This window comes from Streptomyces sp. NPDC007907 (assembly GCF_042959365.1).
In the GTDB taxonomy this organism is placed as follows: Bacteria; Actinomycetota; Actinomycetes; order Streptomycetales; family Streptomycetaceae; genus Streptomyces; species Streptomyces indiaensis.
On record NZ_JBIBKR010000005.1, the window covers coordinates 453,266 to 509,236 of the forward strand.

Sequence of the window (55,971 nt, forward strand, 5' to 3'; positions counted from 1 at the left end):
CTCCTCCAGGGGCCGGGCCCGCAGGGACGTCGCACTGATCGCGGCACGCTTGGCCAGCAGGGCGCCGATGTTCAGCTCGCCCTTGACGCCGCCCTGCATGCCGATGATCGCGAGCCGCCCGTTGACGGCGAGGGCCTTGACGTTGCGCTCCAGGTACTTGGCGCCCATGTTGTCGAGGATCACGTCCGCACCGGCGCCGTCCGTCGCCTTCCCGACCTCCTCGACGAAGTCCTGCTCGCGGTAGTTGACCAGGATGTCGGCGCCCAGCTCGGCGCACCGCTCCAGCTTCTCCTTCGTCCCGGCCGTCACGGCCACCCGCGCGCCCACGGCCTTGGCCAGCTGGATCGCCATCGTGCCGATGCCGCTGGAACCGCCGTGCACCAGGAGCGTCTCGCCGGGCCGCAGGTGGGCGATCATGAAGACGTTCGACCAGACCGTGCAGGCCACCTCGGGCAGTGCCGCCGCCTGCGTCAGACCGACGCCCTCGGGCACGGGCAGCAGCTGCCCGGCCGGGACGGCAACCTTCTCGGCGTAACCGCCGCCGGACAGCAGCGCGCACACCTCGTCGCCGACCTTCCAGCCGGAGACGCCGGTGCCGATCGCGGCGATCCGGCCGGAGCACTCCAGGCCGGGGTACGGGGACGCGCCGGGCGGCGGTTCGTAGAAGCCCTGGCGCTGGAGGATGTCGGCCCGGTTGACCGCACCGGCCGCCACCTCGACCAGGACCTCGCCCTCACCGGGCACGGGGTCGGGGACCTCGTCCCACACCAGCGCCTCGGGCCCACCAGGTTCGGGAATCGTGATCGCATGCATGCAAGGGACCGTACCCGCCGGCCCCCGGACCGAGTCCGCTCCGTCCCGAGGTCCTCCCCGCCTACGCCGTTCGACCCGTCCCGCGAAACCCCGTGTCCGTCACCGATGAGTTTGCGCGACGGTGAAGGTCTCCCCACGCGTAGCCCCAGCACGCGGAAGGACCCGAAGCATGAGCACGCAGTTGTCCGGCCTGGCGATCGAGACCGCGGGCCTGGTGAAAACGTTCGGCGAGACGAGGGCCGTCGACGGAGTGGACCTGTCCGTGCCCGCGGGCACGGTCTACGGCGTCCTCGGCCCGAACGGCGCCGGCAAGACCACCACCGTGAAGATGCTCGCCACACTCCTGCGGCCGGACGGCGGCGAGGCGCACGTCTTCGGCCACGACATCGTCCGCGAGGCGGACGAGGTGCGCGGCCGGGTGAGCCTCACCGGCCAGTACGCATCGGTGGACGAGGACCTCACCGGCACCGAGAACCTGGTCCTGCTGGGCCGGCTGCTCGGCCACCACAAGAAGGCCGCCCGGGAGCGCGCCGCCCAGCTCCTGGAGGCCTTCGGGCTCACGGACGCGGCCGCGAAGCAGGTCAAGCACTATTCGGGCGGCATGCGGCGCCGCATCGACATCGCCGCGTCCATCCTCAACACCCCCGACCTGCTGTTCCTCGACGAGCCGACGACCGGCCTGGACCCGCGCAGCCGCAACCAGGTCTGGGAGATCGTGCGGGCCGTCGTCGCCCAGGGCACCACCGTGCTGCTGACCACGCAGTACCTGGACGAGGCCGACCAGCTGGCGTCCCGGATCGCCGTCATCGACCGGGGCAAGGTGATCGCCGAGGGCACCAAGGGCGAGCTGAAGTCGTCCGTCGGCGCCGGGTCCGTCCACCTGCGGCTGCGCGATGCCGACCAGCGCGATCTCGCGGCCGGCCTGCTGCGCCGCGCCCTCGACGCGCAGGTGCAGCCGGAGCCCGACCCGGTGGCCCTCACCGCCCGCCTCGGCACGGCGGCGAGTGACGACTCCGCGGCCGAGCAGGCCGCCCGCGCGCTGAACGCGCTGGCCCGGGCCGGCATCACCGTCGACAACTTCTCTCTGGGCCAGCCCAGCCTGGACGAGGTGTTCCTCGCCCTCACCGGGCACGACACGCACGACTCCGCGGGCTCCGCCGACTCCGCCGACCGCTCCGACGACCCGAAGGACGAGGTGGCGGCATGAGCACCGCGACGACGACCGAGAGCAAGGATCTCGCCCCGGTCAGCGCGGAGTCCCTCGCCGCGCTGCTCGTCTCCAGGGAGCGGCCGCCGCGGCCCAGCGCGTGGTCGGCGTCGATGACCTTCGGCTGGCGCGCGATCCTCAAGATCAAGCACGTGCCGGAGCAGCTCTTCGACGTCACGGCGTTCCCGATCATGATGGTGCTGATGTACACGTACCTGTTCGGCGGGGCGCTGGCCGGCTCGCCGAAGGAGTACATCCAGTTCCTGCTGCCGGGCATCCTCGTGATGTCGGTCGTGATGATCACGATGTACACGGGTGTCTCCGTGAACACCGACATCGAGAAGGGCGTCTTCGACCGGTTCCGCAGCCTGCCGATCTGGCGGCCGTCGACGATGGTCGGTTATCTGCTCGGTGACGCCCTGCGGTACACGATCGCCTCGGTCGTGATGCTCACCGTCGGCATCATCCTCGGCTACCGGCCGGACGGCGGGGCCGCCGGTGTGCTCGCCGGGATCGCCCTGCTGGTGGCCTTCTCGTTCGCCTTCTCGTGGATCTGGACGATGTTCGGGCTGATGCTGCGCACCGAGAAGTCCGTGATGGGCGTGAGCATGATGGTGATCTTCCCGCTCACGTTCCTGTCCAACGTGTTCGTCGATCCGAAGACGATGCCGGGCTGGCTGCAGGCGTTCGTGAACAACAGCCCCATCACCCATCTGGCGTCGGCGGTGCGCGGCCTGATGGGCGGCGACTGGCCGGCTGACGAGGTCGCCTGGTCGCTGGGCTGGGCGGCCCTGTTCGTGCTGGTCTTCGGGCCGGTCACGATGCGGCTGTACAACCGGAAGTAGCCCTCGGGACCCGGGCTTTCGACCGGCCGTCACGCATGGTGCGGGTCGGCCGGCCGCTTCGCGCGTCAGTTGTTGCGGGGCAGCGGAGGCATGGGGCGGATGTCCGGTGCGACCTGGGTGGCCGGGGTCTTCCGCACGATCGTGATGAGGCGGTCGGTCAACTCCAGCGTCCCGATGGCGGGATCGTCGTAGCCGAGCACCCGGTGACCGCGTATGACGCTCACGACCAGGTCGGCGACCTCCCGCGGCGTCTTGCCCACCTCGGCCTTGACGACCGGCCGTTCGACGATGTCGAGGCCGCTGCCCTGCTGGATGAGGTCCTCCATGACCATGCCGGCGGAGGGGCTGAGCACGGACAGACCGAGCAGCCGGCCGGCGGCGCTGGCGCTGGTGACGACCGCGTCCGCGCCGGACTGCTTGAGAAGCGGCGCGTTCTCCTCCTCCCGCACGGTGGCCACGATCTTCGCCCCGCGGTTGAGCTGGCGAGCCGTCAGCGCGACCAGGACCGCCGTGTCGTCGCGCTGGGTCGCGATGATGATCTGACGCGCCTTGTGCACCTCGGCCTGCTTCAGCACCTCGCTGCGGGTCGCGTCCCCGACGATGCCCGCGTAGCCCTCGGCGGTCGCGGCGTCGATCACCTTGGAACTGGGGTCGACCACGACGACCTGTTCCTTCTTCAGGCCCGTCGCGCAGACGGTCCGGATCGCCGATCTGCCCTTCGTGCCAAAGCCGATGACGACGGTGTGATCGCGCAAAGTGGACCTCCAGCGGGTCAGCCGCCACTCCTCCCGGGTGCGTTCGGTGAGGGCTTCGAGGGTGGTGCCGACCAGGATGATCAGGAACAGCACGCGCAGCGGCGTGATGACGAGGATGTTGGTGAGCCGGGCGCTTTCGCTCGCCGGGGTGATGTCACCGTAGCCGGTGGTGGAGAGGGTGACGGTCGCGTAGTAGAACGCGTCGAGGAGGCTGATGCCGCCGCCCGCGTTGTCGTTGTAACCGTCCCGGTCGGCGTAGACGATCAACGCGGTCAGCACGAGGACGAACAGCGCCATGGAGAGCCGCTTGGCGACCTGGCGGATCGGGTGCTCGACCACTTTTCTCGGAAGTCTCACCCGATAGGTCACCAGATGCTCGTCGCCCTGGCGGGCGATCGCATCCTGGCCCGGAAGTTTCACGTGAAACACACCCCGATTCCTCCGGACGCCCAGGGCAGGTCGAGCAGTTCCGCCTCCTGTCCCGGACGTGCACCGCCCGGCGGGACCACGGCCAGCGCGTCGGCGGCCGCGATGCCGCGCAGCATGGCGGGGCCGTTGTAGTGCAGCGGCACGGCCTCGTCGCCGCGCAGGACCACGGGGACGAGCCGGGTGTCGTGCGGGTGCCCGTGCACGCCGTCCCGGAGCGGCATCGTGTACGGCTCCGGAGCCGGGCGGGCCGCGAGGATCCGCAGCAACGGCTCGGCGAGCGTCAGCAGCCCGGAGACGGCGGCGAGCGGGTTGCCCGGCAGGCCGACGAGGTGCTGGGTCGGCGTGGTGCGGGCCAGCAGCATCGGGTGGCCCGGGCGCACCTTGACGCCGTCCACGAGGAGTTCGGCGCCGATCCGGCGCAACGTGGGGTGCACGTGGTCGACGGGGCCCGCGGCGGTGCCGCCGGTGGTGAGGAGGACGTCGGCGTCGGAGGCGGTGACGGCCTCGTACAGCGCGTCGGCGTCGTCGCGGATGCGCCGGACGGCGATGACCTCGGCGCCGAGCGCCCGCAGCCAGGGCGGCAGCATGGGGCCGAGCGCGTCCCGGATCAGGCCGTCGTGCGGCAGACCCTGCGTGAGCAACTCGTCACCGAGGACCAGGACTTCGGCGCGGGCCCGGGGGACCGCGGTGACGGTGTCGTATCCGGCCGCCGCCGCGAGCCCGAGGACGGCCGGGGTGACGAGGGTGCCGACAGCGAGCAGCTGGTCGCCTGCACGGCATTCCTGGCCACGCGGGCGGATGTCCTGGCCGGGGACGACGTCTCTGGTCGCGTAGAGGCGGCCCTTGTCGTCGGTACGGCCGTGCTCGCTGCGCAGGACCGCGGTGGTGTCCGGCGGGATGCGGGCGCCGGTGGCGATCCGGACGGCCTCGCCGTCGGTCAGGGACCCGGGCGCGGCGTGCCCGGCCAGGACCCCCTCGTCCCGTACGCGCCAGGGGGCGGGGCCGCAGACCGCCCAGCCGTCCATCGCGGAGGTGTCGAAGGACGGGAGGTCGGTGAGGGCGTCGAGCGGGGCGGCGAGGGTCAGGCCGAGGGCGGTGTCCAGGGGCGCGGAGACGGGGGCGCGGCGGGCGGTCCGGGCGGCGTCGCGGCCGGCGCGTTCGGCGAGGGCCCGGGCCTCGGGCCACGGGGTGGCGCGGTGGTGGCCCCCGGGCCGGGCCGCGGTGTCCGGCTGGGAGGCGGTGCGGGCGCTGCCCTTCTCGCCCCGGGCCGCGGGGCCGGGCTGGTGGTCGCCGTTGCTGTTCCTCACGAGGGCGAGCACCTCCTCGACGTCGAGGTCCTCGGCGTTCTCTCCGGCACGGGCGCCGTGCGGGGTCATCCGGCGTCCGGCCGGGTGTCGGGCGTAGCGTCGGGGGCCACATCGCCCTGCGGGGGCCGCGAGCCGTCCCTGGCCGTATCGCTCTGGGGCTGCTGCGTGCCGTCCGTGGCCGTATCGCCCTGGGGCTGCTGCGCGCCGTCGGCGGAGGGGCCGGCCTCGGACGTGCTCTCCCGCGCCCAGCGCGTGGCGAGCGCCGCGGCCTTGCGGGCGGCCTCGGCGACCGCCTCGGGGCCACCGCCGGCCTGCGCGGCCGCGTAGCCGACGAGGAAGGTGGTCAGCGGCGCCGCGGGCCGGGCCACACCGTGGGCGGCGTCGCGGGCGAGGTCGAGCAGGCCGCGGGTGTCGACGTCGAGGTCGATCCCCAGTTCGTCCTTGACGGCGGAAATCCATTCATCCAACACGTGCCCATGCTCCCTGATACGTGCCCTGGCGGTGGCGATGTCGTCCCAGGTGTCGCAATCGAAGGACGCGACCGGGTCGGAGATGCGGGTGAGGTTCAGCTCGGCGGTCAGACGCCGCAGGGGGAAGCCGGTGAGAGTGCCGTGCCGGCCGGTGAGGAGCGCGAGTTCCGCACGCAGCCGCGGCGCCCGGTAGGCGGCCACGAGGGGCTGGTCCCGGCCGCCGGGGTCGGTCAGCAGCACCCCGTCGGAGCCGCTCGTCCGCAGCGCGCTCAGCAGGCGGTCCACGGTCGGCTCTCGGAGGAAGGGCAGGTCGGCGGAGAGCACCACGACGTGCTCGGCCGTGGTGTGGCGCAGCCCGGCGTCGAGGGCGGCGAGCGGTCCGCCGCCGGGCGGGTCCTCGCGGGCCCAGGTCACGGGCCGTGCGGTCGGCCGGGGCGCGGCGACGACGACGGTGGTGCGGGCGTTGGCGCAGGCCGCGAGCACCCGGTCGAGCAGGGGCCGCCCGCCCACCCGCACGCCGGGTTTGTCCGTGCCGCCCAGGCGCCGGGCGGCACCGCCGGCGAGCACGACGGCGTCATACCGGACGGGGCCGGGCCCATGCGCGGGGCCGGTGGCGGCGCCGGGTTCACCGGGGGGCTGGTAGGCGGTCACCCCCCGAGTATGCGTGCCCCCGCGATCACACGGAACGCGGGGGAAGCGACGCGATCACGAACACCGGCTCGGACGAGGAACAGGAATCACAGCGTCCGCAGCAGCACCGCCGGCTGTTCGACGCAGTCCGCGACGTACCGCAGGAAGCCGCCGGCCACGCCCCCGTCGCACACCCGGTGGTCGAAGGTGAGCGAGAGCTGGACGACCTGCCGCACCGCCAGCTCGCCCTCGTGCACCCATGGCTTGGGGACGATGCGGCCGACGCCGAGCATGGCGGCTTCGGGGTGGTTGATGATCGGCGTGGAGCCGTCGACGCCGAAGACGCCGTAGTTGTTCAGCGTGAAGGTCCCGCCGGTGAGTTCGCCCGGTGTCAGCGTCCCCGTGCGGCCCGCCTCGGTCAGCCGGGCGAACTCGGCGGTCAGCGACTCGGCGTCCCGCGCGTGCGCGTCCCGCACGACCGGCACGACGAGGCCCCGGTCGGTCTGCGCCGCGAACCCCAGGTGCACGTGGTCGAACTGCACGATCTCCCTGGCCTGCGCGTCGACCGTGGAGTTGAGCTCGGGGAAGCGGGCGAGGGCCGCGGTGCAGATCCGGGCGAGCAGGGCCAGGAGCGAGATCTTCGGTCCGCCGACCGCGTTCATGGCGGCGCGCGCCCGCATGAGCTCCGTGGCGTCCGCATCGACCCAGCAGGTGGCGTCCGGGATCTCCCGGCGACTGCGCGCCAGCTTGTCGGCGACGGCGCCGCGGATGCCCTTGAGCGGCGTGCGCGTCTCGCCGGTGAGCGGGGCGCGGGTCTCGCCGGGGACCGCCGCGGAGGGGCGGGAGGCGAGGGCCGGGCTCGGGGTGTGCCGCACCTCGTGCGGGTGCGGCGCGGCCGGCGATCCCGCCGGAGCGCCCTGGGTGTCCTGGCGGCCCGCGGCGCGCAACGCGTACTCCACGTCCGCCCGCAGGATCAGCCCGTCGGGACCGGACCCGGTCAGCTCCCGCAGGTCCAGGCCGTTCTGCCGCGCCAGCCGGCGCACCAGGGGCGAGATCACGGGGACGGGGCCGTCTGCCGAGCCGGAACCGTTGGCCTGGCCGTTGACGGTCGCCACGGGGGCGCCGATCCCCGCCTGTGCCTGCGCCCGCGCCGGGGAAACCGGTCCCGGGGCCGCGGCGGCGTCCGCCCGGCCCGTCGGCGACCCGGCGCGGTCGGCCCCTCCGGCTGTCGCGGACGCGCCGGACAGCGGCCGGTCCTGCCGGACCCGGCGGCGCCGCGCGGGCGCCTCGGAGGTGCCGTAGCCGACGAGGACGTTGCCCGACCCCCCGGAGCCGGTGTCCTCGGCGCCGGAGGCGGGCCGCTCCCCCACGGCCACCGTGATCAGCGGCGCCCCGACGGGCAGCTCCGTGCCCTCCTCGCCGAACCGGGCCGTGACCACACCGCCGTAGGGGCAGGGCACCTCGACCATGGCCTTGGCCGTCTCGACCTCGACGACCGGCTGGTCGATGGCGACCACGTCGCCGACCTCGACCAGCCAGCGCACGATCTCCGCCTCGGTCAGTCCCTCACCGAGGTCGGGCAGCTTGAACTCCAGCACCTGTGCCATCAGCTCTCGGCCTCCCACTGCAGACGCCCCACGGCGTCCAGGATCCGGTCCACACCGGGCAGGTGGTGGCGCTCCAGCATCGGCGGCGGGTACGGGACGTCGAACCCGGCCACGCGCAGCACCGGCGCCTCCAGATGGTGGAAGCAGCGCTCCGTGACCCGCGCCGCGATCTCCCCGCCCGGGCCGCCGAAGGAACCCGACTCGTGGACGACGACCGCGCGGCCCGTGCGTCGCACCGAGGCGCTCACCGTCTCGTCGTCGAACGGCACCAGGGAGCGCAGGTCGACGACTTCGAGGTCCCAGCCCTCGGCCCGGGCCGCCTCGGCCGCCTCCATGCAGACGGGTACGGACGGCCCGTACGTGATGAGCGTGGCGCTGCGGCCGGGGCGGCGCACCACCGCGCGGCCGATCGGCTCGACGGGCGCCGGCTCCTCGGGGTTCCAGGAGTCCTTCGACCAGTACAGCCGCTTGGGCTCCAGGAAGACGACCGGGTCGTCGGAGGCGATGGACGCGCGCAGCAGCCCGTAGGCGTCGGCGACGGTCGCGGGCGTGACGACATGGAGCCCCGGAGTCGCCATGTAGTACGCCTCGGAGGAGTCGCTGTGGTGCTCGACGCCACCGATGCCGCCGCCGTAGGGGACGCGGATGGTGATCGGCAGGGGCATCCTGCCGCGGGTGCGGTTGCGCATGCGGGCCACGTGCGAGATGAGCTGCTCGAACGCCGGGTAGGCGAACGCGTCGAACTGCATCTCCACGACCGGCCGGAGCCCGTACATGGCCATGCCGACCGCGGTGCCGAGGATGCCGGCCTCGGCGAGCGGGGTGTCCGTGCAGCGGTCCTCGCCGAACTCCTTGGCGAGACCGTCGGTGACGCGGAAGACGCCGCCGAGGGTGCCGACGTCCTCGCCCATGACGTGCACGGCGGGGTCCGCGGCCATGGCGTCGCGCAGCGCGCGTGTGAGGGCCTGCGCCATGGTGGCCGGCTTGACGGCGACGGTGGTCATCGGTGCGTGCCCCCCTCGGACTCGGCCTCGGCCTCCAGCTCGGCCCGCAGCTGGTCCCGCTGTTCCCGCAGCTGGGGCGTGGGCTCGGCGTAGACGTGATCGAACAGGTCCATCGGGTCGAGGACCGCGTCCTGGTTCATCTGCTCGCGCAGGGCCGCGGCCATGGTCTCGGCGTCCTGCCGGGCCGCCTCGATGCCGGCCTCGTCGAGCAGGCCGCGGCCGGTCAGCTCGCGCTCCAGCAGCCGGATCGGGTCGTGCTCGCGCCAGGTCTCGACCTCGGCGTCGCCGCGGTAGCGGGTCGCGTCGTCGGCGTTGGTGTGGGCGTCGACGCGGTAGGTGATCGCCTCGACGAGGGTGGGGCCGCCGCCCGCGCGGGCGTGGCGTACGGCGTCGGAGAGCACCTCGTGCACGGCCGCGGCGTCGTTGCCGTCGACCAGGCGGCCGGGCATGCCGTAGCCGACCGCCTTGTGGGCCAGCGACGGGGCCGCGGTCTGCTTGGCGAGCGGGACGGAGATCGCGAAGCCGTTGTTCTGCACGAGGAAGACGACCGGGGCCTGCCAGACGGCGGCGAAGTTCAGCGCCTCGTGGAAGTCGCCCTCGCTGGTGCCGCCGTCACCGACCATGGCCAGCGCGACCACGTCGTCGCCCTTGAGGCGGGCGGCGTGCGCGAGGCCCACGGCGTGCGGCAGCTGGGTGGCCAGCGGGGTGCACAGGGGGGCGACCCGGTGCTCGTGCGGGTCGTAGCCGGTGTGCCAGTCGCCGCGCAGCAGGGTGAGCGCCTCGACGGGGTCCACGCCCCGGGCCACCACGGCGAGGGTGTCGCGGTAGCTCGGGAAGAGCCAGTCGCGCTCCTGAAGGACCATGGCGGCGGCGACCTCGCACGCCTCCTGGCCGGTGGTGGAGGGGTAGACCGCGAGACGGCCCTGCTTGGTGAGGGCGGTGGCCTGAGCGTTGTAGCGGCGGCCCTTCACCAGCTGCGCGTAAAGCGCCCTCAGCAGCTCCGGGTCGGCCTTCGCGGCCGCCTCGGTGCCGAGGACGCGGTACGGCTCGGCGTCGGGCAGCAACGGCGCGGGATCCGTCCGGGGCTGCCAGGCGGGCGGCGGGGTCGGCTTGTACGCGCCCCGCTGCTCCATGACCGTCATGACGGCACCTCCTCGTGGGAGTGGCTCGAAGAGGCGCGTCGGCTGTGACTCGCCTCACCTACCGATTGTTCGGTCGACGGCACAATTTGGCTATGGGTGGCCCCAGGCTGTGGACAAACGGTTCTCCACAGCCTGAGATGGACGCAGTACGTCCATGGTAGGGAGGTCGGCGCAGGTGGCATCTGAACAAATGGCCGAAGGCCAGGACGACAGCGGCGTGCTGCCGCCGCCACGGCCCCTGGACGCCATAGATCAGGACATCCTGCGCATGCTGCAGGCCGACGGCCGTGCGTCGATACGGTCGGTCGCCGAGCGGGTCCACGTCTCCCGGGCAAACGCCTACGCCCGCATCAACCGGCTCGTCGAGGACGGTGTCATCCGGGGCTTCGGCGCCCGGGTCGATCACCAGCGGGCGGGTCAGGGCACGTCCGCCTACATCACGCTGAAGATCGTCCAGAACTCCTGGCGCACGGTCCGCGAGGAGCTCAGACAGCTGCCCGGCGCCTCCCACATCGCCCTGGTGGGCGGCGACTTCGACGTGCTGCTGCTGGTCCACGTCTCCGACAACCGGTCCCTGCGCGAGCTGGTCCTGACCCGGCTCCAGGCGATCCCCCAGGTGCTCAGCACCCGCACCCTACTGGTGTTCGAGGAGGAGGACCTGGAACCGCAGGGCTGACGGCCCCCTGCGTCCAGCCGGCCTTGCGCAGGCCCCCCGAAGCCCGGATTCACCGGCCTTGCGCAGGCCTCCCGGAGCCCAGATTCACCGGCCTTGCGCAGACCCCCGAAGCCCAGGCATTCACTCGGCCTTACGCAGACCCCCGAAGCCCAGGCATTCACTCGGCCTTACGCAGACCCCCTAAGCCCAGGCATTCACTCGGCCTTGCGCAGGCCCCCGAAGCCCAGGCATTCACTCGGCCTTGCGCAGGCCCCCGAAGCCCAGGCATTCACTCGGCCTTGCGCACCCCCCGAATCCCAGGCATTCACTCGGCCTTGCGCAGACCCCCGAAGGCCAGCTGCACCACCGCGTCGGCCACCTCGCGTTCGCTCATGCCGCGGCCGTCCGGGCGGTACCACTCGACGATCGAGTTGATCATGCCGAAGACCAGCCGGGTCACCAGCCGGACCTCTATGTCGGCGCGCACGTCCCCGTCCGCCGCGGCCGCCTTGAGCAGGTCGGCGACCCGGTGGTCGAAGTCGCGGCGCCGCTCCAGGGCCCACCGCTCGGTGTCGGTGTTGCCGCGCACCCGCAGCAGCAGGGTCACGTAGGGCAGTTCGGTGATCAGCACCTCGACCATGCGCCGGACGACGTACTCCAGACGGTCCGAGGCGCGCCCCACGCGCGCGTGCTCCTCGTCGAGGATCCCGAACAGCCCGTCCAGAGCCCGGTCCACGGCCCGGCGCAACAACTCCTCCTTGCCGGTCACATGGTGGTAGATCGACGACTTGGAGATGCCGGCCGCCTTGGAGAGGTGCTCCATGGAGGTGCCGTCGTAGCCGCGCTCGTTGAACACCTGGACGGCGACGGACAGCAGGGTGTCCGGGGTGTAGGTGTCGCGCTTGGCGGTCGTCATGGGGCGGTCCCCTCCCGCTTGTCGGAGGCGTGGGCGTGGCGGTACAGCGCCAGGGAGGGTGCGTAGCGCCCCGAGGGGTCCCTCAGGTGCAGGTCGTCCAGCAGCGCGTAGGCCCAGGAGCGGCCGAGACGACGGCTCCACTCGAAGGGACCGAGGGGGTAGTTGACACCGAGGCGCATCGCGGTGTCGATGTCCTCCTCGGTGGCGACGCCCTTGGCGACCGCGTCGTGCGCCAGGTCGATGATCCGCGCCACCGTACGGGCGACGATCATGCCCGGCACGTCGCCGATGACACTGACCTGCTTGCCGAGCGCCTGAAAGAGGCCGATGGCCTCGGACAGGGTCTGCGGGGAGGTGTCCTGGGAGGCGGACAGGGCGACCCGGGTGGCCGCGCGGTAGTCCAGCGCGAGGTCGAAGTAGACGACGTCGCGGAACTCCACCGAGGTCTGCCCGTCGGCGAGGGCGAGCTGCCCGCCGCTCGGCAGCACCAGGCGGCTGCCGCTGTCCTCGTCCTCGTCGCGGACCGGGATGCCGGCCTCACGGATCAGCGCGAGCAGCTCGGCGGCCGGCCCCAGGTCGCCCTCGGCGACGACGTAGGCGGGCGGCTGCCGCTTCTCGGCGGTGTCCGGTTCGGGGCGCTCGGCGCCGTCACCGTGGTCGTACCAGCCGTGGCCGGTCTTGCGGCCGAGCCGGCCGGACTCGACCAGGCGCCGCTGGGCGAGGGACGGCGTGAAGCGCACGTCCTGGAAGAAGGACTCCCAGACCGACCGGGTGACCGACTCGTTGACGTCCTGGCCGATCAGGTCGGTCAGCTCGAACGCGCCCATCCGGAAGCCGCCCGACTCGCGCAGCACGGCGTCGATGGTGGCGGGATCGGCGCCCTGGGACTCGTACACCGCGAAGGCCTCGGCGTAGAAGGGCCGGGCGATGCGGTTGACGATGAAGCCAGGGGTGTCCGCGCAGGCGACCGGTGTCTTGCCCCAGGCACGGGCGGTCTCGTACGCGCGCGTGGCATGGGTGACGTCGGTGGCGAACCCGGAGACGACCTCGACGAGCGGCAGCAGGGGCGCCGGGTTGAAGAAGTGCAGGCCCACGAACCGGCCCGGGACGCGCAGGGCGCCGCCGATGGCGGTGACGGACAGCGACGAGGTGTTGGTGGCGAGCAGGCAGTCGTCGGAGACGATGCCCTCCAGCTCGCCGAACAGTTCCTGCTTGACGTCCAGCCGCTCCAGGACGGCCTCGATGACCAGGGCGCAGTCCGCGAGCTCCGCGAGGGTCCCGGCGGGCAGCAGCCGGGCGCGGGCGGCGTCCCGCTCGGGGCCGGTGAGCCGCTCCTTCTCGACGAGCCGGTCCAGACGTGCGCCGATCGCGTCGGCCGCCGCCCGGGCCCGTCCGGGGACGGTGTCGTACAGCCGGACGGGGTGGCCCGCGACCAGCGCGACCTGGGCGATTCCCTGGCCCATGGTGCCGGTGCCGACGACGGCCACGGGGCTGCTGAGGTCGAGTGCTGTCATGTGCGCGATCCTCCCGCACGGGGTTTTCCACAGATGCGGCGGACCCCCTTGAACCGACCGATCGTTCGGTTACTCTAGCCCTGTCCGAGTGTTCCTGCCCAGGTTTCTGCCCAGGTCATGAACTCGACGAAGAGTTCTTGAGACGAGGAGTTGGTCACCCATGACCGCCGCACTCTCGGCGCACGAGCTGATCGCCCGGCACCGGTCCACCCTCGACCAGGCGCTGGAAGCGATCCGTACGCGCGCCTACTGGTCCCCGCACCCCGAGCACCCCAAGGCCTACGGGGAGAACGGCAGCCTGGACGCGGCAGCGGGCAAGGCCGCCTTCGACGCCCTGCTCGGCTCCCGCCTCGACCTCGGCCAGCCCGGGACGGACGACTGGGTGGGCGGCGAGACGTCCCCGTACGGCGTCGACCTGGGCGTGACGTACCCGCACGCGGACCTCGACGTGCTGCTGCCCGCCATGAAGGCCGGCCAGCGCGCCTGGCGTGACGCGGGCGCGGAGCAGCGCGCGGTGGTCTGCCTGGAGATCCTCAAGCGCATCAGCGACCGGACCCACGAGTTCGCGCACGCCGTCATGCACACCTCCGGCCAGGCCTTCATGATGGCGTTCCAGGCGGGCGGACCCCACGCGCAGGACCGCGGCCTGGAGGCGGTGGCCTACGCCTATGTGGAGCAGGTGCGCACGCCCGACAACGCCGAGTGGACCAAGCCGCAGGGCAAGCGCGACCCGCTGGCGATGAACAAGCAGTTCACGCCGGTCCCGCGCGGCATCGCCCTGATGATCGGCTGCAACACCTTCCCGACGTGGAACGGCTACCCGGGCCTGTTCGCCTCCCTCGCCACCGGCAACGCGGTCCTGGTCAAGCCGCACCCGCGCGCGGTGCTGCCGCTCGCCCTCACCGTGCAGGTCGCGCGCGAGGTGCTCGCCGAGGCCGGCTTCGACCCGAACCTGGTGGCGCTGGCCGCCGAGCGCCCCGGCGAGGGCATCGCCAAGACGCTCGCGCTGCGCCCCGAGATCCGCATCATCGACTACACGGGCTCGACCGAGTTCGGTGACTGGCTGGAGGCCAACGCCCGTCAGGCGCAGGTGTACACGGAGAAGGCCGGCGTCAACACCGTCGTCGTCCACTCCACGTCCGACTACAAGGGCATGCTCTCCAACCTGGCCTTCTCGCTGTCCCTCTACAGCGGCCAGATGTGCACGACCCCGCAGAACCTCCTAGTCCCGCGCGAGGGCATCTCCACGGACCAGGGCCCCAAGTCCTACGACGAGGTCGTCGCCGATCTCGCCAAGGCGGTGGACGGGCTGCTCGGCGACGACGCACGGGCGAACGCGCTGCTCGGCGCGATCGTCAACCCGGACGTGAAGGCCCGCCTGGAGGCCGCCGCGGGGCTGGGCGAAGTCGCCCTGGCCTCCCGCGAGATCACCAACCCGGACTTCCCGGGTGCGGTCGTCCGTACGCCGGTGATCGTCAAGCTGGACGGGGCCAAGCCGGACGACGAGGCCGCGTACATGAGCGAGTGCTTCGGGCCGGTGTCCTTCGCCGTGGCCGTCGACTCCGCCGAGGACGCGGCGGAGCTGCTGCGGCGGACCGTCCGTGAGAAGGGCGCGATGACCGTCGGGGCGTACACGACCGACCCTGAGGTCGAGCAGACCGTGCAGGAGGTCTGCCTGGAGGAGGCGGCGCAGCTGTCGCTGAACCTCACGGGCGGGGTGTACGTGAACCAGACGGCGGCGTTCTCCGACTTCCACGGGTCCGGTGGGAATCCGGCCGCCAGTGCGGCGCTGTGCGACGGGGCGTTCGTGGCCAACCGGTTCCGGGTGGTCGAGGTGCGCAGGGACGCATAGGAGCCGGGGGGTGCGGTGAGTGCGCGAGTGCCGGTTGTTCGTGGTGGTTCGCGCAGTTCCCCGCGCCCCTACAGGGGCGCTCCAGAACCCGCGCTCCAGTGGTAAAGCGTCATCGCCACGCTCGTCGCCAGGTTGTAGCTGCTGACCTGGGGACGCATCGGCAGGGACAGCAGGTGGTCGGCTCGGGCGCGGAGTTCGGGTGACAGGCCCGTGCGCTCCGAGCCGAACACGAGGACGGCGTCGTCCGGGAGCTCGACGCCCCGGATGTCGTCACCCTCGGGGTCGAGCGCGAACACCGGGCCGGCGGGCAGCTCGTCGACCGTCAGGCGTTCCACCGCCGTCGCGAAGTGCAGCCCCGCCCCGCCGCGTACGACCGTCGCGTGCCAGGGGTCGACCGTGCCCGTCGTCACCACACCGGTCGCCCCGAAGCCGGCGGCCAGACGGATCACCGCCCCCGCGTTGCCGAGGTTGCGCGGGTTGTCGAGGACCACGACCGGGGCCGTGCGCGGGGTGTGCGCGAGCCGGGCGAGGCTCGACTCCCGGGACGGCCGTACCGCGAGGGCAGCCACCGCCGTGGGATGCGGGCGCGGCACGCACGACGCGTACGTCTCGTGCGGCACCTCGCTCAGCAGCCCGGCCAGCACGTCCCGCACGTCCGGGGCCAGTTCGTCGGCGAGGGCCAGCGCGGCCGCCCGGTCCGCCGTGACCGCCACCGGCACCTCGGCGCCGAAGCGCAGCGCGTGCTTGAGCGCGTGGAACCCGTCCAGCAGGACGGCGTCACCGGCGAGCCGGTGCCAGGTGGTCACGGGGTCGGTCATGCCCCGAAGCCTACGTGCGTGGCCTCCGGGCTCTCGCTGGTGCGCTGCCCGGGCAGCCGCGCACGCCCGCCCCGGCGCCGCAGCCGGTCCCGCACGCGCACCGCCCGGCCGCCCAGCCGGCGCAGGAAGCCCGTCGGCAGGAACACGGCGTCCGCCGCGATCATCGCCAGCGAGAAGAACGGCAGTCCGAGGACCACGGCGATCACGGCGTGCTCGGTGATCATGACGGCCAGCAGGACGTTCTTCACCCGCCGGTTGAACAGCGTGAACGGGAAGGCGACCTGGACGAGGACCGTCCCGTAGGTCACCAGCATCACCATCGTGCCGCTGGCGGACAGCAGGTCCGCCAGTCCCGGCCAGGGCGAGAAATACTCCAGGTGAAGCGGGTAGTACACCGCCGTGCCGTCCTGCCAGCGCGATCCCTGGACCTTGTACCAGCCGGCCGTCGCGTAGATCAGGCACGCCTCCGCCATGATGACGAGCAGTGCCCCGTTGTGCACGATGTTCGCCACGACGTCCAGCAGGACCCGCGGCTCACCGGTCCTGGCCCGGCGTCCCACCAGCCACCACAGGCCCAGCACCACCCACACCGTCCACAGCAGGACCGGTATCAGCCAGTCACCCTGCATCCGGCCGGCCAGGGTGACCGCGACGAGCACGAACCCGAGCCCGCCCCACAGCAGCGGCCCGGTCCGGTCCGTGACCCGCTCGCCCCGCGCGCGGGCCGCCCGGTCCCGCAGGGCCCGCCGGGCGTCGAGCGACCACACCTGGGCGCAGCGGGTGAACACCAGGTAGATCGACATCAGGTGCAGCACGTTGTCGCCGCCGTCGCCCATGAAGACACTGCGGTTCTGCAGCGACAGCACCCCGGCCATGAACAGCAGCGACATGGTGCGGGTGCGCCAGCCCAGCATCAGCAGCGCGCTGGAGAGGACCGCGAGCGCGTAGACGATCTCGAACCAGACCCGGCCGTCCGACCACATCAGGACGGTGAAGGAGCCGTTGTCTCCGATCAGCTGCTGGGCGAGATCCCAGCTCCAGGGGCCGTCGGGACCGTACAGCTCGTGCCGGTGGGGGAGTTCGCGGAGCAGGAACAACAGCCAGGTGGCGCTGAAGCCGATACGGACCACGGCCGTCTGGTAAGGGCCCAGGGCCGCCTCGGTGACCCGGGCGATACCGCCCGAGACGGCCAGCGAGAAGCGGTTCACCGCACCCCTCCCTCGGCCTCGTCCCGCGCCACCTTCCACCACGGCAGCTCGCGGTAGGACGGTGTCGTGGAGACCTTCTCCCGGCTCCACGGGGGCGGCGGCACGTTGCTGGTCCGGGAGCGCACCTGCACCCGTTCGATGACCCCGGCACCCCCGGTCGCGGCCCGTACCGCGTCGTCGTCGGTGAGGCGCAGCACCATGATCCGGCGCAGATACGCCTCGGAGAGCGCGCCGCGCAGCCCCATCGGACGGTTCTCGCCGTCATGCGTCGCGACGAAGAAGTCCCAGGCCCGGCGCAGCTCGTTCTGCTGGGTGTGGCTGGGCAGCAGATTGCCGTCGATGGCCCTGCCGTCCTCGGCGGACAGGTCGTACCAGCCGGTGGTCAGCGTCATGCCGTCCGGCCCGCGCACTCCGGCACGGACCTGGATCGAGATGTTCTGCTGCAACGGGTTCGGCGCGAAGAGTTTCCAGTTCTGTTCGAACTCCGGATAGATCCAGTCGTCGACGGCCTTGCCGTGCGCCCTGGTGACCGTGTTCGCCGGCGCGACGTGCAGGAACGTCATCCCGAGATGCACACACACGCCGATGGCCACGACCGCGAGGGCCAGGGCGACACCGACCTGATAGCGCAGGGAGAGCGCGGCGATGCCGGTACGGGGTTCACGGGGCGGGTACGGCAGGCGCTGCCCGTCCGTCCCGAACGGCTCGACCGGCCCGGACGGGTCCACTGGTGCCTCGTGCCCAGCGGGCGGGGTCGGGGTGCTCGGCGCGTCCGGGCCGTGCCGGGCGGTCGAGCCCTCGTCGTACGCGTCCATTCCGCCCCGTTCCACGATCCCGGTCCGTCGTTCCGTCCGCCCGGCCGGCCGCGAGGGCGTCGTACCGCCCGCGCGGCACCGCGCGGCATCGGCACCGGCACGGTACTCAGGACACCCATCCGCGCACAGCCCCTGCCCGCCCCTCCCGCAGTGGCCGTCGCCACACCGGAGGACGACCGTACGGCGAGTGCGACGGCCCTGGAGCCGCTGTCCCCCTGGTCCACAGGGGACCCCCGCAGGTTATCCACAGGGCGCCCCGGCCGGTCGCCGACAGGAGTGACACCCTACGGCGCCCGCCCGTACACCCATTCCCTTCTTCTAGAACCTGTTCTATCTTGACGCCCCGTCAGCTCAACGGGACCCCGCCGGGAGGACAGGCACCGTGGACTTCACCTTCACCGAGGAGCAGCAGGCGGCGGCCGAGGCGGCGAAGGGCGTGTTCGCCGGGGTCGCCCCCGACGCCGTGCCCAGCCCGGCCCTCACCCCGGGCGCCGTCGCCGAGACCTGCGACCGCGCCCTGTGGGGCAGGCTCGCCGACGCCGACCTGCTGAGCCTGCTGCTCGACACCCGATACGGCGGGGCCGGCCTGGACGCCATCGCGCTGTGCCTGGTGCTGCGGGAGTCGGCACGGGTACTGGCCAGGGTGCCCCTGCTGGAGAGCAGCGCGGCGGCCGCGACCGTCCAGGCCTTCGGCGGGGAGGAGGCGAAGGCTGACCTGCTCGCCCGGGCCGGCCGCGGCGAGACCGTGCTGACGGTCGCCGCGCACGGCCGCACGGGCCACGACCCCGCCGAGCAGTCCGTGACCGCCCGGCAGGACGGCGGCGGCTGGGTGCTGGACGGGGTGCAGACGGCGGTGCCGTGGGCCTACGACGCCGACGTCACGCTCGTCCCGGCGCACACCGCAACCGGCCGGACCGTACTGGGCCTGGTGCCGCGCGGGCACGAGGGCGTGCTGCTGGCGGAGCAGGTCTCCACCAGCGGCGAGCGGCTCGGCGAGCTGCGCCTGGAGTTGGCACGGCTCGCGCCCCGGGACGTGATCGACGCCGACGGGGCGTGGGAGTGGCTGCGGGACCTGCTGGCCACCGGGACGTGCGCGCTGGCGCTCGGGCTCGGGGAGCGCGTGCTGCGGATGACCGGGGAGTACACGGGCAAGCGGGAGCAGTTCGGCTTCCCGATCGCGACCTTCCAGGCCGTCGCCGTGCAGGCCGCCGACCGCTACATCGACCTGCGCGCGATGGAGGCCACGCTGTGGCAGGCCGCGTGGCGCATCGCCTCGGGGGCCCCGGGCCCGCTGCCCGCGGCCGGGGACGTGGCCGTCGCCAAGATCTGGGCGGCAGAGGGAGTCCGCCGGGTCGTGCAGACCGCGCAGCACCTGCACGGCGGCTTCGGCGCCGACGTGGACTACCCCCTGCACCGCTACCACGCCTGGGCCAAGCACCTGGAACTGTCACTCGGCCCGGCCGCGGCACACGAGGAGGCCCTGGGCGACCTCCTGGCCACCCACCCGCCCGCCTGATCCCGACGGCCGGATCCGTCGAGGCCCCTGGCCAGAGCCCCCGGTCGGCTGGCGCTGACAAGCACCCCTGGTCAGGGATCCCTAGAGGACGAACCCCTGCTGCCCGTCGTCCGTCACGACGGGACGGCCCGCCGCCTCCCACACCTGCATGCCGCCGTCCACGTTCACGGCGTCGACGCCCTGCTGGGCCAGGTACATCGTGACCTGGGCGGACCGGCCGCCCGAACGGCAGATCACATGGACGCGGCCGTCCTGCGGGGCGGCCTCGGTCAGCTCGCCGTACCGGGCGACGAACTCGCTGATCGGGATGTGCAGCGCCCCTGCGGCATGGCCGGCCTTCCACTCGTCGTCCTCCCGGACGTCCAGCAGGAAGTCACCGTCCTTGAGGTCCGCGACCGCGACCGTGGGCACACCAGCTCCAAAACTCATGCGCCCGACGCTACCCGACCCGGCCACGACACCGGCCCGGGCACGGCTCGGCCCTGCCCCCTCGTGCCGACTCCTGCCGACCCGGGACCCGGCCGCGGCCATGGTCCTTCTCCGCTCGGTCCCGAGCCTCAGCCCTGGCCCTCACCCTCGCCGAGCAGCGCGGCCAGCTCCGTCTCCCGCTCGGTGACCTGGGCGAGCAGCCCCTGCCCGATCTCGTCCAGGAGCCGGTCCGGGTCGTCGGGGGCCAGTTGCAGCATGTGGCCGATGGCGCTGTCCTCGAGTTCCCGGGCGAGCAGCCCGAGCAGCTCCTTGCGCTGGGCGAGCCACTCGAGGCGGGCGTAGAGCTCCTCGGCGCGGCTCGGGCCCCGCTTCAGCTCGGGTCCCTCGGCCCATTCCGCGGCGAGCTCCCGCAGCTCCTTCTCGTCGCCGCGGGCATAGGCGGCATTGACCCGTGTGATGAACTCCTCGCGCCGCAGGCGTTCCTTCTCCTCCTGCGCCAGGTCCGGGTGGGCCTTGCGGGCCAGGTCGCGGTACAGCTTGCGGGCCTCCTCGCTGGGGCGGACCCGCTGCGGAGGCCGGACCGGCTGGTCCGTGAGCATCGCCGACGCCTCGGGAAACAGACCGCCGCCGTCCATCCAGCCGTGCAGCAGTTCCTCGACGCCGGGGATCGGGGCGAGCCGTGCCCTGGCCTCCTCCGCCCGCTGCCGGTCCGCGGGGTCGCCGCTGCGGGCGGCTCTGGCCTCCAGGATCCGGGCGTCCAGTTCCTCGAGCCGGGCGTACAGCGGGCCGAGCTTCTGTTCGTGCAGCCGGGAGAAGTTCTCGACCTCGACGCGGAAGGTCTCCACGGCGATCTCGTACTCGATCAACGCCTGCTCGGCGGCCCGCACGGCCCGCTCCAGCCGCGCCTCGGGCCGGGCGGCGTCGCCACCATCCTGCTCAGCTTCCGGGGTCGTCACCCGACCAGCCTAGGGGACACACCGTCCGCGCCCACGCTCCGGAGGAGAACGGCCCGGAACGCGCGGCACGACCTGTCGCCGACGCTCTCGGCCCCGGACGGGACCAGGACCGGGCCCGCGGGCCCTCGCGGCCCTACACCCCCAGCTCCGCCGCCACCTTCCCCGCCTTCACCCCCGCCAGCAGATCCGCGTGGTCCGCCTCCGTCCGGTCCGCGTAGGCCACGGCGAAGGCCGCCATGGCCTCGTCCAGCTTCTCGTTCTTCCCGCAGTACCCGGCGATGAGCCGCGGGTCGGCGCTGTGCGCGTGCGCCCGGGCCAGGAGGGCGCCGGTCATGCGGCCGTAATCGTCCAGCTGATCGGCGGCCAGGGCGGCCGGATCGACGCTGCCCTTGCGGTTGCGGAACTGGCGGACCTGGAAGGGCAGCCCGCCGACCGTCGTCCAGCCCAGCAGGTTGTCACTCACGACCTGCATCCGCTTCTGGCCCAGGACGACCCGCCGACCCTCGTGACCGGCCGCCGGCGTCTCGAAACCGGCCGTCGCCAGATGCGGCACCAGCGCCGACGCCCGCGCCTCCTTCACCTGGAGCACCAGCGGCTCGCCCCGGTGGTCCAGGAGCAGCACGACATAGGACCGGGTGCCGACGCTGCCCGTGCCGACGACGCGGAAGGCCACGTCCTGCACCGCGTACCGGGCGAGGAGCGGCAGTCGGTCCTCCTGCAGCGTGCCGAGGTACTCCTCCAGGGACGCCGCCACCGCCGCGGCCTCGGCGTCCGGGACGCGCCGCAGCACGGGTGGCGCGTCGACGAAGCGGCGCCCGCCGTCCTCGGTGGCCTCGGTCGACTTGGCGGCGAAGCGGCCGCTGGTGTTGTGGCGGGCCTTCTCGGAGACGCGCTCCAGCGTGCCGAGCAGGTCATGGGCGTCGGTGTGGGAGACGAGCTCCTCGTCGGCGATGGCGTTCCACGCCTCCAGGACCGGGAGCCTGGCCAGGAACCGCATGGTCCTGCGGTAGGCACCCGCCGCGTCGTACGCCGCCTTGCGGCACTGGTCCTCGTCGGCGCCCGCCACCCGGCCCGCGAGCACCAGGGAGGCCGCGAGGCGCTTGAGGTCCCACTCCCACGGGCCGGGCACCGTCTCGTCGAAGTCGTTCAGGTCGATGACCAGACCGCCGCGGGCGTCGCCGTACAGGCCGAAGTTGGCCGCGTGGGCGTCACCGCAGAGCTGGGCCCGGATCTTCGTGATCGGCGTGCGCGCGAGGTCGTACGCCATGAGTCCCGCCGAGCCGCGCAGGAACGCGAACGGGTTGGCGGCCATGCGCCCGACCCGGATCGGGGTCAGCTCGGGCAGCCGCCCGCGGCCCGACTCCTCGACGGCGCTCACCGCGTCGGGCCGGGAGGCGTCCAGGTCGAGCGAGGCGTGGGCGCCGCGGGGGATCCGCTTGCGCAGGGCCTTGCCCTCGTCCTTGGGGGAACCGGCGGCCGGCCACTCGGCGAAGCCGCGTACCCGGGGCAGCCTGCGGGGCGCCCCGTACTCGGCCGTGGTCCCGCTCTCGTCCTGAGCTCCAGCCCTGGTCATCCCGACCGCCTCCCCCGCACGCGCACGAACATCAACTCATGCCGACCGTACAACCGGCGGCCGAAACGCGTCAGACCCTGTGGACAACTCCACGCCTGTGGACAGCTCGCACCGAGCCGTAGCCGGTCCTGCGGGGCCTCGCGGCAGTGCTCACGCCCCCGAGGCCACGGACGTCTGCGCGGGCACGGGGGCCCCGGCCGGCACGGCCGCGCTCTCCTCCGTCAGGACCTGCGCCAGCACCCGCTCGGCCCGGTCCACGGAGATGTCGAGCCGGGCCAGCACCGCCGGCACCGTGATACTGGGCAGGAAGTGCTCGAACAGCACCACGACACGGCGCTCCAGATCCTGCCGCTGGCAGCGCAGCTGGGACAGCAGCTGCACCCCGGAGAAGCTGCCGACCAGCAGCTCGGCCGTCTCCGCCACGTCGACGTGTTGGAGCAGTTCGCCCCGCGTCTTCGCCTCGCCCAGCATCTGCGTGTTCTGGTCGATCCACATCCGGAAGGCCGGGGTGCGGTCGAGGTCCATGGCCCCCTGGTCGAGGGCTAGCCCCACACTGGCCCGCACCAGCGGTTCGGACCGCAGCCGGCGGGCCATCACCAGACCGGAGTCGACGAGTTCCTGGAGCTTGCTGGTCTGCGGCGGGAGCGTGATCGCGAGCTGCTCCTCGAACACCCCCAACGCCAGCTCTTCCTTGGAACCGAAGTGGAAGTACAGTGCGCCCTTGGTGACGCCGGCCCGGTCGAGGATCTCGCCGATGGTCGCCGAGGTGTAGCCGCGTTCGTCGAAGACGGCCGCTGCCGCCTCCAGGATGGTCCGCCGGGTGCGGATCGCGCGCTCCTGTCGCGCCATCGGATGCCTCCTGATCTCCGTCGATCCCTGTGAAGTCGCTGTGGGGCGAGGGCGCGAGAGCCTGTTCCAGCGGCTTGGCTCACCCTTTGAAAAAAACCGGCTCGTCCGTATCTTAGTCAGGCGCCGATCGCGGCCAGGCAGCCGATCTGGGGGTTCTCATGCCGCAGACAGGGCCTTTAGGCCCACTCACGGAGGATCAGACCGGACGTGAGGGCACTCCGGCAAACGCAACGGCTACGACCGTCGAGAACACGCCACAGAACACCGCCCTCCGAGAGCGGCGGGCACCGGCGGTACCGGCAGCGGCCGGCACACCCCCGTCAGCCCTCTCGGCCCCGTCGGCCCCCTCATCAGCGAACGAGCCCATGCCACCGAGCCCCACCACCGAAGCACAACCGGCCACCGAACGCCCCACCCTCCGCTCCCCCACCGCCGTCGTCACCCCGGAACTCGCCCATCGCACCAATGAGACGGACGTCTTCCCCGCCCGGTGGAGCCGAATCTCCGACAGCCGCTTCCACTTCACGGGGCACTGGCCGGCCGACCACCCCTTCTTCGGCCCCGTGGACGACCGCCACCAGGATCCGATGATCGTGGGCGAAACGTTGCGGCAGGCCTCGATGGTGCTGGCGCACGCCGAGTTCGGCGCCCCGGCCGACACGCACTTCGTCATGTGGGACCTGACGGTCCACGTCGACCCGGCCGCACTCCTGCTCGCGGATGCCGCCGAACCGGTCGAGTTCGACGTCGTGTGCTCCGAGGTGCACCGCCGCGGCCGCGGGCTGCGCAGCATGCGCACCACGATGGAGTTCCGCCGCGCGGGACGACTCGTCGCCCGCGGCACCGGAAGCACCGGCTGCACCCCGCCGCGCGCCTACCGCCGCCTGCGCGCGGGCAGACTGAACGCCTTCGACATACCGGTGCCGCTCCCGGCGGGCATAGCCCCGCGGACCGCGGGCCGGGCCCGCGCCGAGGACGTCGTCCTCGCTCCCGGCGACCGACCCGGCGTCTGGCACCTGCGCGTCGACACCGGTCACCCGGTCCTCTTCCCGCGGCCCAACGACCACGTCCCCGGCATGGTGCTGTTCGAGGCGGCCCGCCAGGCCGCGACCGCCGCGTCAGGCCTGCACCCGTTCCTGCCGCTCCGGATGACCGCGGAATTCGCCCGCTACGCCGAGCTGCACAGCCCGTGCCGGATCGAGACCGAGGTCTTCGACGAGCGCCCCGGGGAGGTGACCGTACGGGTGTCGGGGCGGCAGGACGGCGAGCCGGTCTTCACCGCCGACCTGACCTCCGCCCGCCCCGTGCGGGTACGGTCCCTGTCGTGACGCTCAAGATTCTGATCACGGGCGCGAGCGGCTTCGTCGGCGGCCGGGTCGCCGCCACGGCGCAGCGGCAACCGGGCGTCGGCGTACGCCTGTTGTCCCGGCACGCACCGCACGGACCCGAGTACGTGCACGGCGACCTGTGCGCCCCGCCCTCCCTGCGCGGCGTGTGCGCCGACACCGACGTCCTGGTGCACTGCGCCACGCGGGTCGGCGGCGACGCCGAGACCGTCGAGGCGGTCAACGACCACGGCACCCGTGCCCTGGTCGAGGAGGCCGTGCGCGCCGGAGTGCGCCGGATCGTGTACGTCAGTACGGCAGCCGTGCACGGCCGGGGCCCCTTCCGTGGTGTGCGCCCCGGGGAGGTGCCGATCGCGCCCGCCTCACCCACCAGCCGCACCCGGGCCGCCGCCGAACGCCACGTCCTCGACGCGGGCGGACTGGTCCTGCGCCCGCACCTCGTGTACGGCGAGGGCGACCGCTGGGTGATCCCCGGGCTGGTGTCGCTGATGAACGAACTGTCGGCCACCCTGACCGGCTGCGAGGCGCTCCAGTCGATGATCGACGTCGACACCCTGGGCCGTGCGGTGGTGGCCGCCGCGCTCGCCCCGGCATCCGGCGGCGGTGTGCACCACGTCGGTCACCCCGAGCCGGTGGCGGTGCCGGACCTGCTGGCGACCGTGTCCCGCGAGCTGGGGGAGCCGGGCGGCGGCGCGGCCATGGACGTCGCCACCGCCCTCGACCGGGCCGCCGGGTCACCCCACGCCCTGCATCACCTCGGCATGCTCACGGTCGACCACTGGTTCGTGGACGACACGTTCTGGAAGGCCTTCGACTGCTCGCCCGGTGACGGGTTCGCGGCAGCCTTCCCCCGCGCGGTGCCCTGGTACCGCGCGTTCCTCCGGGGCCGGAAGGTCGCCTGATCACTCCGGCACCGGCTCCGGCTCCCGCTGGAGTCCCTCCGGGCGCGGGCCCGGGCCGTGCAACAGCACCGGCAGTTCCTCGTGGCCGGTGGAGATGATGGACCGCAGCCGCTTCGGCGGACGCGACGGGTCGGCCAGGGCCAGCCGCGGGAAGCGCGCGAACAGCGACGTCAGGGCCACGGTCGCCTCGGCCATGGCCAAGGGCCGGCCCAGGCAGTGGTGCACCCCGTGGCCGAAGGACACGTGGTCGCGGCTGGTGCCGCGGGTGAGGTCGAACCGCTCGGCGTCGGGCCCGTGCCGCTCGGGGTCGCGCCCGGCACCGGCGAAGGAGACCACCAGCGGGTCGCCCTTGGGGATGGTCAGGCCCGGCTCGATCTCGATGTCCTCCACGGCGTAGCGCAGGCCCGACATGGCACCCGGCGCCTCGAAGCGCAGCGACTCCTCCAGGGCGTCCCCCCAGGTCGCCCGCCCGGAGCGGACGAGGTCGAGCTGCTCGGGGTGGGCGAGCAGGCTGTGCACGGTGTTGTCGATGAGGTTGACCGTCGTCTCGAAGCCCGCGGTGAGCAGCAGGATCAGGTTGTCCATCAACTCCTGCTCGCTGAGAGCGCCTTCGTCGCGCGCGGCGATCAGCGCCGTCGTCAGGTCGTCCGCCGGGTGCTCGCGCTTGTGCTGGAGGAACGCCGTCAGCGTGCCGTAGAGGTCGACGGCGTTGGCCTGGGCGTCCTCCAGGGAGATGGCCGTGTCGAAGAAGCGGTTGATGATGCGGTAGAGGTCCGCGCGCGGGCCGTCCGCGCCGTGCGGTACGCCGAAGAGTTCGCACACCACCTCGTGCGGGACGGGCGCCGCGAACGCCGCCCGCAGGTCGACGACTTCGCCTTCCGGGACGCGCTCCAGCGCGTCCAGCGCCCGGTCGACGATCTGCTGGACGCGGGGCAGCAGCGCGTCGACGCGGCGTTTGGTGAAGGCGGCGGCCATCGGTTTGCGCAACCGGCTGTGGTCGGAGCCATAAGCGGTGACCATGTTGCGCACCGAGACCCAGATGGCGAGCGGCCAGGTGCGGGAGATGTCCCCGTTGATCCAGGCCGGCCAGTGCTGGAAGGCGTCCTTGCTCGTCTCGGGGCCTGCCAGGAGCCGTTTGTTCAGCTCCAGGCCGTTGATCCACCACGCCCGTACGCCGCCGGGGAGTTCGACCTCCACGGCCGGGCCCTGTGCGCGGATGCGGGATATCTCGCCGTAGAGGTCCTGACCGGACGGGTCGATCGACAGGAAGGGGCAGGCGGGCTGGGTCATGGCTCATCGCTCCTCGGTCCGAAGGCTGGGAGACCATCGTGCGATCAGCGCCCCGGAAAAACTTGTCATCCGGTTTGTTTCGCTCGCAGTCCAGCGAGTGACGCGCTCGGCCGGAGGTGTTCCCTACCGCAGCGCGAGCCCCCGCCTGAACCCGCACGCCCGGCGCGTCCGCCCCGCTCTACCGCAGCGCGAGCCCCACTGCGTACGCCTGAGCAGGGACGCCCGGAGCATCCGCCCCGCTCCCCACCGGCTCCGCCTTGGCCGCCCCACCCGCCACTGCCCCGCTCACCGGCGTTCCACTCGCCGTCGGTCCGCTCCCCGCCGGGTCCAACGCCGCGACCAGGCGCGGTGCCGCGAGGCACGGCAGCAGCAGGCGCCACAGATCGGTCAGCGAGGGCCGGGCGAGCCAGCCCTGGTCCTCCCGGGCCAGGACCTCGATGCCGGTCGTGGCGGCGAGGACGACCGCGCTGGTGCGCTGCGGTGTCACCCCGGCGGCGAGTTCACCCCGCCCCTCCGCCTCGGCCAGCAGCCCCTGCACGCACTCCCGCCATTCCCGGCGCAGGTCCCTCGTCCGCCCGCCGTACTCCTCGGCGTTCAGCCGCAGCCCGGCCCGCACCACCACGTCGGCGCACAGCAGCCGGGCGACGTGGTGGGTGACGTCCACCAGCCGCTGCAGGGCGCTGCCGTCGGCGTCCCGGCCGTGCCCCGCCGCCGTACGCAGGGCACCGGCGGCCTCGTGCTCGACGGCCTCGGCGACGGCGGCCTTGTTGGCGAAGTGGAAGTGCAGCGCGCCGGAGCTGACGCCGGCGCCCGCGCTGATCTGCGCCAGGCAGGCCCGGACGTATCCCCGGGCCTCGAACTGCTCGGCCGCGGAACGGATCAGCGCGAGACGGGTCCGGACGGCCCGGTCCTGTTTGGTCACCCGTGGCTCCCCTGCAGGGCTCTGATGGCGACGCAATGAAACCAACTCGCTGGTTTTAATACAACGTGCTTGATCCGCACGGCTCTTGGAAGTGCTTCCCGGGTCGTCCCGTACGGGTGTGCGCACCGCCGTACCGCCGCGCGAAGAGGCGGCGGCCGGAGTCCTCGTCAGCCCCGGCCCAGGACGCAGAACTCGTTGCCCTCCGGGTCGGCCAGGACGACCCAGGGGACGTCGCCCTGCCCCACATCGGCCCGTGTCGCGCCGAGTCCTTCGAGCCGGACGACCTCCTTCGCCTGGTCCTCGATCGGGTCGGGCCTGACGTCGAGGTGGACGCGACTGGTGATGACCCGGTCGTCCGGCGTACGGCGGAACTCCAGGTACGGCCCGACGCCCTGGGAGGAGCGCAGCAGGGCGCGCTCGTCGGTCAGTTCATGGACGGTCCAGTCGATCGCCTCGCCCCAGAACCGGACCATGGCCCGCGGGTCGGCGCAGTCGACGACCACGGCGGCGATGGGCCCGGTGTCCCGGTACAGCTCCCGCGGCTCCAGAACGCTGAACACGTTGCCCTCCGGGTCGGCCAGCACCGTCCACGGCGCGTCGCCCGGGCCCGGGTCGACGGGCGTCGCCCCGAGGTCCTTCAGACGTGCGACGAGCTCCGCCTGATGGGCGTCGGAGGTGGTGGCGAGTTCGAGATGGACGCGGTACCGCACCGACTCCGGGTCCGGGACGCGGACGAGATCGACGCAGACGGCGGACGGGTCCGGCCAGTCGAAGCCCACCGGTTCCAGGTTGGTGACCCCGGGTCCCTCGCTGGAAACGCCCCAGCCGAGCACGTCGGCCCAGAACCGGCCGAGCGCCGAGTCGTCCCGGGCCTTGAAGTTCACCTGTACAAGTTGCAGCGTCATGCGCGCACCCTAAGGGCGGCGCTGTCGCCCCGTCAGGCCCGCGGACGCGCCCCCTCGAGCTCGCGCACACCCTTCCTCAGGCCCGCAGATACGCCAGCACGGCCAGCACCCGGCGGTGGGTGGCGTCGGCGGGGGGGGCAGGTCCAACTTGGTGAGGATGCCGGAGACGTGCTTGCCCACGGCCGCCTCGGAGACGACCAGTTCGCGGGCGATGGCGCTGTTGGATCTGAGCAGGCCGCTCACCCCTGGCCGCCTGGTCTGCGGCACGGTCCTCCTGCTCACCGCCGCCGCGACCCTGGCCCTGTCCCTCACTACCGACCCGGGCGACCTGCTCCACCGCAAGACGTACATCAGCCGCCCCATGCTGCTGATCACGGCGGCGGCCCTGCTCGCCCCCCTCGTCCTGCGTCCCCTCACCCGCCTGCTGACCTGCCTGCCCTCGGCCCTGGGCACCCTGGTCCGCGAGAACACCGTCACCGCGGTACGCCGCACCGCCGCCCTCGCGGCCCCCGTCCTCGTCACGGTCGCGCTCGCCGGTTCACTCCTGGGCGCCACCGCGACCCTGAACCGGGCGAAGTCCACCGAGACGAGCGAACGCACCACCGCCGCCTTCGTCGTCACCCCCGCCACCGGGCAGGGCTTCGACGCCGCCACCCTGGACAGGCTGCGTGCCGTGCCGGGCGCGCGGATCTCAGCGACCTCCTCGACGGCCGTGCACGTCCTGGAGGACGAAGTGGCCCTGATCCGCTCCGAGGCCCGCGCCGCGACCGCCCGCGACCTGGCGGCCACCATCCGACTGCCGCTCAGCGCCGGCAGGGTGAGCGACCTCGACGACGACTCGGTCATCGTCAACGAGGAGTGGCAACGGCACCGGGTCGGCGACCGCGTCCGGATCTGGCTGGGCGACGGAACCCCGCGCACCCTCCGCATCGCCGCGGTGATGCCCACCGGCACGGGCGGCAACGGCGTCTACGTCACCCCGCGCAACGCCCCGGGCGCCACGGTCGACCGGCTGGACGTGGCCCCGGAGCACGGCACCGCCCCCGCTGCCGTGGCCACCGCCCTGCGCGAGGCGGCCGGCCCGGGAGGCGCCCGGGTCCACAGCCGGGAGGCATGGCTGCGCGCCACCCAGCCGGACACCAACCGCGCCACCCGTCTCGGTGTCCTCCTGGTCCTCGGAATCGCCCTGATCTACACGGGCATCTCCGTGGCCAACACCACAGTCATGGCGGCCTCCGACCGGGCCCGCGACCTGGCCGTACTGCGGCTGGCCGGAGCCACCCGCCGACAGGTGCTGCGGCTGACCGCGGCCGAGGCCCTGACCGCCGTCACGGCCGGGGCCCTGCTCGGCCTGCTGGTCACCGGCGTGAACCTGGCCGGCATGGGGGCCGCCCTCGCCCTGTTGTCGGCGCCGCCCACCGTCACCCTCCCGTGGCAGGCCCTCGGCGCGACGGCGGGCGTCTGCGCCCTCCTGGCCGTGGTCTGCGCGACGGTCCCCGCCGCCCTCGCCCTGCGCCGCCGCCCGGCGGAGCCGGCAGGCATGCGCGCACAGCGGCCCGGGCCGGGATGGTCGATCTCGTCATGAGACCGACAGGGCGCCCGCCTTCTACAGTGAACCCATGCGACGAACCTCGTTCGGCACCTGGCCCTGCTCGATCGCCCGCACCGCCGACATCCTGGGCGACGCCTGGACCCTCCTGGTCCTGCGCGAGGTCTTCTACGGCGAATCCCGCTTCGACGGTTTCATCAACACCCTGGGCATCGCCCGCAACACCCTCACCGACCGGCTGCGGCGCCTGGAGGCCGAGGGCCTGCTGCACCGGCGCGTCTACCAGAGCGACCCGGTCCGCCACGAGTACCTGCCCACGGACAAGGGCCGCGACTTCTTCGGCGTGCTCGCCGCGATCAACGCCTGGGGGGACCGCTGGCTGGCCGGCGACGGGGGCGCGCCCGTGGTCCTGCACCACCGGCCGTGCGGCCATGACACCGAGGCCCGGGTCGTCTGCTCCGCCTGCGGAGAGGTCCTGCACCAGCGGGACATGAGCGCCCGCACCGGCCCCGGCTACCCGCCCCGTCTCCTCGACGACCCGGTCGTCCGGGAGCGCTTCGCCCCGGGGCGGACCCTGGGGGACGGCCCGGCCGAACAGGCCTGAGAGCTTCCTCACACGGCACGGAACCCGGGCCCCGGCCCGAGGCGACCATCACATCCGGACACACGAAGAACGGGCGGCATCTGATCGATGCCGCCCGTTCCGACGGTGCGCGAGGGGGGAGTTGAACCCCCACGCCCTTGCGGGCACTGGAACCTGAATCCAGCGCGTCTGCCTATTCCGCCACCCGCGCATTGGGTGTGTCCTGGGCGTCTGCCCCGTTGGGGCCGGCGCCTTCCGACACCCAGAACATTAGCACGCTGGAAGGGGTGGGTTCACATCCCTTATCCCCGCAGGCAGACCCCCTGCCGAACCGTCGATGTCCCTGCCACGTATCAACCCGTACCGGTTCACGTATCAACCTCGTACCGGTGCCCGCCGTCTCCGCAGGAGGGGGCGGGGTCCACAGTCGGGTGCGGGACACTGGTCTCCAGCCGCCTCTACGATCCTTGTCAGGCATACCGGAGGCGGATACGCGCAGCAGTAACACCGGAGGAGTTCGAAGACGAGCTCCACAGGGAACTTCGTCATGCGTCGACACCCGTCGGCGGGGCTGACAGGGGGAACCAGCCGATCGAGCGGCGCGTGGATACGATCAGTAAGCAGTACCAGCCAAGCGGTCCGCCGGGCAGTACACAGGACGTCAACGACGGAGGAGGTGCCCCATGGGAGTCCTGAAGAAGTTCGAGCAGCGTCTCGAAGGTCTGGTCAACGGCACCTTCGCCAAGGTGTTCAAGTCCGAGGTCCAGCCCGTGGAGATCGCGGGAGCTCTCCAGCGTGAGTGCGACAACAACGCCACCATCTGGAACCGCGACCGCACGGTCGTCCCCAACGACTTCATCGTCGAACTGAGCACACCCGACTTCGAGCGGCTGAGCCCCTACTCCGGCCAGCTCGGCGACGAGCTCGCCGGCATGGTGCGCGACTACGCCAAGCAGCAGCGCTACACCTTCATGGGCCCGATCAAGGTGCACCTGGAGAAGGCGGACGACCTCGACACCGGCCTGTACCGGGTGCGCAGCCGTACGCTCGCCTCCTCCAGCAGCCAGCAGGGCGGCCCGGGAGGCGGCGCCGCCGCGCCCGCCGCCCCGCAGGGCGGACGCCCCGGTGGCTACGGCTACCCGCCGTCCGCCGCGCCCGCCGGCGCCCCGCCCATGCCGGCCGCGCCGCCGCCCGGCGGCCGCCCCGGCGGGTACGGCTACCCGCCCGCGGGGGGCGCCCAGCGGCCCCCGGCCGCCGGCGGACGCACCCGCCACTGGATCGAGATCAACGGCACACGCCACCAGATCTCCCGCGCGACGCTCGTGCTGGGCCGCAGCACCGACGCCGACGTGCGGATCGACGACCCCGGCGTCTCCCGCCGGCACTGCGAGATCCGGACCGGAACGCCCTCGACGATCCAGGATCTCGGATCCACCAACGGCATCGTGGTGGACGGGCAGCACACCACCCGCGCTACGCTCCGCGACGGCTCGCGGATCGTCGTGGGCAGCACCACCATCATTTACCGGCAAGCCGAAGGGTGAAGCGGGGGCAATGTCAGAGCTGACCCTCACGGTCATGCGGCTGGGTTTCCTGGCCGTACTGTGGCTGTTCGTGATCGTGGCCGTGCAGGTCATCCGCAGCGACCTGTTCGGTACGCGCGTCACCCAGCGCGGATCGCGCCGCGAGGCAGGCCGGCAGCAGCAGGCCGCCGCCCGCCAGGCGCCGCCGCAGCAGCGCCAGCAGCCCGCCGGCGGCCGCCGGGGCCGTAACGCCCCCACCAAGCTGGTCGTGACCGAAGGCACCCTCACCGGCACCACGGTCGCGCTCCAAGGCCAGACCATCACCCTGGGCCGGGCGCACGACTCGACGATCGTGCTGGACGACGACTACGCCTCCAGCCGCCATGCCAGGATCTACCCGGACCGCGACGGCCAGTGGATCGTCGAGGACCTCGGCTCCACCAACGGCACGTACCTGGACCGGTCCCGGCTGACGACTCCCACACCGATTGCGCTGGGCGCGCCGATCCGCATCGGCAAGACCGTCATCGAGCTGCGGAAGTAGTGCTACATCATGGATAGGCGCGAGCGGAGCGAGCACGCAGTGGCGGGCCCCACCCCGGCCCCCCGCGCGCTCCCGACCGGAGGGTGGGCAGTGTGGCTCGACACGACCGGCTGTACCCGGAGCCGACAGGCGAGGTGCGCATGAGTCTGTCACTGCGCTTCGCGGCCGGATCGCACAAGGGCATGATCCGGGAGGGCAACGAGGACTCCGGATACGCCGGCCCGCGCCTGCTCGCCATCGCCGACGGCATGGGCGGCGCGGCGGCCGGTGAGGTCGCCTCCTCCGAGGCCATCTCCACCATCGTCGCCCTCGACGACGACGTCCCCGGCTCCGACATCCTCACCTCGCTCGGCACCGCGGTGCAGCGCGCCAACGACCAGCTGCGCTCCATGGTCGAGGACGACCCCCAGCTGGAAGGCATGGGGACGACCCTGACCGCCCTGCTGTGGACGGGCCAGCGCCTCGGCCTGGTCCACGTCGGCGACTCGCGCGCCTACCTGCTCCGCGACGGCGTCCTCACCCAGATCACCCAGGACCACACCTGGGTGCAGCGCCTGGTCGACGAGGGCCGCATCACCGAGGAGGAGGCGACCACGCACCCGCAGCGCTCGCTGCTGATGCGCGCCCTCGGGTCGGGCGACCACGTCGAGCCGGACCTGTCCATCCGCGAGGTCCGCGCCGGCGACCGCTACCTGATCTGCTCCGACGGCCTGTCGGGCGTGGTGTCCCACCAGACGCTGGAGGACACCCTCGCCAGCTACCAGGGCCCGCAGGAGACCGTCCAGAACCTGATCGAGCTGGCCCTGCGCGGCGGCGGCCCGGACAACATCACGGTCATCATCGCCGACGTCCTCGACCTCGACACCGGCGACACCCTCGCGGGACAGCTGTCCGACACCCCCGTCGTGGTCGGCGCCGTCGCGGAGAACCAGCACCAGCTGCACGACAACGGCATCATGCAGACCCCCGCGGGCCGCGCCTCCGGGCTCGGCCGCCACGGGCACGGCCGGGGCGGCGGGGGCGGCGAGTTCGGCCCGCCCGGCTCCGGCGACACCACCGGCTACATCCCGGCGGACGGCTTCGACTACGGCGACGACGACTTCACCAAGCCCCGCCGCAAGAAGGGCCGCTGGCTGAAGAGATCCCTCTACGGCGCCCTCGCCCTGGCCGTCGTCGGCGGCGGTCTGTACGGCGGATACCGCTGGACGCAGACGCAGTACTACGTCGGCACCGAGGACGAGCACGTCGCCCTGTACCGGGGCATCAGCCAGGACCTGGCCTGGGTCTCGCTCTCGAAGGTCGAGAAGGACCACCCCGAGATCGAACTCAAGTACCTGCCGCCCTACCAGCAGAAGCAGGTCAAGGAGACGATCCCCGAGGGCGGGCTCAAGAACGCCCAGGCGAAGATCCAGGAACTGTCGGTGCAGGCCTCCGCGTGCAAGAAGGAGGCGCAGCGGCGCGAAGCCGAGAGCAAGAACAACTCCAAGACCGGCGAAGGCGAGGCCGGGGGCACCACGGGAACCACTCCCGCCTCCTTCACGTCCAAGGCCACACCGACGCCGAACCCGTCCAGCCCGTCGGGTTCACCGTCGGCTCCGGAGAAGTCCACGCCCCCGACCACGAACGCACCCACCCCCAGCCCCGGCCCCAGCCTCTCGGAGGAAGAGCAGAAGGTCGTCTCGCTGTGCGGTAAGCAGTAGCCGTGAGAGGCCCTGTCACACGATGAGCGGTACGAATACGTCGCACTCGCCGACGCACCACACGTCCACGATCGGCGCCATCGGCGCGCCGAGCCGGCGCAACACCGAGCTCGCGCTGCTGGTGTTCGCCGTCGTCATCCCGGTGTTCGCCTACGCCAACGTCGGCCTGGCGCTCCACGACTCGGTGCCGCCGGGCCTGCTGAGCTACGGGCTCGGGCTCGGTCTGCTCGCGGGCGTCGGGCACTTGGTCGTCCGCAAGTTCGCGCCGTACGCGGACCCGCTGATGCTCCCGCTGGCGACGCTGCTCAACGGGCTCGGGCTGGTGGTGATCTGGCGGCTGGACCAGTCCAAGCGGCTCAGCAACTACGCCGAGGCCGCCCCGCGTCAGCTGCTGTACTCGGCGTTGGGCATGGCCCTGCTGGCGGTCGTGCTGGTCTTCCTCAAGGACCACCGCGTCCTGCAGCGCTACACGTACATCTCGATGGCCGGTGCGCTGTTCCTGCTGATCCTGCCGCTCGTGCCCGGACTCGGCGCGAACATCTACGGCGCCAAGATCTGGATCAAGATCCCTGGCCTCGGCACGCTCCAGCCCGGCGAGTTCGCGAAGATCGTCCTCGCGGTGTTCTTCGCCGGCTACCTCATGGTCAAACGAGACGCCCTGGCCCTGGCCAGCCGCCGCTTCATGGGCCTGTACCTGCCGCGCGGCCGCGACCTGGGCCCGATCCTCGTGGTCTGGGTCATCTCGATCCTCATCCTGGTCTTCGAGACCGACCTCGGTACGTCCCTGCTGTTCTTCGGGATGTTCGTCATCATGCTGTACGTCGCCACCGAGCGGACCAGCTGGATCGTCTTCGGTCTGCTGATGTCCGCGGTCGGCGCCGTGGGTGTGGCGAGCTTCGAGCCGCACATCCAGACCCGTGTGCAGGCCTGGCTCGACCCGATGCGTGAGTTCGAGCTCTCCCGCGCCGGCGTCCAGGACGGCATCGTCCACTCCGAGCAGGCCATGCAGGCGCTGTGGGCCTTCGGCTCCGGCGGCACCCTCGGCACCGGCCTGGGGCAGGGCAACTCCGACCTCATCGGCTTCGCCGCCAACTCCGACTTCATCCTCGCCACCTTCGGCGAGGAGCTGGGCCTGGCCGGCGTCATGGCGATCATGCTGCTCTACGGTCTGATCGTCGAGCGGGGTGTGCGCACCGCCCTCGCGGCCCGCGACCCGTTCGGCAAGCTGCTGGCCATCGGCCTGTCGGGTGCCTTCGCCCTCCAGGTGTTCGTCGTGGCCGGCGGTGTGATGGGCCTCATCCCGCTGACTGGTATGACGCTGCCGTTCGTGGCGTACGGCGGTTCCTCCGTGATCGCCAACTGGGCTCTGATCGGCATCCTGTTGCGCATCAGCGACACCGCCCGCCGCCCGGCCCCCGCCCCCGCCGCCAACCCCGACGCCGAGATGACCCAGGTGGTCCGCCCGTCATGAACAAGCCCCTGCGCCGGATCGCGATCTTCTGCGGCCTGCTCGTTCTGGCACTGCTGATCCGCGACAACTGGATCCAGTACGTCCAGGCCGACGAGCTCCGGACCAACAAGAACAACCGCCGGGTCACCATCGAGCGTTACGCCTCCCCCCGCGGCAACATCATCGTCGGCGGAAAGGCGATCACCGGCTCCGCCGAGTCGTCGGACAGCGACTTCAAGTTCAAGCGCACCTACAAGGACGGCCCCATGTGGGCGCCGGTCACCGGCTACGCCTCGCAGGCCTTCGGCGCCACGCAGCTGGAGAACCTCGAGGACGGCATCCTCACCGGCAACGACGACCGGCTGTTCTTCCGCAACACCCTCGACATGCTCACGGGCAAGAAGCAGCAGGGCGGCAACGTCGTCACCACCCTGAACGCCGCCGCCCAGAAGGCCGCGTACAACGGCCTCGAGAAGCAGGGCGGCAAGGGTGCCGTCGTCGCCCTGGAGCCGTCGACGGGCAAGATCCTCGCCCTGGCCTCCTACCCGTCGTACGACCCGTCGTCCTTCGCCGGGAACTCCACGACGAAGGACAGCAAGGCCTGGCAGAAGCTGCAGAAGAAGAACAACCCCGACGACCCGATGCTCAACCGGGCCCTGCGCGAGACCTACCCGCCCGGCTCCACCTTCAAGGTCGTCACCGCGGCCGCGGCGCTGGAGGACGGCAAGTACAAGACCGCCGACGGCAAGACGGACTCGCCGGACCCGTGGGTCATGACGGGCACCAACACCAAGCTGCCCAACGAGGGCAACATCCCCTGCGAGAACGCCTCGCTGCGGGTCGCCCTCCAGTACTCCTGCAACACCGTCTTCGGCAAGATCGGCGCCGACCTCGGCAACGACAAGATGCTGGACATGGCCAAGAAGTTCGGCTTCGGCGAGGAGCAGTTCACGCCGGTCCGCGCCAACGCCTCGGTCTTCTCCGACGACATGAACCCCTCGCAGACCGCGCTGTCGTCCATCGGCCAGTTCAACACCGCCGCGACCCCGCTGCAGATGGCCATGGTCGCTTCGGCGGTCGCCAACGACGGCACGCTGATGAAGCCGTACATGGTCGACGAGCTCCAGTCGCCCGGCCTCGACCCGATCACGAAGACCGACCCCGAGGAGCTGAGCCAGCCGCTGTCGCCGGAGAACGCCCAGATCCTCCAGTCGATGATGGAGACGGTCGTCGAGAAGGGCACGGGCTCGAACGCCAAGATCGACGGCGTCACGGTGGGCGGCAAGACCGGTACCGCCCAGCACGGCGTCGACAACAGTGAGAATCCCTACGCGTGGTTCATCTCCTACGCCAAGGGCGAGGACGGCAGCTCGCCGGTCGCCGTGGCGGTCGTCGTCGAGGACGACAACGCCGTCCGTGACGACATCTCCGGCGGCGGCCTCGCGGCACCGATCGCGAGGAACGTGATGGAGGCGGTCATCGACAGCAAGAAGTGACCCCGCTCACGCCTGCTTCACATCGGTGCACGTTGCGATACCGGTCCTGTATCGGCTGACGGGCTTGGCCAGGTCACACAAAGCGAGCCGGGTACGGTAGGCCCGGACGGCAGCCTCCGACCGTACAAGCGTGCCGGTCGGGACCGACGGAGAGGGCTGGTAGGTAGCTATGGAAGAGCCGCGTCGCCTCGGCGGCCGGTACGAACTGGGCCAGGTGCTCGGGCGTGGTGGCATGGCGGAGGTCTACCTCGCGCATGACACCCGCCTCGGACGCACCGTGGCGGTGAAGACGCTGCGCGCGGATCTCGCGCGTGACCCTTCCTTCCAGGCACGGTTCCGCCGGGAGGCCCAGTCGGCCGCCTCGCTCAACCATCCCGCGATCGTCGCGGTCTACGACACGGGCGAGGACTACATCGACAACGTGTCGATCCCGTACATCGTCATGGAGTACGTGGACGGCTCGACCCTGCGTGAGCTGCTGCACTCCGGCCGCAAGCTGCTGCCGGAGCGTGCCATGGAGATGACCATCGGCATCCTCCAGGCCCTGGAGTACTCCCACCGCGCCGGCATCGTCCACCGTGACATCAAGCCGGCCAACGTCATGCTCACCCGCAACGGCCAGGTCAAGGTCATGGACTTCGGCATCGCCCGCGCGATGGGCGACTCCGGCATGACGATGACGCAGACCTCCGCGGTCATCGGCACCGCCCAGTACCTCTCGCCGGAGCAGGCCAAGGGCGAGCAGGTCGACGCCCGTTCCGACCTGTACTCCACCGGCTGTCTGCTCTACGAGCTGCTGACCGTCCGTCCGCCCTTCGTCGGCGACTCCCCGGTGGCCGTGGCCTATCAGCACGTCCGGGAGGAGCCGCAGTCGCCGAGCGTCTTCGACCCCGAGATCACGCCCGAGATGGACGCGATCGTGCTGAAGGCGCTCGTCAAGGACCCGGACTACCGGTACCAGTCGGCCGACGAGATGCGCGCCGACATCGAGGCCTGCCTCGACGGCCAGCCGGTCGCCGCCACGGCCGCAATGGGCTCCGTGGGCTACGGCGGCTACCCCGACGACCAGCCGACGACGGCCCTGCGCGCGGACTCCGGCGCGGGCGCCACGTCCATGCTGCCCCCCATGAACCCGGACGACGGCGGCTACGGCTACGACGACCGCCCCGACCGGCGTCGCGGGCAGCAGCGCAAGTCCAGCACCTCCACGATCCTGCTGGTCGTGGCCGGCATCCTGGTCCTGGTCGGAGCGATCCTGATCGGCCGGTGGGCGTTCAGCGGCGACGGCGCGAGCAACGACGCCTTCGCGGCACCCAACTTCATCGGCGAGTCGAAGAAGAGCGCCCAGCAGCTGGCCAAGAACGCCGACCTGGAACTGTCCTTCTCCAGCAAGCCCTGCGACAACCAGCCCGAGGGCAGGATCTGCACCCAGAACCCGAAGGCGGGGGTGGACGTCAACAAGGGCGACACCGTCTCCCTGGTCGTGTCGACGGGGGCGCCGAAGGTGACCGTGCCGGACGTCACGGGCCTGACCTACGACAAGGCCGCGGCCCAACTCGATGCCAAGGGCTTCAAGGTCGAGCAGAAGACCGAGGAGTCCGACCGCACCCCCGGCGTGGTCACCGACCAGGACCCGAAGGGCGACACGGAGCAGGAGAAGGGTTCCACGATCACCCTGACCGTGGCCAAGGAGGCGGAGAAGTCCACCGTCCCGGACGTGCTCGGCCAGAGCTGTGACGCCGCCAAGCAGCAGATGCAGGCCAGCGACCTGGTCGGCAACTGCACCGAGGTGGAGACCGACGACGACAACCAGGTCGGCAAGGTCATCCAGACCACGCCGCAGGCGGGCACGTCGGTCGACCCGAACTCGTCGGTGAACATCCAGATCGGCAAGAAGAAGCAGCAGCAGAAGGTCAAGGTCCCGCAGGTCGTCGGCCAGACGGTCGGCCAGGCCAAGCAGACCCTCGCGCAGCAGGGCTTCACCAACATCCAGTTCGCCGAGGGCAGCGACCAGAGCGACAACGCCCTCGTCGCCGCCCAGAACCCCGGCCCCAACCAGGAGGTCGACGACCCGGCAGGGACGACGATCACCCTCCAGACGGTCGGCCTCGGAAACAACGGCGGCAACAACAACGGCGGCGGCGGCGGAAACGGCGGCCTCTTCGGTGGCCTCAGCGGCACCAACGAAGACGACTGACACGACACCGCACGACAGTGATGGCCCGGGCTCCCCGAGGGAGGCCGGGCCATCGTCATGCCTGCTGTTGTTCTCCCGCCGGGAGCGTCGTCAGCGCAGTTCCTTCGGCGGTGTGCGGTCCGCGTCCACCTTCTCCACGCGTTCCAGCTCGCCCCACACCACGTACCGGTACGTGCTCGTGTACACCGGCGTGCAGGTCGTCAGCGTGATGTAGTGGCCCGGCTTCTTCCGGCCCGACTCCTCCGGTACCTCCGAGAGGACCTCGACGTTGAACTTCGACGTCTCGGGAAGGATGTCGTAGACCTTGTAGACGTACCACTTGTCCTTGGTCTCGAAGACGATCGGGTCGCCCTTGCCGATCTTGTCGATGTTGTGGAACTTCGCACCGTGGCCGTCCCGGTGGGCGGCGAGGGAGAAGTTCCCGTTCTTGCCGGACATCGGCAGGGTCGCCTTGACCGGGTCGGTGTAGTAGCCGGCGACGCCGTCGTTGAGGATCTCGCTCGACGTCCCCTTCTCGACCAGGACCTCACCGTTGCGCATCGACGGCACGTGCAGGAACCCGATGCCGTTGTGCGTGTCCAGCACACCCGGACCGCCCCGGCCGTGCGCCCAGTCCTCACGGACCTCGTCCGCCTGCTTGCCCGCCGCACGGTCGGCGACCACGTTCGTCCACCACAGCGAATAGACGACGAACAGGCCGAGGACCAGGCCCGCGGTGATGAGGAGTTCCCCGAAGAAGCTGACCGCCATCGCGACCGGCCCGACACGGCGTCGTGCCGCGGGCGGCCGGGGCCCCCTGCCGGTGTGCTCTTCGTGATCCGTGTCGGTGGTCGCTGCCACTGGTCATCTGCCCTTAACTGACGAGCGCATCCGGCTTGCCCTTGCTGCGCGGCCGTTCCTCGACCATCTTGCCCCAGACGATCATCCGGTACTTACTGGTGAACTCCGGCGTGCACGTGGTCAGCGTGATGTAACGGCCGGGTTTGGTGAATCCGGACCCCTTGGGCACGGGATTGAGCACGCTCGTGTTGCTCGGCGGTGTCACCGGCAGGATCGACGCCATCTTGTAGACGAAGTACTCGTCCTGCGTCTCCACGACGATCGGATCGCCCGGAGCGAGCCTGTTGATGTACCGGAACGGTTCCCCATGGGTGTTGCGGTGACCCGCGAGCCCGAAGTTGCCGGTCCTGTCACCGGGCATCGCCGTCTTCAGCGCACCCTCGGCGTAATGACCGACCATGCCCCGGTCGAGCACGCCCTTGCTGCTGGTCCCCTCGGCGATCGGCACCACCACGTCCAGCTTCGGAATGTGCAGGATGGCGAAACCCTGCCCCGGTTCGAAGGCCCCCGGGTTCCGCTTGCCGCTCGCCCAGTCGTTCTGGAGGCTGCTGGCCTCCTTGCCGGCCTGGGCGTGCGCCCGCACGTTCGTCCACCACAGCTGGTAGGTGACGAACAGCAGCATCAGCACGCCGGTGGTGATGAACACTTCGCCGATCGCCCGGCTCGCGACGACCGCCGCGCCCGGCTTGCGCGCCCGCGCCTGCCGCCGCGCCTCGACGCGCGACAGCGGCGCCCCGCTCCGGCCCCCGCCGCCGTGGCGGGCGGAGTGGCTGCCCGACGGCTCCGACGCTCCGCCATGGCGCCCGTGACGGCGCTTGGCGGCCTTTCTGCGGGCCGCGCGCCCACCGCGGGCGGGGTCGATCCGGCGGGTGGCGGAGGAAGCCGCAGAGCCCGCCGTGGCGGCGCCGGTCTCCGGCGGGGGATCCGGAATCCGCAGCGCCACCGTCTCCTCGTCGGCGGGCGGCAGATACGTCTCGTCCGGCAGGGGTTCGTACGACGTGTACGGCTGCTGCGGTTGCGCGTGCGGGGTCACCCCGTACGACTCCCCGCCCGACCACTCCTCGAACGCACCCCGCGCCCCGTACGACTGCTGCCCGTACGAGGTGTCGGACTCGCGCTCGGGGCGCAGCGCGGTCACGCCGTGGCCCTGCCCACCACCGGGGCGAGCCCGGCCGACCTCGCCACGGCACCCTGGTCGCCGCACTCCACCAGCCAGTTGGCCAGCATCCGGTGCCCGTGCTCGGTCAGCACCGACTCGGGGTGGAACTGCACGCCCTCGACCGGAAGTTCGCGGTGTCTGAGGCCCATCACGATGCCGTCGTGCGTGCGGGCCGTGACCTCCAGCTCGTCCGGGACCGTGGCCGGCTCGGCGGCCAGGGAGTGGTAGCGCGTCGCCGTGAAGGGCGAGGGCAGTCCCGCGAAGACGCCGCCCCCGCCGTGCTCGACCAGGGAGGTCTTGCCGTGCAGCAGCTCCGGCGCCCGGTCCACCACACCGCCGTACGCCACCTGCATCGACTGCATGCCGAGGCAGACACCGAAGACCGGGACGCCGGTGTCCGCGCAGTGCCGGACCATGTCGACGCACACGCCGGCCTGCTCCGGCGTACCGGGCCCGGGGGAGAGCAGCACCCCGTCGAAGCCGTCCTGGGCGTGGGCCGTCGACACCTCGTCGTTGCGCAGGACCTCGCACTCGGCGCCCAGCTGGTACAGGTACTGGACCAGGTTGAAGACGAAGCTGTCGTAGTTGTCGACGACGAGAATGCGCGCGCTCACTGGTTGTCCACCGTCACATCGTTGAAGGGCAGCAGCGGTTCCGCCCACGGGAAGACGTACTGGAAGAGGACGTAGACCACGGCCACGACCAGGACGAGTGAGATCACTGCCTTCACCCAGGTGTTCCCCGGCAGATGCCGCCAGATCCAGCCGTACATGCCGTCCCTTCCGTCGTACCACGGCACCAGACCCACGCCGTACAGCCACCAGACTAACGGCGCAGGGCCTCTGGTTTCCCGGCCTCCACGGGCTGGGTGGTGTCCAGGTGCGCCCAGACGATCAGCCGGTGACTGTGTCCCCATTCCGGTTCACACGTGGTCAGCGTCAGGTACCGGCCCGCACGCGTGTACCCGGATGTACGTGGGACAGGGTCGATCACCTCGATGTCCGAGGGCACTGTTTTGTACGGGCCTTTGTCGATCCGATACGTGAACCAGGTCGTGCCGTCCGTCAGCACCACCGCGTCACCCCGCCTGAGCTCGGGAAAGTCCTTGAAGGGGTCGCCGTAGGTGCGGCGGTGGCCGGCGACCGCGAAGTTCCCCCGCTGCCCGAGCTGAGCGGTCTCCGTGTAATGCCCCAGCCCCTTCTTCAAGGTGCTGGTGGCGGTGCCTTCGAGCACGGGCTTGTTCCACGTGAAACCGAGCCGCGGAATGTACATGATCGCGAAGGGTCTGCCCTCGGCGTAGGGCGCGGGCTTCACCGGCCCCGCCGGGGAGGCGCCGGCCGGCAGGCGGGGCTTCGACCACTCCTTCCGGAGCAGGTCGATCTGGTCGTCCATGACGCCGTCGGCCCGCACACCGGTCCAGAAGAGCACGTAGACGACGAACAGCACGATCACGCTGCCGACGGTGACGCACAGTTCGCTGACGGTCCTGACGATCACGCGCACCGGCAGCTCCCCCGGCCTGGCCGCTACTCCACGGGCTTCGCGTAGTGCAGATCCACTGTGCCCGAGTAGCCGGGCAGAGTCACCGGGCCGTTCTCCTCGACTTTCCAGCCGAGCCCGTAGACGTTGACGTAGACCATGTAGTTCTGGATCGCCGCGGAGGCCGCGAGCGCGTTCTTCAGCCTGCCCGGATCACCGATGGCCGTGATCTTGTAGGGCGGCGAGTACACGCGCCCCTGGAGGATCAGGGTGTTGCCCACGCAGCGCACCGCGCTGGTCGAGATCAGCCGCTGGTCCATGACCTTGATGCCCTTGGCCCCGCCCTGCCACAGCGCGTTCACCACGGCCTGGAGGTCCTGCTGGTGGATGACCAGGTAGTCCGGCTGCGGCTCGGGGTAGCCCGGCAGCTTGGCGGTGGCGTCCGGCGGGGCGTCGTTGAGCGTGACCGTGAGCGAGTCGCCCTTGAGCTTCTGGGTGCCCGCGCGTTTCTCCAGCGCGCTGAGCTTGTCGTCCTCCGCCTTGGTACTGCCGTCGTCCCGCTCGGCGAGGGCCTCTATCTCCTGGCGCAGGGTGCCGTTGGTCTCGTCCAGCTTCCCGTTCTCACGGCTGCGCTCGTGGATGAGGTCGGACAGCTTGAGCAGCGAGGTGTCCGTACGGATGTTGGTGCCCTTGGCGGTGTTGAAGCTGGTGAAGAAGATCAGCCCCGCGAGAGCGAACACGGCCGCCGTGAGGATGCGCACGGGCCGGAAACGGCGCGCGCGCTCAGGGGTGGATCCCGTCCCGGGGGAGTCGGCAGAATTGCTCAACGTACCCTTATCTCCTTCGGCGCGGCGGAAGCACTACGCTAACGGACGCCCGGGGGAGCAATCGGAGTCCCCTTACGCTGCCCCGAGACCGACCCAGTTACCTGCGCGGCCACGCAGCGCATCGACAGGAGAGACCCTCGTGCCGAAGTCACGTATCCGCAAGAAGGCCGACTACACGCCGCCGCCTGCCAAGCAGACGACCGCGATCAAGCTGACCAACCGTGCCTGGGTCGCGCCCGTCATGCTGGCCATGTTCCTCATCGGCCTGGCCTGGATCGTCGTCTTCTACGTCACCGACGGATCGCTGCCCATCGACTCGCTGGGCAACTGGAACATCGTCGTGGGATTCGGTTTCATCGCCGCCGGATTCGGTGTCTCGACCCAGTGGAAGTAGGGGTCACCGGACGGTGAACGCACCTCTGCCCAGGGGTGTTCGCTGAGTTATCCACAGCGGTTTTCCACATGGGGATAATGAAGACGATCTGTGGATAACCCGTTGGACGTTGACGCCGGTATGACGGAAATACCGGCACTCGAAAACCTGTTCGCCCCCTGCCTGACCTGCGGAAACGCAGGTCGGTGGCAGGGGGCACATGTGTTCCCGCACGGTGTGCACAAGATCCGGCACCCGCTGTGGACAACGCCTGGTCAGGCGAGCTGCGCCGTCCTCACCACGGTCATGAGCACGACCATGCCGAGGACCAGCGCACAGGTGCCGTACTGGACCAGTGCCCGGCGCTCGCGCGGGGCGTGGACCATGGCGTATCCGACGACGACCCCGGCGACCAGGCCACCGATGTGGGCCTGCCACGAGATGTTGAAGCCAGGGCTGAAGGTGAAGATCAGGTTGATCACCAGCAGCGCGATGATCGGCCGCATGTCGTAGTTGAGCCGGCGCATCAGCACGGCCGTCGCGCCGAAGAGGCCGAAGATCGCGCCGGAGGCGCCCAGGGTCGCCGTGGTCGGGGAGGCCAGCAGGTAGGCCAGGGCGCTGCCGGCGAGCCCCGAGATGAAGTACAGGGCGAGGTAGCGGGCGCGGCCGAGCGCCGCCTCCAGGGGTCCGCCGAGCCACCACAGGCTGAGCATGTTGAACGCGATGTGCCAGATCTCCTGGTGCGTGAACATCGACGTGACCATGCGGTACCACTCGCCTCCCGCCACACCCTGGGTGGGCGTGAAGGGCGCGGGCGGCCAGGCACCCAGGAGGACGATGTCGTTCAGCAGCGACTCGTGGACCTGGACGGCGATGAACACGGCCAGGTTGATGCCGATGAGGATCTTGGTCAGCAGCCGGGGGTCGGCGGCGACGGAGCCGCCCGCGATCGTCCGGGGCATGGCGGCCGAGGGCGAGTGGCCGGTGCCGGAGCCGGTACGGACGCATTCGGGGCACTGGAAGCCGACGGAGGCGTTGACCATGCATTCGGGGCAGATGGGGCGCTCGCAGCGGGTGCAGCGGATGCCCGTTTCGCGGTCCGGGTGGCGGTAGCACATGGGGACGCTGTGGGCGTCCTGCGGGCTGCCCGCAGCCTGGTCGTCCATGGTCTCCCCTAGGTCGTGTGAGAAAAGCCCGCCCCGCTCATCCTTACGGATGAGCGGGGCGATTGGTTCCCTGCGGGCGCCTGCATGTGATGGCCTGCGGGGGCCGTCACGGGATTCCCTGCGGAAGCCCTCGCGCTCAGCGGGTCTCGATGACGACCGACTCGATGACCACGTCGTTGAGCGGACGGTCGGTGCGCGGGTTCGTCTGGGTCGTGGCGATGGTGTCCACGATCTTCTGGCTGGCCGCGTCGGTGACCTCGCCGAAGATGGTGTGCTTGCGGTTCAGCCACGCCGTCGGGGAGACGGTGATGAAGAACTGCGAGCCGTTGGTGCCGGGGCCGGCGTTGGCCATCGCGAGCAGGTAGGGCTTGTCGAAGCGCAGGTCCGGGTGGAACTCGTCCTCGAACTGGTAGCCGGGGCCGCCGGTGCCGTTGCCCAGCGGGTCACCACCCTGGATCATGAAGCCGCTGATCACCCGGTGGAAGACCGTGCCGTCGTAGAGCTTGTCCGTGGTCTTCTCGCCCGTCTCCGGGTGGGTCCACTCCCGCTCGCCCTGGGCGAGCTCGACGAAGTTCTTGACCGTCTTGGGCGCGTGGTTCGGCAGAAGCCGGACGTCGATGTCGCCGTGATTGGTCTTCAGGGTGGCGTAGAGCTGCTCGGCCACGATCTGCCTTCCGTTGTCTTTCCGTGACTCCCCGATCCTCGCACGGACAGGCCGCCGCGTCGCCCGACCTCGTGGCAGCGGGGGGAAACCCTCGACGGGTGTACGCAAAAACCAGTCGAGTAGTCCCAGGGCGGGGGCGCTCGGCGGCGATCCGTGGCATTGTCGACGACAAGCTCCTGTTGTCCCTTATTCATCCGCTATTGCACGTGATCGGCGTTTAAACGCCGGTTCCCGTGACCCGGATGCCCGTCCGCGCATGCCTGGTCGTGTGCCGGGAGGCATGATCCGTAAAAGGGTGGAAAGTCGAAATACCGTACGCCACCGAGGAGGAGGAACCCGTGACCCGCATCGACAGCGTGCGCGCCGCGACTGGTTCGGCGAAGGACAGCGTGCTGCACGCCGCGGAAGTGGTGGCGCCCTACGCCGACACGGCCAAGGACAGGGCCGCGCACTACGCACACGAGGCACGCGTACGGCTAGCGCCCAAGGTGACGCAGGCCGCAGGGCAGGCGCGCGTCCAGTACGGCACTTATGTGCAGCCGTATCTGGAGCAGGCCCGCACGCATGTGCCGCCGAAGGTCGACCAAGCCGCCCAGGAGGCCGCCGACCGCACCCGCAAGGCCGCTCGCCAGGCGGCGGAGTACTCGCGTCCGAGGATCGAGCAGGCAGTGGCCGCGGCCGTGCCTGTCACGACCGAGGCCGCGGCCCGGAGTGCGGCCGCCCTGTCCGCACTGCGCGGACAGGTCACGCCCAAGGAGATCCAGAGGCTGGTCCGCAGGCACGAACGGCGGGCCAAGGCCGGCAAGGCCGTGAAGACGCTGGTGATTCTGGGCGCGGTCGCCGGTGGTGCTTTCGCCGCGTGGAAGTGGTGGGACAAGCAGGCCAACCCGGACTGGCTGGTGGAGCCACCGGCCGCGACGGAGGTCCCCGAGTCGGGGCGCCTGTCGTCCGTGGACGGTACCGGCCCGTCGGCCCTGGATCCGGAGGTCGAGGCGAAGCAGGCCGAGGACGAGGCCTCCCGGCGCGACGACGGTTCCTGAGGGCGCCTGATCGAACAGCCCGGCGGGGCGGGAGACTTGAGGGTCTTCCGCCCCGCCGGGCTGTTTCACGTGAAACAGGCATTGCCGCTCTCCGCGCCGACATGCGACATGCCCCCCGAGATCGCGTTTCCGCAGCTCGGAGGGCATGTCCGGAGTGGAGCCTAGGGGAGTCGAACCCCTGACATCTGCCATGCAAAGACAGCGCTCTACCAACTGAGCTAAGGCCCCGGAAGGGGACGTCCGGCCGGAGAAAACCGCATCCCGGCGGGCGTCGGAGACCAGAGTACCGGGTCTCCCCCGTGGTTCCGCAAAAAGATTGGGGGTCCCCGTCGCCGACCACTCTCCGTAAGATGCTCGGCGTGGTTCGCTACCGCGAACCGCCGTACATGGGGAAGCGATGGGGAGACGCAATGGACGCCGCACAGCAGGAAGCGACCGCAAGAGCGCGGGAACTGCAGCGGAACTGGTACGGGGAGCCACTGGGGGCGCTCTTCCGTAGGCTCATCGACGATCTTGGTCTCAACCAGGCTCGTCTCGCGGGGGTTCTGGGACTGTCCGCGCCGATGTTGTCCCAGCTGATGAGTGGTCAGCGGGCGAAGATCGGCAACCCGGCCGTGGTGCAGCGGGTGCAGCTGCTGCAGGACCTGGCGGGGCAGGTCGCGGACGGCAGTGTGAGCGCGGCCGAGGCCACCGAGCGCATGGAGGAGATCAAGAAGTCGCAGGGGGGCTCGGTGCTGAGCAACACCACACAGACGACGAGCAGTTCGGGGGCGCCCACGGTCAAGCGCGTCGTGCGCGAGATCCAGTCGCTGCTGCGGTCGGTCGCGGCGGCGGGCGACATCATCGACGCCGCCGACACTCTCGCCCCGAGCCATCCGGAGCTGGCAGAGTTCCTCCGGGTCTACGGCGCCGGCCGCACCTCGGACGCCGTCACGCACTACCAGTCCCACCAGAACTGATCCACCGCCCGACCGCCGAAGGGGGTTCGGCAGCGGGCGCGAGTGAGGTGACGGGGGATGCGTCACGGTACGGGCGGACATGAGGGGGCATGTTCCGTACGGGGGACCGGTCGACGCGAGGGGGGACGTATCACTCATCGGGGGAGCCGGGGTTCGGGGGAGCCCGGAATCTCAAGGGTTCGGGGGAGCCCGTGGGGTCGAGGGGAATCAGGGTTCGGGGGGTTCGGGGGAGCCCGTTTCGTCCGTCGGGGAGTCGTAGCGCTCACCGAGGGGGAAGCAAGGGGGGAAGCCGCAGGGGGAGGAGCGACGTACAGCCATGGGTGAGGTCTTCGCCGGCCGGTACGAACTGGTCGACCCGATCGGACGCGGAGGGGTCGGTGCCGTCTGGCGCGCCTGGGACCACCGCCGCCGCCGCTATGTGGCCGCCAAGGTCCTGCTCCAGAGCGACGCGCACTCGCTGCTTCGCTTCGTGCGGGAACAGGCCCTGCGGATCGATCACCCGCATGTGCTCGCCCCGACCAGCTGGGCCGCGGACGACGACAAGGTCCTGTTCACCATGGACCTGGTCGCGGGCGGCTCGCTCGTCCACCTCGTCGGGGACTACGGCCCGCTCCCGCCGGCCTTCGTCTGCACCCTGCTCGATCAGCTGCTGGCGGGCCTGGCCGCGGTGCACGCGGAGGACGTCGTCCACCGTGACGTGAAGCCGGCCAATGTGCTGCTGGAGGCCACGGGCACGGGCCGGCCGCGGCTGCGGCTGTCCGACTTCGGCATCGCGATGCGGCTGGGTGAGCCCCGTCTGACGGAGACCAACCTTGTGGTGGGGACGCCCGGTTACCTCGCGCCCGAGCAGATGATGGGGGCCGAACCGGACTTCCCCGCCGACCTGTTCGCCGTGGGGCTGGTCGCGCTGTATCTGCTGGAGGGCGCCAAACCGGACAGCAAGGCGCTCATCCAGTACTTCGCCGAGCACGGGACGCCCGGTGCGCCCAAGGGCATTCCGGAGCCGCTGTGGCAGGTGGTGGCCTCGCTGCTCCAGCCGGATCCGGAGGCACGCTTCCGCACGGCCACGGGAGCGCGCAAGGCGCTCGCCGCCGCTGCGGAGCTGCTTCCGGAGCCGGGCCCGGACGACGAGCTGATCGAGATCTTCGACCAACTGGGGCCGCTGCCGACAGGATTCGCCCCCGAGGGGCCACTGGAGAGAGCGAAGGGGCTGGGCCCGAGGGAGGAGCCGTCCGCCCCCTCGGGGACAGGCGGGGAGCGGTCCTCGCAGAGGCATGACGAGGGCGAGGCGTCGGAGCCGGGCGGGCGCCACCCTTCCGAACCCGACCGGCACCACGCACAGGCGGTGCCGTTCGATCCCCGGCACGCCGCCGACCCGGCGCAGCCGGTCTCCATGTCGGACACCGGCAGCTTCCATCTGCCGCCGCCGCAGCCCACCGTCACCTCGTCTCCCGCGGCCGGACAGGCCCACCCCGCTCCGGTCCCCGCCCCGCACGGGCAGGCGCCCGTCTCCCCCTACGACACCACCCACCGGCTGTCCCCCGCCCAGCCGCTCCCCCCGGTGTACTCCGGACCGCCCGTGCCTGCCGCGGAGCAGTACCGTGCGGACGCCTCCACCGCCTCGTACACCGCCCGGACACCGACGGCCCCGCCGAGCGGCCCGACGCCGTCACGGCACCGGGCTCAGCGCCCCCCGCGACCAGGCCCTCCGGCCAGGGTGGCGGTGCCCCTGCTCCTCCTCGCGCTGGCCTGCTACGCCGTGGGTTTCTGGGCACTGTCCCGCATCTGAGCGGTCCTGACGGGCACGCCGCACGGCGAGGCCGGCAGGACGGCAACGGAAAGCCCGGCGCTGCAGCGAACCGCCGGGGCGGCCCGGCGGAGCCCCTCTCAGGCGATACCGCGCACCGCGGCAAACCGCCCGCAGCCGCCTCGGCGCTCCCCTACACGACACTCCTGCGCCGGGCCACAAGGGTCCACACGCCGAGCCCCACGAGCAAGGCGCTCCCGGTGCCGATGCCGCCCACGGCGAGCACCCTCATGGCGGTGTCGGCGCCCGCGGCCACGCCCTCCGCGGCGGCCTCCCGGTCCTGCTCCGAGACCTCGAAGACGCCTTTCGGCACGGCCTCCCCCACGTACTCGGGCCCTCCCCGCGGCTCCCCGCGCACCGCCACGCGCAGCGTCATCTTGAACGGCCCGTCCCCGAAGCTGTCGGCGACGCCCCGGGCGAGGTGGGCGACGAGGTAGTAGGAGCCGGCGAAGCGCATCGCGCTCACCTGGGCGATGGCGGAGTAGCGGTTGGCGTGGTCGACCGGTGGCAGGGGAGGCAGGCTTCTGGACTTCTGGTCGCCGTCGTAGCCCACGGCCACATCGGCGACGTCACCGCGCGCGGGGTTGTAGAGGGCCAGTTCCAGCGCATCGGACGTGTAGCCGGTGCCGCCGGATTCCGAGCTGCCGAGGTCCGCGGTGACGGCGATCTGCTGTCCCCAGTCGACCGGCACCTCGTAGAAGAGGGTCTGGCCGGGCCGGATGTCGGCCCGCCAGACGCCCTGGTCGACGGGTGTCGCCCCGGTGAATCCCGCGCCGCCGTCGCGGTGCTCGGGTTCGCCCTGGAGCGGCTGGGGCGTGGCGGAGTTCCACACCTCGGGCGCGCCGGTCGCCCCCGTCCTCGCTGTCCGCGGTTCCGTCGTGGCGAGGAGCTCCAGATCCCAGGCGTCGGGTGAGGATCCGTCGCCGTCGGGGTCGACGCGCTCGACGGACACGTAGTAGGCACCGGCCTTCCGGCACAGCGGCCGGTTGGGCGAGATCTCCCGCATCCCCCACGCGGCGACGGGGTGGGGGCTGCGGGCGGTACCGAACCTCTTGGTGTCATCGGAGCAGGTGTTGCCCTCGGCGTCCTGCACGGTCACCTTGATCCCGTCGATGACGGAGACGGTGGTGTCGGGGGAGGGGACGGCGGTGACGGAGACGTACGCGTTGGACGTGGCGTCGAGGTCGAGGCGGTAGCTGACCCTGCCGCGGCCCGGCAGCGCGCTCTTGTACGCCTCACCGGGCTCCAGGAGGGCGGCGTCCCCGGTGCTTGTGGCTCCCTCGATGCTGCGGGCCCCGTCGGCGAAGGCATACGGGCTGGGCTTTCCGGAGGCCCGCCCCGCGATGGCGGAGGCCTGCCCCGCGGCCGCGGCTGCTGTCGTCGGAAGCGCTGCCGTCGTCGTCCCCAGGACCAGCGCCGCGGCGCCGACGCGGACAGCCACCGCCACGGCCGGACGGGCGCGCCACGCCCCCGCGTGCCGTATCCACGCCGTACGACACCGACCCCTCACGCGCCACCCCTCACCCTCGCCGGACCCCAGAGCCGTGAAGCCGTGGCCCATCCTGCCGCGTGCACCGGGTCCGCGACCGGCCCTCGGCACACAAAACCCCGACCGCGAGGCGGCCGGGGTGTGCTCGGTCTGAGTTGTCGTGACTCACGAACCCGTGGGCACGGAGTCAGTCGCCTCCGTCCACAGATCCTGCTCGGCGCGATCCGCCTGGATCTGGCGGTACACGAGGAGCCCGCCGATGGCGGCCAGTGCGACCAGGAGAAGCTTCTTCACCGCGCGACCTCGTCTTTCCTTGACGTAGGGGACCTCTGGCGCCCGACTATACACACCGGCCGATACCGATCGGTGACCTGCGTCGGCCCTCAACTCCCTTCCCGGGAGCCGGGATAGAAGCGGAGTACGCCGCTCCGATCTGAGGGTGATCACACATCGACGGACGGTTACTTTGACCTTCCTTCGATGCTCTCCTCACCTTTTCATCCCTCTTGCGCCCATCCGGGTGGTGTTCATCAGAACATCGACGCGCCACAAGCGGAGATCCACCACTTCTCGCCCCCCATACACATCATGAGGAAAGTACGCAAATCGCCCGACCCGAAAGTGAGGGGCCATGGCCCGGAACAAGGTCATGAAGCTGTGGACCACCATCGTCACCGCCTTCCTCGCGCTGTGCACGGCGCTCGGACTGGTCACCACGACCGCCGCCGCGGCCGTACCGCAGACCGAGCAGAAGAGCAACAGCAACCGCGCGAGCATCCCGCAGCAGCGGACGGCGCCACCGGTGATGTCCCCCTGGTCCTCCCCCAGGGCCCTGCCCCCCACGATGAAACAGCGCATCCGCGCCGAAGCCCACGGCAAGACGCCCCGCTGCCGGCACCGCTCGCCCGCGGACACGGCGGCCTCTCCCAGCACCGACTGCACGGACGAGGACCCCGACCCCGAGGCGGACCATCTCACACCCCTCCAGCGCTGAACGCTTAAGAACAACGTCCCGGCGAACTGCGTACACAGCCCGGCTGCTCCGCGGAGCAGCCGGGCTTACGCATGTCCTGCTCCAGCGACATCGAGCCAGGGCATGCCCACCGGATGACCACGGCCATCGGCCCGGCCGTCAGCCGTAGGCCTCTCCGCCTGTACACCGGCCACGCATACCGAAAGACCCCCAGTCGCATTCGACTGGGGGTCTTCTCGCTGGTGGGGCTAACAGGATTTGAACCTGTGGCCTCATCCTTATCAGGTCGATCACTGGGGTCTGTCAACGTCGACCAACCGCGCCTGCGCCTCGGTCGATCGTCCACTGAGATCCGGCGCCGACCGCTGCTGTTCGTGCTTGTTGGTGTCAGCCACTGATGTCAGCCGCCGCACGCAGCCTTGACAAGCGCGGCCATTCTCTCGGGCTTGGACGTGTGTCGGGGTCTGCACTCTCGCCGCCTCAGACTCCGTTTGCCTCCTGATTTGGGCGAACGCTGCCGAGGTCCACCGTCTCGGCGGCGATCACGGCAAGCGCGTCCTGGAGTCGGCGGACGGCATCCTCCGCCTCCGTGTATTCCTCAGGGCTGGGGAGGACAGTGCCAAAGCTGCCGCCACGGTCGGCTGGCATGGCGCGCCAGCGCAGGACCGGTTCGAGCGCGTTGAGAGCGCCGGAGAGAAACCAGGCCAGACGGCCGTGAGTACGCGCGAGGGAGATAGCCAGGACGGCGAGGGTTTCCCGCAGGTGTTCGAGCCGCTTGATCTGCGGCAAGTCCTCCTGGACGTTCGGCGGGCCGACAACGTCGCGCAGACCGGCTTCGGTCTCAAGGGCGAGTGCGCGGTCGCTCGGCTCCAGTTTCCACACCTGGTCCTGGATCTGCTGCTCCGCTTCCTCGGCCAGCACTGCGACGATCCTGCGCATGTCCATGCAGATCAGCCTAGAGGAACGGGCTTAAGGCGCTGGTGCTACCCCTCGATGCGAACTATGGGCACGGTGGTCGCTGAGGTCGGTCCCGCACGTCAGCTGGTTGCTTGGGGTTGGCAGCGGTCGGTCTTAGCCGCGGGGGTTGCTGCACATCTCTGCTGTACAGCAACCAGATGCACCATGTACAACGTCACCGTGACGACTCAACCGACGCGGGCGATGTGGTGGGCCGAGATAGCGGTCTTCCTTATCGTGGCTGGCGCGACCCTCACGGCGATTGCTTCCCTGGTGTCGTTGGCAGCCGGAGGCCGTCACGTGACCTTCGACGGCGGGCCGTCGGTTCTGTTGATCGCGCTGTCCATCAGCGTAGGCATCTTCGTGAGCGGCCGGTTCAGGGCGTGGGGGTTGCGACGCAGGGCCGCGTGCCTCGCACAACCTTGAAAACCGTCGTGGCAGCGATGTCACCGTGGGTTCAAATCCCACCGCCTCCGCGCGATGAGCAGTGAGCACGGCCCCTGACCAGGAAAATCGGTCAGGGGCCGTCGTGTTGAGTGCTGTCCGTGAGTGCCCGACGCTCCCCGGTGTTCCCCGCTCGATCGGGCACGGCTGGGGCACAGGATCTGGGCCGTAAGCGTCACTTCCTGCGGACGGACGCGAGCGCCAGCACCATGCTCGCGAGCAGCACGAACACCACGAGCGAGGCGAAGAACAGGGCCTCGACCCAGCCAGCGTTCGCACCCGTCAGCGTGCCGTCCGCTGACGCGCATGCCACCTCCGGCGGAAAGCTCTGCCGACGCAAGTCGCCGCAGGTGTTCGGCAGGTCGTCATTGACGACGTACGCGTTCACCCAGCAAAGCGCCCAGGTAAGGAGGGAGACACCCAGCGAAGCCAAGGAGACGCCACCCAGTGCAGTCGGGCGGACTGCCTCTGAGCCCGTCGGAGATGCAGTCATGAAGGGAGCGTATCGGCTGATCTTCGTGGCACTGTGACCAGGCCGGTTACCCGACCACCCCTCTTGCCCACCACTCACCCCAGCTCCCATCCCGTCTGCCGTCGACCCACACACCGTGGAGCGGGCGTGGTCCCTGGCGTCCAGGTGGAGCGCGCCACTGTACGAACGACCTGGACGCCAGGGGCCGCGTCTGCTCGGCTCTGCCTGGGTCGATGGCAGACGGGATGGGAGCTCCCCGCGCACGCCAATACTCCGGCCGGCACTCGCAAGCGGCGCCCCCTCCATCTCGGAGCCTGAGCGCCCCCGCCGGAGGCATGCTTTGAGCGTTGCCGGGCTCCGCGGTTCTCGACTTCTGGGCCGTAGCTCGCTGCGGCCCCAGGGGCGGCCCCTGCGCCGTAGGCGTGTGGGGGCCGACCCAGGGGCCAGCCCGCGCCTCGCGCGGGCACTTGATGAGGTAGAGAAACCTGTAACAGCTCCACTAGCCAACTGCGCTCCGGTCGGCCAGGTTGCGCAGCGGCTCGGGGACACGAGGGTCTGAGAGTTGGATCAGGTCGCGGATGACCTCGCGAGCCAAGTGGTGGTCGTGGATCTGCTCGGGCGCCAGGATTTCAGCCTCCAGGAGTGCGGCTGTGGCTTCGCCGACGTGTCGCCGCTGCGCGTGTGCTCGCGCCACGTCAAGCAGGAAACGCGCCTGCCGCTCAGGGGAAAGACCTGACGGGTCAACCTGTTGGGCTACCTCCAGTGCAAGTCCGGCATCTCCCAACTCCACCGCTGTGCTTACCGCGTGGATCTCGACATTCGTCGGCCCGAACTCCGTGTCGAAGTCGTTGCGGTCCCCACCCAATCGCGCCGCGATTCCTCGTGCGCGTTCGATGTGCTCATGGGTCCGCCCTCGGTTGCCCTCCCTCGCGTTGATCACTGCCAGAACCAGGTTCATGGCGCCGAACAGGGACAGCTCCTCTGGCGGGCACGCTGGGGCCTCTGCTCTCGGAGCCATGACGGACGCAGCGGATTTTGCCGCCTGCTCTGCCTGCTCCATGTGCTGTTGCCGCATGAAGGCGTGAGCCATACGGAACAGGCTTGCGACGACTTCCAACGGCTGTCCTGCGAGTTCGGCAGCCTGTAGTGCTCGGTCGGCCGCGATCCACGCTGCATCCGCCTGGTCCTGCCGGGTGAAACTGGCTGCCGCCACCTGGTACGCCTTGGCACGCAGGGCGTGAAGTTCTGCGCGTTCTCCTGCTGGCGCGTAGCGCACTGCGGTCTCGATGCTCGGGAGCAGCTTGGCGAGATGATCACTCAGTGCTGCGTAGCTCGATGCGTGCACGAGAGTCCACGCCTCGTCCACCTGCTGACGGAAGTCTGCAAGTGATGGAGTCGGTTCGGTCGGCGGTTGTTCAAAAAGGCTGCCCAGCGCTGGGTGACCGGTGAGGGCTACCCGCAGCCCGTCAAGGTCGTTGCTCTTCGATACTTCCTCCGGCTCGGCTTCTTCCGCCGGAGCAGCGTCCGGCCGTAGCTCGCGCACGGATACGTTGAGGGCATCGGCGAGAGATTGCAGGATCGACAGCCGTTCTACGGGCTGCACGC

General features: G+C 71.1%; 52 protein-coding genes, 2 tRNA genes and 2 pseudogenes (2 of these 56 only partly in view). 21 read left to right on the forward strand and 35 right to left on the reverse strand.

Features of this window, described 5'->3' with window-relative positions:
- On the reverse strand, positions 1–813 hold the 5' portion of the coding sequence (locus ACFZDI_RS22815) for an NAD(P)H-quinone oxidoreductase (protein ID WP_234847380.1). 177 nt of this gene lie to the left of the window's left edge; 813 of the gene's 990 nt are visible here — the first part of the coding sequence; it begins with the start codon at positions 811–813; the stop codon falls past the left edge of the window.
- A gap of 169 nt (positions 814–982) precedes the next feature.
- Here ACFZDI_RS22815 and ACFZDI_RS22820 point away from each other — a divergent pair, with 169 nt between their 5' ends.
- Together ACFZDI_RS22820 and ACFZDI_RS22825 are read left to right on the forward strand one after the other, a co-directional pair.
- Positions 983–2,020: an ATP-binding cassette domain-containing protein gene (locus ACFZDI_RS22820; protein WP_391252809.1), complete on the forward strand. Its 1,038-nt coding sequence runs from the start codon at positions 983–985 to the stop codon at positions 2,018–2,020.
- Positions 2,017–2,865 carry an ABC transporter permease gene (locus tag ACFZDI_RS22825; protein WP_391252811.1) on the forward strand — a complete coding sequence of 283 codons (849 nt, stop codon included), beginning with the start codon at positions 2,017–2,019 and terminating at the stop codon, positions 2,863–2,865. The genes ACFZDI_RS22820 and ACFZDI_RS22825 overlap by 4 nt, the downstream gene beginning before the upstream one ends.
- Before the next feature lie 65 nt (positions 2,866–2,930).
- Here the strand turns inward: ACFZDI_RS22825 and ACFZDI_RS22830 are convergent, their stop codons facing one another.
- The 6 genes from ACFZDI_RS22830 to pdhA form a co-directional block, all read right to left on the reverse strand.
- Entirely contained in the window at positions 2,931–4,040 is a 1,110-nt protein-coding gene (locus ACFZDI_RS22830) for an NAD-binding protein (protein ID WP_391252813.1), read from the reverse strand.
- The gene (locus ACFZDI_RS22835; RefSeq protein ID WP_391252815.1) at positions 4,037–5,425 is read right to left on the reverse strand and encodes a molybdopterin-binding protein; all 1,389 of its coding nucleotides are present in this window, start codon (positions 5,423–5,425) and stop codon (positions 4,037–4,039) included. Before ACFZDI_RS22835 ends, ACFZDI_RS22830 begins: the two co-directional genes overlap by 4 nt.
- Entirely contained in the window at positions 5,422–6,477 is a 1,056-nt protein-coding gene (locus ACFZDI_RS22840) for an NTP transferase domain-containing protein (protein WP_391252817.1), read from the reverse strand. The genes ACFZDI_RS22835 and ACFZDI_RS22840 overlap by 4 nt, the downstream gene beginning before the upstream one ends.
- 86 nt (positions 6,478–6,563) lie before the next feature.
- Positions 6,564–8,063 carry a 2-oxo acid dehydrogenase subunit E2 gene (locus tag ACFZDI_RS22845; RefSeq protein WP_391252818.1) on the reverse strand — a complete coding sequence of 500 codons (1,500 nt, stop codon included), beginning with the start codon at positions 8,061–8,063 and terminating at the stop codon, positions 6,564–6,566.
- Positions 8,063–9,067: a transketolase C-terminal domain-containing protein gene (locus tag ACFZDI_RS22850; protein ID WP_391252821.1), complete on the reverse strand. Its 1,005-nt coding sequence runs from the start codon at positions 9,065–9,067 to the stop codon at positions 8,063–8,065. The genes ACFZDI_RS22845 and ACFZDI_RS22850 overlap by 1 nt, the downstream gene beginning before the upstream one ends.
- Positions 9,064–10,209 carry a pyruvate dehydrogenase (acetyl-transferring) E1 component subunit alpha gene (pdhA, locus tag ACFZDI_RS22855; RefSeq protein WP_234847388.1) on the reverse strand — a complete coding sequence of 382 codons (1,146 nt, stop codon included), beginning with the start codon at positions 10,207–10,209 and terminating at the stop codon, positions 9,064–9,066. The genes ACFZDI_RS22850 and pdhA overlap by 4 nt, the downstream gene beginning before the upstream one ends.
- A 190-nt stretch (positions 10,210–10,399) precedes the next feature.
- Between pdhA and ACFZDI_RS22860 the strand changes: the two genes are divergently transcribed.
- Entirely contained in the window at positions 10,400–10,885 is a 486-nt protein-coding gene (locus ACFZDI_RS22860; RefSeq protein ID WP_234847412.1) for an Lrp/AsnC family transcriptional regulator, read from the forward strand.
- Between the two features lie 304 nt (positions 10,886–11,189).
- Here the strand turns inward: ACFZDI_RS22860 and ACFZDI_RS22865 are convergent, their stop codons facing one another.
- Positions 11,190–11,780, reverse strand: a complete 591-nt coding sequence (locus ACFZDI_RS22865) for a TetR/AcrR family transcriptional regulator (RefSeq protein WP_234847389.1) — start codon at positions 11,778–11,780, stop codon at positions 11,190–11,192.
- Positions 11,777–13,294 (reverse strand): 3-hydroxyacyl-CoA dehydrogenase, encoded by a 1,518-nt coding sequence (locus tag ACFZDI_RS22870; RefSeq protein WP_391252824.1) that lies wholly within the window; start codon positions 13,292–13,294, stop codon positions 11,777–11,779. Before ACFZDI_RS22870 ends, ACFZDI_RS22865 begins: the two co-directional genes overlap by 4 nt.
- Positions 13,295–13,454: 160 nt before the next feature.
- Here ACFZDI_RS22870 and paaN point away from each other — a divergent pair, with 160 nt between their 5' ends.
- Positions 13,455–15,146: a phenylacetic acid degradation protein PaaN gene (gene paaN / locus ACFZDI_RS22875; RefSeq protein ID WP_234847391.1), complete on the forward strand. Its 1,692-nt coding sequence runs from the start codon at positions 13,455–13,457 to the stop codon at positions 15,144–15,146.
- Between the two features lie 68 nt (positions 15,147–15,214).
- Here paaN and ACFZDI_RS22880 read toward each other — a convergent pair whose 3' ends face one another.
- The 3 genes from ACFZDI_RS22880 to ACFZDI_RS22890 are packed head-to-tail and all read right to left on the reverse strand — an operon-like array spanning position 15,215 to position 17,987.
- Entirely contained in the window at positions 15,215–15,964 is a 750-nt protein-coding gene (locus ACFZDI_RS22880; protein ID WP_391252827.1) for a TrmH family RNA methyltransferase, read from the reverse strand.
- Positions 15,961–17,172, reverse strand: coding sequence for an HTTM domain-containing protein (locus ACFZDI_RS22885; protein WP_391252829.1), 1,212 nt, complete (start codon positions 17,170–17,172; stop codon positions 15,961–15,963). The genes ACFZDI_RS22880 and ACFZDI_RS22885 overlap by 4 nt, the downstream gene beginning before the upstream one ends.
- Positions 17,169–17,987, reverse strand: a complete 819-nt coding sequence (locus ACFZDI_RS22890; RefSeq protein ID WP_234847413.1) for a DUF5819 family protein — start codon at positions 17,985–17,987, stop codon at positions 17,169–17,171. Before ACFZDI_RS22890 ends, ACFZDI_RS22885 begins: the two co-directional genes overlap by 4 nt.
- A gap of 382 nt (positions 17,988–18,369) precedes the next feature.
- Between ACFZDI_RS22890 and ACFZDI_RS22895 the strand changes: the two genes are divergently transcribed.
- Positions 18,370–19,503: an acyl-CoA dehydrogenase family protein gene (locus ACFZDI_RS22895; RefSeq protein WP_391252831.1), complete on the forward strand. Its 1,134-nt coding sequence runs from the start codon at positions 18,370–18,372 to the stop codon at positions 19,501–19,503.
- A gap of 81 nt (positions 19,504–19,584) precedes the next feature.
- Here ACFZDI_RS22895 and ACFZDI_RS22900 read toward each other — a convergent pair whose 3' ends face one another.
- The 4 genes from ACFZDI_RS22900 to ACFZDI_RS22915 all read right to left on the reverse strand — a co-directional run bounded on the left by ACFZDI_RS22900 (position 19,585) and on the right by ACFZDI_RS22915 (position 23,310).
- Entirely contained in the window at positions 19,585–19,914 is a 330-nt protein-coding gene (locus ACFZDI_RS22900) for a rhodanese-like domain-containing protein (RefSeq protein WP_053670196.1), read from the reverse strand.
- A 146-nt stretch (positions 19,915–20,060) separates the two neighbouring features.
- Positions 20,061–20,888 (reverse strand): hypothetical protein, encoded by an 828-nt coding sequence (locus ACFZDI_RS22905; protein WP_234847395.1) that lies wholly within the window; start codon positions 20,886–20,888, stop codon positions 20,061–20,063.
- 133 nt (positions 20,889–21,021) lie between these two features.
- Positions 21,022–22,461 (reverse strand): DUF2252 family protein, encoded by a 1,440-nt coding sequence (locus ACFZDI_RS22910; protein WP_391252833.1) that lies wholly within the window; start codon positions 22,459–22,461, stop codon positions 21,022–21,024.
- A gap of 150 nt (positions 22,462–22,611) precedes the next feature.
- Positions 22,612–23,310 (reverse strand): ScbR family autoregulator-binding transcription factor, encoded by a 699-nt coding sequence (locus ACFZDI_RS22915; RefSeq protein ID WP_234847397.1) that lies wholly within the window; start codon positions 23,308–23,310, stop codon positions 22,612–22,614.
- 365 nt (positions 23,311–23,675) lie between these two features.
- Here ACFZDI_RS22915 and ACFZDI_RS22920 point away from each other — a divergent pair, with 365 nt between their 5' ends.
- Together ACFZDI_RS22920 and ACFZDI_RS22925 are read left to right on the forward strand one after the other, a co-directional pair.
- The gene (locus tag ACFZDI_RS22920) at positions 23,676–24,638 is read left to right on the forward strand and encodes a ScbA/BarX family gamma-butyrolactone biosynthesis protein (protein WP_391252836.1); all 963 of its coding nucleotides are present in this window, start codon (positions 23,676–23,678) and stop codon (positions 24,636–24,638) included.
- Positions 24,635–25,558 carry an NAD-dependent epimerase/dehydratase family protein gene (locus ACFZDI_RS22925; protein WP_391252838.1) on the forward strand — a complete coding sequence of 308 codons (924 nt, stop codon included), beginning with the start codon at positions 24,635–24,637 and terminating at the stop codon, positions 25,556–25,558. The genes ACFZDI_RS22920 and ACFZDI_RS22925 overlap by 4 nt, the downstream gene beginning before the upstream one ends.
- On the opposite strand, the gene ACFZDI_RS22930 is transcribed toward ACFZDI_RS22925, so the two are convergent.
- The 4 genes and pseudogenes from ACFZDI_RS22930 to ACFZDI_RS22945 all read right to left on the reverse strand — a co-directional run.
- Positions 25,559–26,848, reverse strand: a complete 1,290-nt coding sequence (locus tag ACFZDI_RS22930) for a cytochrome P450 (RefSeq protein ID WP_391252840.1) — start codon at positions 26,846–26,848, stop codon at positions 25,559–25,561.
- A 178-nt stretch (positions 26,849–27,026) separates the two neighbouring features.
- Entirely contained in the window at positions 27,027–27,770 is a 744-nt protein-coding gene (locus ACFZDI_RS22935; RefSeq protein ID WP_391252842.1) for a ScbR family autoregulator-binding transcription factor, read from the reverse strand.
- Positions 27,771–27,937: 167 nt separating this feature from the next.
- A complete protein-coding gene (locus ACFZDI_RS22940) occupies positions 27,938–28,675 on the reverse strand; it encodes a VOC family protein (protein ID WP_391252844.1) in 738 nt (245 codons plus the stop codon).
- Positions 28,676–28,751: 76 nt separating this feature from the next.
- Positions 28,752–28,903 (reverse strand): annotated as a pseudogene (locus ACFZDI_RS22945) (DNA-binding response regulator); the annotation flags it as partial.
- Between the two features lies 1 nt (position 28,904).
- Here ACFZDI_RS22945 and ACFZDI_RS22950 point away from each other — a divergent pair.
- Together ACFZDI_RS22950 and ACFZDI_RS22955 are read left to right on the forward strand one after the other, a co-directional pair.
- Positions 28,905–30,260, forward strand: a pseudogene (locus tag ACFZDI_RS22950) (ABC transporter permease); the annotation flags it as partial.
- A gap of 34 nt (positions 30,261–30,294) precedes the next feature.
- A complete protein-coding gene (locus ACFZDI_RS22955) occupies positions 30,295–30,828 on the forward strand; it encodes a winged helix-turn-helix transcriptional regulator (RefSeq protein WP_391252846.1) in 534 nt (177 codons plus the stop codon).
- A 106-nt stretch (positions 30,829–30,934) separates the two neighbouring features.
- On the opposite strand, the gene ACFZDI_RS22960 is transcribed toward ACFZDI_RS22955, so the two are convergent.
- A tRNA-Leu gene (locus ACFZDI_RS22960) sits at positions 30,935–31,018 on the reverse strand.
- A gap of 472 nt (positions 31,019–31,490) precedes the next feature.
- Between ACFZDI_RS22960 and ACFZDI_RS22965 the strand changes: the two genes are divergently transcribed.
- From ACFZDI_RS22965 to pknB, 6 genes are all read left to right on the forward strand, one after another.
- The gene (locus ACFZDI_RS22965; RefSeq protein WP_391252848.1) at positions 31,491–32,351 is read left to right on the forward strand and encodes an FhaA domain-containing protein; all 861 of its coding nucleotides are present in this window, start codon (positions 31,491–31,493) and stop codon (positions 32,349–32,351) included.
- 10 nt (positions 32,352–32,361) lie between these two features.
- Positions 32,362–32,874 carry an FHA domain-containing protein gene (locus ACFZDI_RS22970; RefSeq protein WP_033309926.1) on the forward strand — a complete coding sequence of 171 codons (513 nt, stop codon included), beginning with the start codon at positions 32,362–32,364 and terminating at the stop codon, positions 32,872–32,874.
- A 140-nt stretch (positions 32,875–33,014) separates the two neighbouring features.
- Positions 33,015–34,574, forward strand: a complete 1,560-nt coding sequence (locus ACFZDI_RS22975) for a Stp1/IreP family PP2C-type Ser/Thr phosphatase (RefSeq protein WP_391252851.1) — start codon at positions 33,015–33,017, stop codon at positions 34,572–34,574.
- 22 nt (positions 34,575–34,596) lie between these two features.
- Positions 34,597–36,045 carry an FtsW/RodA/SpoVE family cell cycle protein gene (locus ACFZDI_RS22980; protein ID WP_391252853.1) on the forward strand — a complete coding sequence of 483 codons (1,449 nt, stop codon included), beginning with the start codon at positions 34,597–34,599 and terminating at the stop codon, positions 36,043–36,045.
- Positions 36,042–37,520, forward strand: coding sequence for a penicillin-binding transpeptidase domain-containing protein (locus ACFZDI_RS22985; protein WP_391252855.1), 1,479 nt, complete (start codon positions 36,042–36,044; stop codon positions 37,518–37,520). The genes ACFZDI_RS22980 and ACFZDI_RS22985 overlap by 4 nt, the downstream gene beginning before the upstream one ends.
- 169 nt (positions 37,521–37,689) lie before the next feature.
- A complete protein-coding gene (gene pknB, locus ACFZDI_RS22990; RefSeq protein ID WP_391252857.1) occupies positions 37,690–39,717 on the forward strand; it encodes a Stk1 family PASTA domain-containing Ser/Thr kinase in 2,028 nt (675 codons plus the stop codon).
- A 90-nt stretch (positions 39,718–39,807) separates the two neighbouring features.
- Here pknB and ACFZDI_RS22995 read toward each other — a convergent pair whose 3' ends face one another.
- Genes ACFZDI_RS22995 through ACFZDI_RS23020 form a run of 6 tightly spaced genes read right to left on the reverse strand, consistent with a single transcriptional unit; the run spans position 39,808 to position 44,022 of the window.
- Positions 39,808–40,557, reverse strand: a complete 750-nt coding sequence (locus ACFZDI_RS22995) for a class E sortase (protein WP_391252859.1) — start codon at positions 40,555–40,557, stop codon at positions 39,808–39,810.
- 13 nt (positions 40,558–40,570) lie between these two features.
- Positions 40,571–41,695, reverse strand: a complete 1,125-nt coding sequence (locus tag ACFZDI_RS23000) for a class E sortase (RefSeq protein WP_391252861.1) — start codon at positions 41,693–41,695, stop codon at positions 40,571–40,573.
- Complete coding sequence (locus ACFZDI_RS23005) at positions 41,692–42,330, reverse strand: aminodeoxychorismate/anthranilate synthase component II (protein WP_391252863.1); 639 nt, start codon at positions 42,328–42,330, stop codon at positions 41,692–41,694. The genes ACFZDI_RS23000 and ACFZDI_RS23005 overlap by 4 nt, the downstream gene beginning before the upstream one ends.
- Positions 42,327–42,524: a hypothetical protein gene (locus ACFZDI_RS23010; RefSeq protein WP_033309918.1), complete on the reverse strand. Its 198-nt coding sequence runs from the start codon at positions 42,522–42,524 to the stop codon at positions 42,327–42,329. The genes ACFZDI_RS23005 and ACFZDI_RS23010 overlap by 4 nt, the downstream gene beginning before the upstream one ends.
- Before the next feature lie 17 nt (positions 42,525–42,541).
- Positions 42,542–43,219: a class E sortase gene (locus tag ACFZDI_RS23015; RefSeq protein WP_391252864.1), complete on the reverse strand. Its 678-nt coding sequence runs from the start codon at positions 43,217–43,219 to the stop codon at positions 42,542–42,544.
- A gap of 23 nt (positions 43,220–43,242) precedes the next feature.
- Entirely contained in the window at positions 43,243–44,022 is a 780-nt protein-coding gene (locus ACFZDI_RS23020) for a DUF881 domain-containing protein (protein ID WP_234850410.1), read from the reverse strand.
- A gap of 139 nt (positions 44,023–44,161) precedes the next feature.
- Here ACFZDI_RS23020 and crgA point away from each other — a divergent pair, with 139 nt between their 5' ends.
- Entirely contained in the window at positions 44,162–44,416 is a 255-nt protein-coding gene (gene crgA / locus ACFZDI_RS23025) for a cell division protein CrgA (RefSeq protein WP_221755573.1), read from the forward strand.
- A gap of 254 nt (positions 44,417–44,670) precedes the next feature.
- Here the strand turns inward: crgA and ACFZDI_RS23030 are convergent, their stop codons facing one another.
- The gene (locus ACFZDI_RS23030; RefSeq protein WP_391252867.1) at positions 44,671–45,561 is read right to left on the reverse strand and encodes a rhomboid family intramembrane serine protease; all 891 of its coding nucleotides are present in this window, start codon (positions 45,559–45,561) and stop codon (positions 44,671–44,673) included.
- A gap of 136 nt (positions 45,562–45,697) precedes the next feature.
- Complete coding sequence (locus tag ACFZDI_RS23035) at positions 45,698–46,225, reverse strand: peptidylprolyl isomerase (RefSeq protein ID WP_391252868.1); 528 nt, start codon at positions 46,223–46,225, stop codon at positions 45,698–45,700.
- 338 nt (positions 46,226–46,563) lie between these two features.
- Here ACFZDI_RS23035 and ACFZDI_RS23040 point away from each other — a divergent pair, with 338 nt between their 5' ends.
- Complete coding sequence (locus ACFZDI_RS23040; protein ID WP_391252870.1) at positions 46,564–47,265, forward strand: DUF5324 family protein; 702 nt, start codon at positions 46,564–46,566, stop codon at positions 47,263–47,265.
- Between the two features lie 155 nt (positions 47,266–47,420).
- Here the strand turns inward: ACFZDI_RS23040 and ACFZDI_RS23045 are convergent.
- Positions 47,421–47,493: transfer RNA gene (locus ACFZDI_RS23045), tRNA-Ala, on the reverse strand.
- A 182-nt stretch (positions 47,494–47,675) separates the two neighbouring features.
- Here ACFZDI_RS23045 and ACFZDI_RS23050 point away from each other — a divergent pair.
- Together ACFZDI_RS23050 and ACFZDI_RS23055 are read left to right on the forward strand one after the other, a co-directional pair.
- Complete coding sequence (locus ACFZDI_RS23050; RefSeq protein ID WP_189590515.1) at positions 47,676–48,224, forward strand: DNA-binding protein; 549 nt, start codon at positions 47,676–47,678, stop codon at positions 48,222–48,224.
- Between the two features lie 316 nt (positions 48,225–48,540).
- Positions 48,541–50,013, forward strand: coding sequence for a protein kinase (locus tag ACFZDI_RS23055; RefSeq protein ID WP_391252873.1), 1,473 nt, complete (start codon positions 48,541–48,543; stop codon positions 50,011–50,013).
- A gap of 151 nt (positions 50,014–50,164) precedes the next feature.
- Here ACFZDI_RS23055 and ACFZDI_RS23060 read toward each other — a convergent pair whose 3' ends face one another.
- Together ACFZDI_RS23060 and ACFZDI_RS23065 are read right to left on the reverse strand one after the other, a co-directional pair.
- Positions 50,165–51,472: a hypothetical protein gene (locus tag ACFZDI_RS23060; protein ID WP_391253232.1), complete on the reverse strand. Its 1,308-nt coding sequence runs from the start codon at positions 51,470–51,472 to the stop codon at positions 50,165–50,167.
- Positions 51,473–51,685: 213 nt separating this feature from the next.
- Entirely contained in the window at positions 51,686–51,814 is a 129-nt protein-coding gene (locus tag ACFZDI_RS23065; protein WP_003999697.1) for a DLW-39 family protein, read from the reverse strand.
- Positions 51,815–52,151: 337 nt separating this feature from the next.
- On the opposite strand from ACFZDI_RS23065, the gene ACFZDI_RS23070 reads away from it, so the two are divergent.
- Complete coding sequence (locus tag ACFZDI_RS23070; RefSeq protein WP_391252875.1) at positions 52,152–52,514, forward strand: DUF6344 domain-containing protein; 363 nt, start codon at positions 52,152–52,154, stop codon at positions 52,512–52,514.
- Positions 52,515–52,973: 459 nt separating this feature from the next.
- On the opposite strand, the gene ACFZDI_RS23075 is transcribed toward ACFZDI_RS23070, so the two are convergent.
- Positions 52,974–53,438, reverse strand: coding sequence for a hypothetical protein (locus tag ACFZDI_RS23075; RefSeq protein ID WP_391252877.1), 465 nt, complete (start codon positions 53,436–53,438; stop codon positions 52,974–52,976).
- A 177-nt stretch (positions 53,439–53,615) separates the two neighbouring features.
- On the opposite strand from ACFZDI_RS23075, the gene ACFZDI_RS23080 reads away from it, so the two are divergent.
- Complete coding sequence (locus ACFZDI_RS23080; RefSeq protein ID WP_391252878.1) at positions 53,616–53,876, forward strand: hypothetical protein; 261 nt, start codon at positions 53,616–53,618, stop codon at positions 53,874–53,876.
- A gap of 193 nt (positions 53,877–54,069) precedes the next feature.
- Here ACFZDI_RS23080 and ACFZDI_RS23085 read toward each other — a convergent pair whose 3' ends face one another.
- Together ACFZDI_RS23085 and ACFZDI_RS23090 are read right to left on the reverse strand one after the other, a co-directional pair.
- Complete coding sequence (locus tag ACFZDI_RS23085; RefSeq protein ID WP_391252880.1) at positions 54,070–54,282, reverse strand: hypothetical protein; 213 nt, start codon at positions 54,280–54,282, stop codon at positions 54,070–54,072.
- Positions 54,283–54,865: 583 nt separating this feature from the next.
- Positions 54,866–55,971, reverse strand: partial view of a helix-turn-helix domain-containing protein gene (locus tag ACFZDI_RS23090; RefSeq protein WP_391252882.1) — the 3' portion only. It continues 130 nt past the right edge of the window; the window shows 1,106 of its 1,236 coding nt (coding positions 131–1,236); its start codon lies beyond the right edge, outside the window — the gene reads right to left on this strand; it ends in the stop codon at positions 54,866–54,868.

Bases quoted from the DNA above. Each gene is read 5' to 3' on its own strand.
- ACFZDI_RS22820 (WP_391252809.1), top strand. From the start codon at position 983: ATGAGCACGCAGTTGTCCGGCCTGGCGATCGAGACCGCGGGCCTGGTG.
- ACFZDI_RS22825 (WP_391252811.1), top strand. From the start codon at position 2,017: ATGAGCACCGCGACGACGACCGAGAGCAAGGATCTCGCCCCGGTCAGC.
- ACFZDI_RS22835 (WP_391252815.1), bottom strand. From the start codon at position 5,425: ATGACCCCGCACGGCGCCCGTGCCGGAGAGAACGCCGAGGACCTCGAC.
- ACFZDI_RS22845 (WP_391252818.1), bottom strand. From the start codon at position 8,063: ATGGCACAGGTGCTGGAGTTCAAGCTGCCCGACCTCGGTGAGGGACTG.
- ACFZDI_RS22850 (WP_391252821.1), bottom strand. From the start codon at position 9,067: ATGACCACCGTCGCCGTCAAGCCGGCCACCATGGCGCAGGCCCTCACA.
- pdhA (WP_234847388.1), bottom strand. From the start codon at position 10,209: ATGACGGTCATGGAGCAGCGGGGCGCGTACAAGCCGACCCCGCCGCCC.
- ACFZDI_RS22860 (WP_234847412.1), top strand. From the start codon at position 10,400: ATGGCCGAAGGCCAGGACGACAGCGGCGTGCTGCCGCCGCCACGGCCC.
- ACFZDI_RS22865 (WP_234847389.1), bottom strand. From the start codon at position 11,780: ATGACGACCGCCAAGCGCGACACCTACACCCCGGACACCCTGCTGTCC.
- ACFZDI_RS22870 (WP_391252824.1), bottom strand. From the start codon at position 13,294: ATGACAGCACTCGACCTCAGCAGCCCCGTGGCCGTCGTCGGCACCGGC.
- paaN (WP_234847391.1), top strand. From the start codon at position 13,455: ATGACCGCCGCACTCTCGGCGCACGAGCTGATCGCCCGGCACCGGTCC.
- ACFZDI_RS22880 (WP_391252827.1), bottom strand. From the start codon at position 15,964: ATGACCGACCCCGTGACCACCTGGCACCGGCTCGCCGGTGACGCCGTC.
- ACFZDI_RS22890 (WP_234847413.1), bottom strand. From the start codon at position 17,987: ATGGACGCGTACGACGAGGGCTCGACCGCCCGGCACGGCCCGGACGCG.
- ACFZDI_RS22910 (WP_391252833.1), bottom strand. From the start codon at position 22,461: ATGACCAGGGCTGGAGCTCAGGACGAGAGCGGGACCACGGCCGAGTAC.
- ACFZDI_RS22915 (WP_234847397.1), bottom strand. From the start codon at position 23,310: ATGGCGCGACAGGAGCGCGCGATCCGCACCCGGCGGACCATCCTGGAG.
- ACFZDI_RS22920 (WP_391252836.1), top strand. From the start codon at position 23,676: ATGCCACCGAGCCCCACCACCGAAGCACAACCGGCCACCGAACGCCCC.
- ACFZDI_RS22930 (WP_391252840.1), bottom strand. From the start codon at position 26,848: ATGACCCAGCCCGCCTGCCCCTTCCTGTCGATCGACCCGTCCGGTCAG.
- ACFZDI_RS22940 (WP_391252844.1), bottom strand. From the start codon at position 28,675: ATGACGCTGCAACTTGTACAGGTGAACTTCAAGGCCCGGGACGACTCG.
- ACFZDI_RS22955 (WP_391252846.1), top strand. From the start codon at position 30,295: ATGCGACGAACCTCGTTCGGCACCTGGCCCTGCTCGATCGCCCGCACC.
- ACFZDI_RS22965 (WP_391252848.1), top strand. From the start codon at position 31,491: ATGGGAGTCCTGAAGAAGTTCGAGCAGCGTCTCGAAGGTCTGGTCAAC.
- ACFZDI_RS22970 (WP_033309926.1), top strand. From the start codon at position 32,362: ATGTCAGAGCTGACCCTCACGGTCATGCGGCTGGGTTTCCTGGCCGTA.
- ACFZDI_RS22975 (WP_391252851.1), top strand. From the start codon at position 33,015: ATGAGTCTGTCACTGCGCTTCGCGGCCGGATCGCACAAGGGCATGATC.
- ACFZDI_RS22980 (WP_391252853.1), top strand. From the start codon at position 34,597: ATGAGCGGTACGAATACGTCGCACTCGCCGACGCACCACACGTCCACG.
- ACFZDI_RS22985 (WP_391252855.1), top strand. From the start codon at position 36,042: ATGAACAAGCCCCTGCGCCGGATCGCGATCTTCTGCGGCCTGCTCGTT.
- pknB (WP_391252857.1), top strand. From the start codon at position 37,690: ATGGAAGAGCCGCGTCGCCTCGGCGGCCGGTACGAACTGGGCCAGGTG.
- ACFZDI_RS23030 (WP_391252867.1), bottom strand. From the start codon at position 45,561: ATGGACGACCAGGCTGCGGGCAGCCCGCAGGACGCCCACAGCGTCCCC.
- ACFZDI_RS23050 (WP_189590515.1), top strand. From the start codon at position 47,676: ATGGACGCCGCACAGCAGGAAGCGACCGCAAGAGCGCGGGAACTGCAG.
- ACFZDI_RS23055 (WP_391252873.1), top strand. From the start codon at position 48,541: ATGGGTGAGGTCTTCGCCGGCCGGTACGAACTGGTCGACCCGATCGGA.
- ACFZDI_RS23070 (WP_391252875.1), top strand. From the start codon at position 52,152: ATGGCCCGGAACAAGGTCATGAAGCTGTGGACCACCATCGTCACCGCC.
- ACFZDI_RS23075 (WP_391252877.1), bottom strand. From the start codon at position 53,438: ATGGACATGCGCAGGATCGTCGCAGTGCTGGCCGAGGAAGCGGAGCAG.
- ACFZDI_RS23080 (WP_391252878.1), top strand. From the start codon at position 53,616: ATGTACAACGTCACCGTGACGACTCAACCGACGCGGGCGATGTGGTGG.